Consider the following 56214-nt stretch of genomic DNA (forward strand, 5'->3'; position numbering starts at 1 on the left):
GTCGTATGCCCGTCGCTTAGTTCCGGTCTCGGAGAACCAGGACCTTGTACCAGGCCAGGGCCGTATGCCCGCCCTGCGACGGGCTGACGCACCGGCCCACGACCCCGCACCCCCCACCCACCCCAGGGGCGCGGGGAACGGCGCGACCAGCCACAACACACCCGCAGTCGCCCACGAACCCAACATCCCACCCCCGTAGGCGCCCCGCCCAACCGCCGGAGGCAACCCGTACGCGAAAACGAACCCAATCTGTAAAAACCCGTACGCGCAGCGTGAAGGTTAGGCGTAGGCTCGGGCATATGCGGATTGCGGTTTCCTTATGGAGCGGTTCAAACAGCGGAGCGCAATGCGGAGCGTCACACGGAGGGGGAGCGCGATGAGCGACGGCACCATCACCCTGCCCTGGCTCGTCGTGCGCCGCGAAGACAACGGCAACCGCTACACCGTCAGCAGGTGCGCGACCAGAACCGAAGCCGAGAAGATCGCGGACCGCCTCGACGGCCACGGCCCCCACCAGCTGTACCTGATCGAGCGCCTCGAACAGAACGGCCAGAACGGAAGCCCGTAGGCTCCACCGCATGACGGAACGGATCATGGTGGTAGGAGCCGCCGTACTGAACGACGGCCGCCTACTCGCCGCCCGCCGCAGCGCACCCCCGGACCTGGCCGGCCGCTGGGAACTCCCAGGCGGCAAGATCGAGCCCGGCGAGACCCCCGACCGCGCCCTCGTGCGCGAGCTGCGCGAAGAACTCGGCGTAGAGGCGGAGCCGGTCGCGCGGATTCCGGGGGAGTGGCCTCTGAAGCCCCCGTACACCCTCCAGGTCTGGACGGCTCGCCTGCTCCCCGGCTCCGGCGACCCCAAACCCCTTGAAGATCACGACGAGTTGCGCTGGCTGACACCGGACGAGATCTGGGACGTCGACTGGCTGGATCAGGACGTACCGGCCGTCATGGAGGTAGTCCGCCACGCCTGGGGGACCCCGACACCGGATGCGTGAGGCCCGCGGCAAGGGGTACGCGGATGCTGCCGCGGCTGTGACATGCACAACGCCGCGGGGTGCGCGATGCCCCTCCGTCGGGGGCCCGCGGGCGCAGGAGCGCGAGGCGTGGATGACGCCGAGGTCCTCTGCCCCACCCCCGCCCCCCGTACGCCGTTCGTGCCGCAGCGAGCCCCGGCATGCGGTGCGTGCGGTACCCCATCCCGCATACCGGGTATGTCCCAATTAACCCGATGAAATCGGACACAGTCCGCTTCAGGCCCGGGAGTGATCTGCGTGATCCACACCGATGGCGAAGTCGCCGAGTGGACCTTCCCCGCGGATCCCGGTTCCGTACGAACCGCCCGTACCGTCGTGCGGAGCCAGCTGCGTGCCTGGGGCCTCGAATCTCTCGGTGATGTGACCGCGCTGCTGGTCAGCGAGCTGGTGACCAACGCCCTGCGGCATGCCACGGGACCCATCGGCGTACGCCTCGTACGTCTCGTACACCCCGCGGAGCCGCCCGGCGGGCTGCTCGTGGAAGTCTCCGACCCGCTGCCGGACCTGCCGCACGAGCGGGCCCCGCGCCCCGAGGACGAGGGCGGCCGCGGGCTCCAGCTGGTGGCGTGCTCCTCGCGGCGCTGGGGTATGCGGCCCGGCGCGACGGGCAAGACGGTGTGGTTTGAACTGCCCCTGCCGGGCTGAGCGGGAGCGGCTTGCGGGCCGCCCGGGGCCGTTGGGTCACGAGGGTTTACCGAAGTTCGGCCATGACGGCTTCATACCGGCTTCGTGACGGCTTGCAGGAGACTGGGATTCGACGGGGTGCGCCCTGGTTAGAAGACTGGGAGTGTGTGTCGCGGCCGGTCCAAAATGCATCGGGACCGTGCTGTGATCGTGAACACCGTGTTGTGCGGCGCCGTACTGCTGGATACTGCGGGCAGCCGCCCCCGGTGACCGATGCCGGACGCGGTGAGCTGGAGGGGACGGTTCGCGTGAGCGAGATACCAGCGAAGGCCACGGAGACTGCGGAGTCCATGGAGCCCATGGACTCCGAGAACCCGGTGGGCGGCGCGATGGCCGGTGTGCCGGTCGGCGACGGCGAGGCCGACGGCGTGGTCTGGCAGAGCAGCCCACCCGGCTCGATCTACGACTACATCAAGGTCGCCTCGTTCTCGATCGGCCCGGACGGCCTCGTCGATCAGTGGAGTCTGCGCGCGGAGCAGCTCTTCGGCGTCAAGGCCGAGCGGGCCGTGGGCATGGATCCCATCGAGGCCTTCGTCGATCCCGACCTGCGTGAGCAGGGCCAGCGGAAGATGGCCGAGATCCTCGACGGCCGGGAGTGGACGGGCGCCGTCCCCTTCCGTGTGCCGGACGATGCGGAGTCCGGTGCGGGTACAGAGGGACTCGCCGAGGTCTACGTCATGCCGACGCGCACGGAGGAGGGCGAGCGAGCCGCCCTGTGCATCGTCGTCGACGTCCGCACCCTGCGCGGGATCGAGGCGGATCTTGCCGCTTCTCAGTCGATTTTCGGCCAATCCCCGTTCGGTTTTCTGCTGCTCGACACAGAGCTGAAGATTCGTCGTGCCAACGAACGGTTCGCCTCGGTCTTCGGCGGCACCGTCGACGACCATCGCGGGCGCACTGTCAGGGACTATCTGGTATCGGGCGAGGCCGAGCGGGTCGCCGCGACGCTGCGCCGCGTTCTGGAGACCGGCGAATCCGTCACCGACATGCAGGTCACGGGCACCGTGCCCGGCTCCCCCGAGCGCCGCAACTGGTCCATCAACCTCTATCGCGTACACAGCGGTGCGGGCCGGCCGATCGGTATCGCCTGGCTGGCCACCGACGTCACGGCACGCCGCGCCGCCGCCCGCGAGGCCGCCGCAGCGCGGCGCAATCTCGCCCTCCTCAACGAGGCCGGGGCGCGCATCGGCAACTCCCTCGACCTGGAGACCACGGCCCGCGAACTCCTCGACGTGGCCGTCCCCGGCTTCTGCGACCTCGCCTCCGTCGACCTCTACCAGGGGCTTCTCGCCGGCGACGAGACCCCGCCCGGGCTCGCCGACGGCAGCGCCGAGCTCCGCCGGGTCGCCTTCGCCAGTGCCGTCTCCGACGCGCCCTTCATCGGCGGCCCCGAGCCCGTGAACGTCGGCGCCGTGCACCACTTCGCGTTCAACTCGGAGTGCGCGGACGCCCTGCGCACCGCCCGCCCGAAATCCGTCCCCGGCGAGGAGGGCGGCCTCATCCAGTCCACGCTCGCCGTCCCGATGGTCGCGCACGATACGGTCGTCGGCCTCGTCCAGTTCTCCCGTACGAAGGGCAGCGAGCCGTTCGGGGATCGGGACCGCGGCCTCGCGGTCGAGCTGGCCGCGCGCGCCGCCGTCTGCATCGACAACGCCCGCCTGTACCGCCGCGAGCACCAACGCGCGTTGATACTCCAGCGCTCCCTGCTGCCTCCGGGCGACCCGGAGGCCTCAGGGCTGGACATCGCGTGTCGCTACCTCCCTGGGAACGCGGCGACCGAGGTGGGTGGCGACTGGTTCGACGTCATCGAACTTCCCGGCCACCGCACGGCGTTGGTCGTCGGCGACGTGATGGGCCGCGGTCTGCGCGCCGCCGTCGCCATGGGTGAACTCCGTACGGCCGTACGCACCCTGGCGCTGCTCGACCTCGAACCCGCCGAGGTCCTCTCGGCCCTGGACGAGATCGCCCGCGGCCTCGGCACACCCGGCGGCATCCAGCAGGCCACCCGCACCGCGGGCCGCCAGTCGCAGCGCGACGCCGACCTCTCCGAGGTGTACCTCGCCACCTGTGTGTACGCGGTCTACGACTCCGTCACGCGCCGCTGCACCTTCGCCAACGCGGGCCATCTGCCGCCCGTACTGGTCGAGCCCGGTGAGAGCGCGCTGATGCTGGACGTGCCGCCGGGCATGCCGCTCGGTGTCGGCGGTGAGCCGTTCGAGGAGGTGGAGGTCGAACTCCCCGAAGGTTCGCTTTTGGCGCTCTACACGGATGGACTGGTCGAATCGCGCGATCACCCGCTGGACGAGGGCCTGCAGGCCCTCGTGGGCGCCCTGACGGACCCGTCCCACCTGTCACCCGGCCACCACCCCGGGGCGGCGGCACGGCGCGCCGACACCTCCCGATCGCTGGAGGACGCCTGCGACCACGTCCTCAACACCCTCGACACCCATCACGGCGAGGACGACATCGCGCTTCTGATGGCACGTGTCCAGGGGCTGCCCGCCGAGTCCGTCGGCGACTGGACCCTGCCGCGCGAGCCGCGCAGCGTGGGCCGCGCACGCGAGCTGGCCCGCGGCCAGCTCATCAGCTGGGACCTCGAACCCCTCGTCGACACGGCGGAGCTCCTGGTCAGCGAGCTGGTGACCAATGCCCTGCGCTACGGCGAGGGCGAGATCAGGCTCCGGCTCCTCCTCGACCGCACCATGGTCTGCGAGGTCTGGGACGCCGGCCTGGTCCAGCCCCGCCGCCGCCGCGCCCGCGACACGGACGAGGGCGGCCGGGGCCTTCAGCTCGTCGGGCTGCTCAGCGCGGCGTGGGGCTCGCGCCGCACGCCGCGCGGCAAGACCGTCTGGTTCGAACTCCCCCTGCCGAACGGCACCACAGGCCTCACGGACCCGGCGGAGGCATTGCTGAGCCTGTTCTAGGCGGTCCAGGGGCTCTGGGAGGTTCAAAGGCGGTCCAGGAGGTCTGTGAGGTCTAGGAGGTACGCCTCCTGATCTTCGACCCCAGCCACACCAGCGGATCGTACTTGCGGTCAACCGCCCGTTCCTTCAAGGGAATCAGGGCGTTGTCCGTGATCTTGATGCCCTCGGGGCATACCTCCGTGCAGCACTTGGTGATGTTGCAGTAGCCGAGTCCGTGTTCGTCCTGGGCCGTGGTCTTGCGGTCGAGGCCGCTCTCGGACGCCGCGTCCAGCGGGTGCATGTCCAGCTCCGCGACCCGCATGAGGAACCGGGGTCCCGCGAACGCCGTCTTGTTCTCCTCGTGGTCCCGCACGACATGGCAGGTGTCCTGGCACAGGAAGCACTCGATGCACTTGCGGAACTCCTGCGAGCGGTCCACGTCCTCCTGCATCATCCGGTACTCGCCGGGACCGAGGTCGGCGGGCGGTACGAACGACGGCACCTGCCGCGCCTTCGTGTAGTTGAAGCCGACGTCCGTGACGAGATCACGTACAACGGGAAACGCCCGCAAGGGAGTCACCGTGATCGTCTCCTCGCGCGAGAACACCGACATACGCGTCATGCACATCAGCCGCGGCCGGCCGTTGATCTCCGCCGAACACGAACCGCACTTGCCCGCCTTGCAGTTCCAGCGCACGGCCAGATCCGGGGTCTGGGTCGCCTGGAGGCGGTGGATGATGTCCAGCACCACCTCGCCGTCGTTGACTTCGATCTTGAAGTCCTCCAGGCCACCGCCCTCGGCGTCCCCGCGCCACACCTTGAAGCGGGCCTCATAGCTGCTCACTCGTACAGCTCCTCTTCGGCGAGGTACTTGACCAGCTCTTCCTTGTCGAAGAGGGCGAGCAGGTCCTGGCGGATGGGCTCGGTGGTCTCCCGGACGAGCCTGATCTGGCCGCGCACCGGATCCGTGGCCGCCAAGCCGCCCGTGGGATCGGTCGGCTGGCAGAGCAGGTTGATCCGCCGCCACTCCCGCTCCATCGTCGGATGGTCCTCACGGGTGTGGCCGCCGCGCGACTCCGTACGCTCCAGGGCGGCGCGCGCCACGCACTCGCTGACCAGCAGCATGTTGCGCAGGTCGAGCGCGAGGTGCCAGCCGGGGTTGAACTGCCGGTGCCCCTCGACTCCGGCTCGCCGCGCCCGTACACGCAGATCCGCCAGCTTCTTCAGTGCCGCCTCCATCTCCGCCTCCCGGCGGATGATGCCGACGAGGTCGTTCATCGTCTGCTGGAGCTCCTGATGGAGGGTGTACGGGTTCTCCGGCGGCCGTCCGGTCTCCTCCGCACCCGCCTCGGGACCCTCCGCCGAGAACGGCCGCAGCGCCTCCGCCGCTGCCGCGTCGATCTGGCCGTCGTCCACCGCGGGCCGCTCGCCCAGACCGGTCGCGTACCGCGCCGCGTGCAGCCCGGCCCGGCGGCCGAACACCAACAGGTCGGAGAGCGAGTTGCCGCCGAGCCGGTTGGAGCCGTGCATACCGCCCGCGACCTCCCCGGACGCGAACAGCCCCGGCACCCCGCGCGCCGCCGCCGTGTCCGACTCGACCGCGATCCCGCCCATCACGTAGTGGCAGGTCGGCCCGACCTCCATCGCCTCGGCGGTGATGTCGACGTCGGCGAGCTCCTTGAACTGGTGGTACATCGACGGCAGCCGCCGCTTGATCACCTCGGCGGGCATCCGCGTCGACACATCGAGGAAGACCCCGCCGTGCGGCGAACCACGGCCCGCCTTGACCTCCGCGTTGATGGCCCGCGCCACCTCGTCACGCGGCAGCAGCTCGGGCGGACGCCGGTTGTTGTCCGGGTCCTCGTACCAGCGGTCGCCCTCCTCCTCGGACTGCGCGTACTTCTCCTTGAACACGTCCGGGATGTAGTCGAACATGAACCGCTTGCCCTCGGAGTTCCGCAGCACCCCGCCGTCCCCGCGCACGGACTCCGTGACGAGGATGCCCTTCACGGAGGGCGGCCAGACCATGCCCGTCGGGTGGAACTGCACGAACTCCATGTTGAGCAGGGGTGCTCCGGCAAGGAGCGCCAGCGCATGACCGTCCCCGGTGTACTCCCACGAGTTCGACGTCACCTTGAAGGACTTGCCGATACCGCCCGTGGCGATCACGACCGAGGGGGCTTCGAGGACGAAGAAGCGGCCGGACTCCCGCTCGTAGCAGAAGGTCCCCGAGACCCGCTCCCCGTCCTTCAGAATCCTCGTGACCGTGCACTCCTGGTAGACCTTCAGCCGCGACTCGTAGTCCCCGGTCTCCTTGAAGTCCTCCTGCTGCAAGGACACGATCTTCTGCTGGAGCGTGCGGATCAGCTCCAGGCCCGTACGGTCGCCGACGTGCGCGAGCCGCGGGTACTCGTGCCCGCCGAAGTTGCGCTGGGAGATCCGCCCGTCCTTCGTACGGTCGAAGAGGGCGCCCCAGGTCTCCAGCTCCCAGACCCGGTCCGGGGCCTCCTGCGCGTGCAGCTCGGCCATCCGCCACTGGTTGAGGAACTTCCCGCCGCGCATGGTGTCGCGGAAGTGGACCTGCCAGTTGTCGCCGGAGTTCACGTTGCCCATCGCCGCCGCGATGCCGCCCTCGGCCATCACCGTGTGCGCCTTGCCGAACAGCGACTTGCAGATCACGGCCGTACGCGCGCCCCGCTCACGTGCCTCGATCGCGGCCCGCAGCCCGGCACCGCCCGCGCCGACCACGACGACGTCCCACTCCTGCCGGTCAACTACGGGCATCAGAACAACCTCGGATCGTCAAAGGCACCGGACGCGACCAGATACACGTAGAAGTCGGCGAGCGCCACGCTCACCAGCGAGGCCCAGGCGAGCAGCATGTGCCGGGCGTTGAGCTTGCCGACCCACTGCCACATCCGGTAGCGCACGGGGTGCTTGGAGAAGTGCTTGAGCTGCCCGCCGACGATGTGCCGGCACGAGTGGCAGGAGAGTGTGTACGCCCAGATCAGCACGATGTTGACCAGGAAGACCAGGGTGCCGAGACCCATGTGGCCCCACTCGTAGTGCTCGTCGCGGAAGGCGAGCACGGTGTCGTACGTGAGGATGCCGGCGACCAGGATCGCGGCGTAGAAGAAGTAGCGGTGGATGTTCTGCAGGATCAGCGGGAAGCGGGTCTCGCCGGTGTACTTCTTGTGCGGCTCGGCGACCGCGCAGGCCGGGGGTGAGGCCCAGAAGCCCCGGTAGTAGGCCTTGCGGTAGTAGTAGCAGGTCAGCCGGAAGCCCAGCGGGAAGATCAGGATGAGCAGGGCGGGGGACAAGCCCCACCAGCCGCCGAAGATCTCCCAGTTCGGGCCCGCCCGCATCGGCTCGCAGTTCTCCGCCAGACAGGGCGAATAGAACGGCGAGACATACGGCGCCGCGTAGTAGTCGGTGTTCGCGAACGCCCGCCACGTCGAGTAGACGATGAAGGCCAGCAGACCGCCCGCGGTGGCGGCGGGCTGCAGCCACCAGCGGTCGGTCCGCAGATGCGGGGCGGCGATCGCGGCGCGCGTGGGAGTTCTTACGCCGCCGCTGTTCAGTTCGGGTTCCGTACCAGTGGCCAAGGGGGTGGACTCCAGTCGGATCAGGGTGCGTGCCGGTCGCGGGCGCCGAGACCCTCGTCGTCCGAGTCCGTCCACAGAGTGCTGTCGTACGGGGTGTCGGGGATGGACACGAGGTCGGGGCGCCGCGTTGTCTTGAGGCCGGGGGCGGCCTCGCGCAGCAGCGCCACGCTCTCGCGCAGGTGGTCGGCGTCGGTGCGCACACGGCGCATCTCCAGACCGCCACCGATCTGCTGTTCCAGGCGCCCCACTGACCGGTACAGGTCATCGAGAGCACGCTGGACTGTTGTCAGGTCGTCTTGCACGGACATGACTTGCCCTCACTTCCGCGGACCCAGCGGCCCAAGGCGGCAACGTTCATGCGCCTGCGAGTGTCGCGCGTCACATCGGCCCCTGTGAAGGGATCTGCATGGATTAACCGATCGTGTCGCGCATTTACACCAGGCGCGCGCCCCCGCCGTCGGCAGCGCGCCGTCTCTTGGGCCGCATGGGTGAGCTTTCGCGTACCCATCGCCGTGGCGCCGTTCCAACTCGGGGGCTTGGCCCTTCAGTAGGGCGATAGATCTGATCAACTCCATTATAGCCCAAAAGTGATCTAGCTAACCCAAATGCGACATTCCGCGTGATCGGTATGCGCGATCAGTCCACGTGATCAGAACCGCCCCGGAGGTATTCAGTCATGTCCCACCACGGCGTCGGACCACGCGCGGTCATGCGCTCGGCCGCGTTCCTCACGGCGGGCGTGCTCGCGGTGTCCTCTCTCGCCGCGTGCAGCGAGGACGATCCGGACACCCGGCCCCTCGCCGGTCAGGACATCGCCCCCGCCGACCGTGACCGGATCGCCGACGGCGGCACCGTGCGCTGGGCCGTGGACACCGTCCCGGAGACCCTCAACACCTTCCAGTCGGACGCCGACGCGACCACCTCCCGGGTCGCCGGTGCGGTCCTGCCCTCGATGTACCGGCTCGACGAGAGGGGCCGGCCCGAGCGCAACGCCGACTACCTGGAGTCCGCGAAGATCGTCGAGCGCGAGCCCCAGCAGGTCGTGCTCTACAAGCTCAACCAGCAGGCCGTCTGGAGCGACGGCCGCGAGATCGGCGCCGCCGACTTCGTCGCCCAGTGGCGCGCCCTGTCCGGCAAGGACACCGCGTACTGGACGGCCCGCAACGCCGGCTACGAACGCATCGAGAAGATCGAGCGCGGCGACAGCGACCTCGAGGTGCGGGTCACCTTCCGCAAGCCGTACGCGGACTGGCAGTCGCTGTTCTCGCCGCTGTACCCGAAGGACGTGATGGGCACCCCGAACACCTTCAACGACGGCGCCCGCCGCAAGCTGAAGGTCACCGCAGGACCCTTCGCGATCGACAAGATCAACCGAAAGGCCCGTGAGGTCAGGCTGAAGCGCAACCCGCGCTGGTGGGGCCACAAGCCCAAGCTCTCCGAGCTGGTGCTGCGCGCCGTACCGCGCGACAAGCGCGCCGCCGCGCTCGCCGACGGCCGGCTCGATCTGGCCGAGATCGACCCCTCCGCGGCGCGGCGCATCACCACCGCCGCCGGCGGAAAGGGCTCCGCCGGGGCGCCGCTCACCCACGGCCCCGACGCCGCGCTCACGCCCGCCCAGGCGCTGCGCTCCTGGGCGATCGCGAACGGCTCCGACGAGAGGGCGGCCGACGAGGAGACCGCCGCCCGCGAGAAGCGGAGCAAGGCGATCGCGAAGTACAACAAGGAGCAGTCGGTCCTGCGCCGTCTCGTGGTCCGCAAGTCCCTCGAACCCGCCTACACCCAGCTCGCCCTCAACGGCGCCGAGGGCCCCCTCGCCGACGAGCGCGTCCGCCGGGCCGTGGCCCGCGCCCTCGACCGCGACGAGCTCGCCAGGGTCGTACTCCAGCCCCTCGGCCTGCCCGCCGAACCCGTCGGCAGCCATCTCGCCCTCGCCGGACAGGCCGCGTACGCCGACAACAGCGGAGCCCTCGGCGAACAGGACACCGGGGAGGCGCAGGCGCTGCTGGCGGACGCGGGCTGGGTGCGGGGCGGGCCCGTCAAGGCGAAGAAGGCGAAGAAGGAGGCGGCGAAGGGGGCCGGCAGCGAGGCCTCCAAGAAGCCGGACGACGGTACGTACATCGTCGGCGCGGAGGACAAGTCCGGTGCGGTGTACGACCCGGCCTCCGACGAGGGCGTCGGCGACGACAGCGAGCCCGACGACAGCAAGCCCGGCGGCCACGGCACCTCCACCGTGCTCGTGCCCGCGCCCATCGCCCAGCTGCGCACGGCGCTCCTCGACCAGGCCGCCGCGCAGGCCGAGCGCCGCGAGACCGACGAGGCCGACGAGGAGAAGCAGGAGCCGGCGCGGGACGGGAAGCTCAAGGACGGCGGGGGGCCAGGTGCGTACGCGCCGAAGGGCACCGCCGCTCCCGCCGGTGCGGCGGCCAAGCCGCTGGCCAAGGACGGCAAGGCCCTGTCGCTGCGCTTCGTGCTCCCGTCAGGCCCTGGCACGGAGCCGCTGCGGGCGGTCGGTGAGCGCATCGCGCGGATGCTGGACCGTATCGGCGTCCGTACGGAGATCTCCAAGGTCTCCGACGCGAGCTACTTCAAGGACCACATCGCCTCCGGCCAGTACGACCTGGCGCTGTACTCCTGGCCCGCCTCCGCCTTCCCCGCCACCGACGCCCGCCCCATCTACGCCAAGCCGGTACCGGCCGCGGACGGCTCCCTCAACGTCGAGCAGAACTACACACGCGTCGGCACCGACCAGGTCGACCAGCTCTTCGACCAGGCCGTCGCCGAACTGGACGAGAAGGAGTCCCGCTCCCTGGTCCGCAAGGCCGACGCCCGCATCTGGGCCGCCGCCGGCTCGATCCCCCTCTACCAGCGCCCCCAGCTCGTAGCGGCCCGCCCGAACCTCGTCAACGCGGGCGCCTTCGGCTTCGAGACACCGGTGTACGAGGACATGGGGTACTTGAAGAAGGGCGTGAGGCGGGCGTCCTGACTCGGCGCGCCCCTGAAAGGAGGGCGCAGGCCCTCCTTTCAGGGGCGCGGGGCTGTGTCGATTTGCGGCTCCGCCGCGTGGGCGCGACCAGCCACAACGGACCCGCGCTGTGGGCACCGCCAGCACCCGTCGAGCCCCAGCGGCCAGCGGCCCCGTACCATGGGGTAAGGCCGTGGCACGTTCAGCCCGGCAGGGCCCGCGTAAACAAGATCTGCGCGTCGGCCGTTCACTCACTCCGGGAGAAGCGCCTCACTATGGCCACGCGCCACGACATCCGCAACGTAGCCATCGTCGCCCACGTCGACCATGGCAAGACCACTCTGGTCGACGCCATGCTCAAGCAGGCCGGTTCCTTCGCCGCGCACGCCGCCGAGTCGCTCGACGACCGCATGATGGACTCGAACGACCTGGAGCGTGAGAAGGGCATCACGATCCTCGCCAAGAACACGGCGGTGAAGTACCACCCGAAGGCCGGCGGCGACGTCATCACCATCAACATCATCGACACCCCCGGCCACGCCGACTTCGGCGGTGAGGTCGAGCGCGGTCTGTCGATGGTCGACGCGGTGGTCCTGCTCGTCGACGCCTCCGAGGGCCCGCTGCCGCAGACCCGTTTCGTGCTGCGCAAGGCGCTGCAGGCCCGGCTGCCCGTCATCCTGTGCATCAACAAGACGGACCGCCCGGACTCCCGTATCGACGAGGTGGTGAACGAGGCGTACGACCTCTTCCTGGACCTCGACGCCGACGAGGACCAGATCGAGTTCCCCATCGTCTACGCGTGTGCACGTGACGGAGTCGCCTCGCTGACCAAGCCGGAGGACGGCACCGTCCCGGCCGACAGCGACAGCCTGGAGCCGTTCTTCTCCACGATCCTGGAGCACGTCCCGGCCCCTGTGTACGACGAGGAGGCCCCCCTCCAGGCGCACGTCACCAACCTGGACGCCGACAACTTCCTCGGCCGTATCGCGCTGCTCCGCGTCGAGCAGGGCGAGCTGCGCAAGGGCCAGACGGTCGCCTGGATCAAGCGTGACGGCTCCGTCGGCAACGTCCGCATCAGTGAGCTGATGATGACCGAGGCGCTGACCCGCAAGCCCGCCGAGAAGGCCGGCCCCGGTGACATCTGTGCCGTCGCCGGTATCCCGGACATCATGATCGGCGAGACCCTCGCGGACCCCGAGAACCCCGTCGCGCTGCCGCTCATCACGGTCGACGAGCCCGCGATCTCGATGACCATCGGCACGAACACCTCGCCGCTGGTCGGCCGCGGCGGCACCGGCAAGGGCGCGGACGCCAAGGCGGCCGTCAAGGACCGCAAGGTGACGGCCCGCCAGGTGAAGGACCGTCTGGACCGCGAGCTGATCGGCAACGTCTCGCTGCGCGTGCTGGACACCGAGCGCCCGGACGCCTGGGAGGTCCAGGGCCGCGGTGAGTTGGCCCTCGCGATCCTCGTCGAGACCATGCGCCGGGAAGGCTACGAGCTGACGGTCGGCAAGCCGCAGGTCGTCACCAGGGAGATCGACGGCAAGGTGCACGAGCCGGTCGAGCGTATGACGATCGACGTCCCCGAGGAGCACATGGGCGCGGTCACGCAGCTCATGGGCGTCCGCAAGGGCCGCATGGACAACATGTCCAACCACGGCTCCGGTTGGGTGCGACTGGAGTTCGTCGTGCCGTCCCGCGGTCTCATCGGGTTCCGTACGGAGTTCCTGACGAGCACGCGCGGCACGGGCATCGCCCACTCCATCCACGAGGGCCACGAGCCGTGGTTCGGCGCCCTCCAGACCCGTAACAACGGTTCACTGGTCGCCGACCGCTCCGGCGCCGTCACCGCGTTCGCGATGACGAACCTTCAGGAACGCGGCGTGCTCTTCGTGGAGCCGGGCACCGAGGTGTACGAGGGCATGATCGTCGGCGAGAACTCGCGCGCCGACGACATGGACGTGAACATCACCAAGGAGAAGAAGCTCACCAACATGCGGTCGGCCTCGGCCGATTCGTTCGAGGCGATCGTCCCGCCGCGCAAGCTCTCCCTGGAGCAGTCCCTGGAGTTCTGCCGCGACGACGAGTGCGTCGAGGTGACCCCGGAGGCCGCCCGCATCCGCAAGGTGAAGCTGGACGGCCGCGAGCGCGCCCGGGCGGCCAGCCGCGCCAAGCACGGCTGACTGACGGGCCCTTAGACCCACGGGGCCCTGGATTTCCGCCAGTTGTGGTCCGCTCGCGACATCTGGTCGCGGTGGGCCGCTACGACTAGTCTCACCTGGAGCCCGCCCCCGTTCACTTCTCGGGGCGGGCTCCGGTGCGTTTCCTGGGGTCCAATTCGACGGACCGAGGGATAACCCTCTGTCAACCCGGTTATTCGAGCCTGGTGTCCGTTTATCGGCGAGTCATCACCGCAAGTTGTGTTAACAGTCCGTTTCGGGTGTGTCTGTCTGGGCTCATTTTGTCCAGATTTCGGGTCTACGGGCGTTGATGATGTGACCAAAATGAGACTCCTTAGGTGTGGTTAACGCTGCGGGGTTACTTAATAGTTGGGTTCGTTGAGCTCGGGTCAATGAGTCATGCGCGTTGGGGAGCGCCGACTCACGAGCACACTCAGGGCACGTACCCTCCGGCGTCACTGGCGTCGGTGGGTTCTTCATGCCCCCAATGGTGAATCAGTGGACTCATGAGGAGGAACCCATGCGCGGTGCCAGGAGCGCCAAGTGGGTCGCGGGGGCAACCGTCGTAGCCCTGGCGGCAACGGCCTGTGGCGGCAGCGACAGTGGTGACGATGACAGCGCGTCAACGCCCCAGGTGGTGATGGAGCTGGGTGAGCCGCAGCACGGTCTCGTCCCGTCCAACACCTATGAGTCCGAGGGCACCGAGGTGATGAACGCGCTGTTCACCGGCCTCGTGCAGTACGACGAGAAGAACGAGACCCAGCTTGACCTGGCCCAGTCGATCGAGAGCCCGGACAACAAGGTCTGGACGATCAAGCTGGAGGACGGCCACACCTTCCACAACGGTGAGAAGGTCACGGCCGAGTCCTTTGTGAACGCCTGGAACTACGGCGCCAACCAGGACAACGCCCAGGAGACCAACCCGCTGTACGCCAAGATCGACGGCTACGCGGACCTGAACCCGGGCGAGGGCAAGAAGCCCACCACGGACAAGATGAAGGGTCTGAAGGTCGTCGACGACCTCACCTTCACGGTGACGCTGTCCGCGCCGTTCAGCGCGTTCAAGACCATGCTCGGCTTCAACTCCTTCTACCCGCTGCCGAAGGCCTTCTTCGACGACCCCAAGGCGTTCGAGACCGCTCCGGTCGGCAACGGCCCGTTCAAGATGGACGGCAAGTTCGAGCACAACGTCCAGATCAAGACGGTCAAGTTCGACAAGCACCCTGACGCGAAAGACATCAAGATCGCCGGTGTGACCTTCAAGATCTACACCGACCTGGACACCGCGTACCGCGACCTCCAGGGCGGCACGGTCGACATCAACGACACCCTGCCGGTCTCGGCGCTCGCCACCGCCAAGGCGGACCTGGGTGACCGCTACCTGAAGGGCGTGGACTCCGCCGTCGCCTACGTCGGCTTCGACCCGACCACGCTGAAGGCCACGGACGTCAACACCCGCAAGGCCGTCTCCATGGCCATCGACCGCGAGGCCATCGCGGAGAAGGTCTTCCTCGGTTCCAAGACTCCGGCCGACGACTTCATCAACCCGCTGGTTCCGGGCTACCGCGAGGGCGCCTGTGGCGACGCCTGCAAGTTCGACGCGGCCGCAGCGAAGAAGCTGTACGAGAGCTCGAAGGGCTTTGCCGGCGACACGCTGAACCTCGCCTACAACGCGGACGGCGACCACAAGACCTGGATCGAGGCGGTCGCCAACCAGCTCGAGGAGAACCTGGGCCTCAAGGTCACCGTCGAGCCCAAGGAGCAGTTCGCCACCATCCTCGACGAACTGGGCGACAAGAAGTACAAGGGCGCCTTCCGGCTCGCCTGGTCGATGGACTACCCGTCCGCCGAGAACTACCTGCGCCCGGTCTTCTCCGAGGAAGCCATCACCAACGGCTCCAACTACTCGGGTTACATCAACCAGGACGTCGAGAAGTTCCTCGACGCGGCCGACCAGGCACCGGACGAGCAGACGGCGCTGGAGAACTACCAGAAGGCCGACGACCAGATCCTCGCCGACATGCCGTACATCCCGGTGTACTTCTACACACGTGACGCGGGTCTGAGCAAGGACCTGAAGGCTGCGACGATCGACTCCATGGGACAGGTCGACTGGAGCACCGTCGAGCCCTCCTGACGATTCGCCAGCTGACCGACGGAACAAGCAGAGTGGGGTGACTGGGGGGTTCCCCAGCGCCCCTCTCTGCCGTTCCTCCTGAATCAGTCCGGCGCCGAACGGGCCACCCCTCCCGGTCCCTGCGGCCCGGCATCCGTACCACTGGAGACCTCATGGGTCGTTTTCTGATCCGGCGGCTGGTGCAGGCGATCCCTGTCCTGCTCGGCGCCACCTTCCTCATCTTCTGCCTGGTCTTCGCGCTGCCTGGTGATCCCATCCAGATGCTGGCCGGCGAGAAGCGGGCCGACCCCAACATCGCGGCGATCCTGCGTGAGCAGTACCACCTCAACGATCCGCTGTACCTGCAGTATCTGCACTACATGGGCGGGGTCCTCACCGGTGACTTCGGGGAGACCTACACCGGACGGGCGGTGGCCGACATCATGACGGAGCGCTTCCCCGTCACCGTGCAGCTCGCGCTCATCGCCTTCGCCGTCGAGGCCGTGATCGGCGTCGCGGCCGGCGTCTCCGCGGCCCTCGGCCGTGGCAAGTTCCTGGACAACATCGTCCTGATCAGCACGCTGCTCCTGGTATCCGTACCGGTGTTCGTGCTCGGTTCGATCGCCCAGCTGACACTGGGCGTCCAGTGGGACCTGCTGCCGATCTCCTACGACGAGAACGATCCGATGAGTCTGCTGCTCCCCGGCATCGTGCTCGCCGCCGCCTCCATGGCGTACATCACCCGGCTCACCCGGACCAGCATGATGGAGACCCTGCGCGCGGACTACGTCCGTACGGCGATCGCGAAGGGGCTGAGTCGGCAACGCGTGATCGTACGGCACGCCCTGCGCAACGCGCTGATTCCGATCGTCACCTTCCTGGGCGCGGACCTGGGGGCGCTCATGGGGGGCGCGATCATCACCGAGCGACTGTTCAACATCCCCGGTGTCGGTGGACAGTTGGCACAGTCGGTGTATCTGCGCGAGCAGCCCGTCGTGATCGGGATCGTCACCTGTCTGATCCTGATCTACATCGCGGCCAACCTGATCGTCGACCTGCTCTACGCGGTGCTGGACCCGAGGATTCGCTATGCCTGACATCACTGACAAGGTGCCCGCACCGGCGGCGATCCCGCCGAGCCCCTCGACCGAGGACGGGGGTGGCAAGGACACGGGGAAGGCGAAGCCCGAGCGCGTGGCGAGCATGTGGTCCGACGCCCGTCACGATCTGATCCGCAACCCGATCTTCGTGGTCTCGGCGATCATCATTCTGTTCCTGTTGGTGCTGGCCGCCGCACCCGGTCTGTTCACCGAACGCAGCCCTTTCGAAAAGGGCTTCTGCCAGCTCTCGGACTCGGCCGCCAAGCCCAGCTCGGAGAACTGGTTCGGCTTCGACACGCTGGGCTGTGACGTCTACACCCGGACCATCTACGCCACCCGGAACTCGATCATCGTCGGTGTCCTCACCACAGTGCTCACCGCGCTCGTGGGCAGCCTGCTCGGCATGATCGCAGGCCTGCGCGGCGGCTGGCTGGATTCCGTACTGTCCCGGTTCACCGAGATCTTCTTCGCGCTGCCCCTGATGCTCGGCGGACTGCTGGTCGCCTCCATCTTCCAGACCGGCAACGTGGTGACGGTCGCGCTGGTCCTGGCCGTTCTCGGCTGGCCGCAGGTGTTCCGGATCATGCGTGGTGCGGTGCTCGCCAACAAGCACAACGACTACGTGATGGCTGCCAAGGCGCTCGGTGCCGGGACCTGGCGGATCGCGATGCGTCATGTGCTGCCCAACGCCGTCGCCCCGGTGATCGTCATCACCACCATCAACCTGGGTGTGTACATCTCGGCGGAGGCGGCGCTGTCCTACCTGGGCATCGGCGTGCAGTCGCCCAACATCTCCTGGGGACTGATGATCAGTGACGCGCAGTCCCGCTTCCTGATCTCCCCGCACATGGTGCTGTTCCCGTCGCTCTTCCTGAGCGTCACGGTGCTCGCCTTCATCATGCTCGGCGACGCGGTACGCGACGCCCTCGACCCCAAGCTGCGCTGAGGAGGGCGTACGTGACCATCATCGACAAAACCGCAGATGTGCCGGCGCCCCGCGAGGCCGGCAGCGACGGCGTCCCGCTGCTCGAAGTACGGGACCTGCACGTCGAATTCCACACCCGTGAGGGCACCGCCAAGGCCGTCAACGGAGTCAACTACTCCGTGAGCGCCGGCGAGACCCTCGCCGTGCTCGGTGAATCCGGGTCCGGCAAGTCCGTGACCGCCCAGGCCATCATGGGCATCCTCGACATGCCTCCGGCCACCATCCCCCGGGGCGAGATCCTGTTCCACGGCGAGGACATGCTGAAGATGTCCGGCGAGGAGCGGCGCAAGATCCGCGGTTCCAGGATCGCGATGATCTTCCAGGACGCCCTGTCGTCCCTGAACCCGGTGCTGAGCGTCGGCTACCAGCTCGGCGAGATGTTCCGGGTCCACCGCGCCCTCTCCCGCAAGGAGGCCAAGGCCAAGGCCATCGAACTGATGGACCGGGTGAAGATCCCCGCCGCGGCCGCCCGGGTCGGCGACTATCCGCACCAGTTCTCGGGCGGTATGCGCCAGCGCATCATGATCGCCATGGCGCTGGCCCTGGAGCCCGACCTGATCATCGCCGACGAGCCGACCACGGCTCTCGACGTGACGGTCCAGGCGCAGGTCATGGAGCTGCTCGCCGATCTCCAGCGCGAGTTCAACATGGGTCTGATCCTCATCACCCACGACCTGGGTGTGGTCGCGGACGTCGCCGACAAGATCGCGGTGATGTACGCGGGCCGGATCGTGGAGACCGCCCCGGTGCACGAGCTCTACAAGCGCCCCGCGCACCCGTACACGCGTGGTCTGCTCGACTCCATCCCGCGCCTGGACCAGAAGGGCCAGGAGCTGTATGCGATCAAGGGCCTGCCACCCAACCTGACCAGCACCCCGCCGGGCTGCGCCTTCAACCCGCGCTGCCCCAAGGCGCAGGACATCTGCCGTACGGACATTCCGCAGTTGTTCCCGGTCACCGAGCGGGACGGCGGCGAGCTGGCCGGCCGCGGCAGCGCCTGTCACTTCTGGAAGGAGACGATCCATGGCTGAGCTCAAGAAGACGGACGAGCCCGTGGACGCCACCCCCAATGTCTCCGAGGTGGACGTCGTCGACGCCCACTCCGAGGAGGAGGCGGTCGCGGCGATCGAGGCGCCGGTCGAGCGCGGTGAGCCGATTCTTCAGGTACGCAACCTGGTCAAGCACTTCCCGCTGACCATGGGCATCCTGTTCAAGCGCCAGATCGGCGCGGTCAAGGCCGTGGACGGGATCTCCTTCGACCTCTACCAGGGCGAGACGCTCGGCATCGTCGGCGAGTCCGGCTGCGGCAAGTCGACCGTGGCGAAGCTGCTGATGAACCTGGAGCGGGCGACCGCGGGCGAGGTCTTTTACAAGGGTCAGGACATCACCAGGCTGTCTGGGCGCGCGCTGAAGGCCGTACGACGCAACATCCAGATGGTGTTCCAGGACCCGTACACCTCGCTGAACCCGCGGATGACGGTCGGCGACATCATCGGGGAGCCCTTCGAGATCCATCCCGAGGTCGCACCGAAGGGCTCGCGCCGGCAGAAGGTCCAGGAACTGCTGGACGTCGTCGGGCTCAACCCGGAGTACATCAACCGGTATCCGCACCAGTTCTCCGGCGGTCAGCGCCAGCGCATCGGCATCGCCCGTGGCCTCGCGCTCAACCCCGAGATCATCATCTGCGACGAGCCGGTTTCGGCACTCGACGTCTCCGTGCAGGCACAGGTCATCAACCTGATGGAGAAACTGCAGGACGAGTTCAACCTGTCCTACATCTTCATCGCGCACGACCTGTCGATCGTCCGGCACATCTCCGACCGGGTCGGCGTGATGTACCTGGGCAAGATGGCCGAGATCGGTACGGACGTCCAGATCTACGATCACCCGACACACCCGTACACCCAGGCCCTGCTGTCCGCGGTCCCGGTCCCCGACCCCGAGGCGCGCGACGGACGCGAGCGGATCATTCTCACCGGTGATGTGCCGTCCCCGGCCGACCCGCCCTCGGGATGCCGCTTCCGCACGCGCTGCCGGAAGGCCCAGGACAAGTGCGCCGAGGAGGTTCCGCTGCTCGCGGTTCCCGAGGTCTTCAAGGGCCTGGACTCCCCGGTGGCGCACGAGTCGGCGTGCCACTTCGCGGAGGAGAAGGACGTCGTGCACGCGGTCTGATTTGTATTGGCTTTGGCTCCCGGCACCGGTTTCGGTGCCGGGAGCCATCGTTTCTAGGGGTGTTCGAAAGCCGGAACGTGAGAACGGGGCCCGCCGGGCCTGGGGCCCCGTTCACGGAGAACCAGCAACCTCTGTGGCCGGTTGTTGCCCTGACATACCGGCCGCTCCTGACCGCGGAAGGTCCGGTCGCAGCCAGCCGAGCCGCTTGCCGTGTGGCAGTGCGAGGACGTATGAGTGCGGCCATCCAACTCGTGATCGCCCCGTGAGCGCGACCATGGTCGTAAGCGCATACCTGGCCCAAGGAGGACTCATGAGTGCGCAGCACGCCTAGACACCGCACCCATCACTGCCGCACCTCAGGACCGTGGCCGACATCCACGCCGCACTCCGGGACGGGCGGGGTTTCCCAGGCGACGCCGAGAGCTTTGAGGCCGACCTCGCTCGCGCCCTGGACACTTCCACGGCCACTGACTTCCGCCAGGTCGCCGACGTCATCAAGACGTACGCAGGAAGCATCCGCGCTTTCAGCGATCCCGAGTTCGACGAGGCGCTGCAGGAGGGGCTCGACCTCGTTGCCGAGATCAAGAAAGGCAGCCAGGAGTGAGCCGAGCCATCGCCGTGATCACGGCCTCGGCGGCAAAGCGTCTCCAGATGCTCGGTCTGGTCGCCCAGCAGGCTGTCGAAGAACTGCGGCGAGAGCTGGAGGACAACCCCAGGCTCGGTATCCGGCCGACAGACCCTAATGACGGACCAGACAGAATGGATGCCCTGCCGGGTCGGCGTAGACGCGCCAGCTCCGTCCGGCGAAATCGTCGTCCAGTACCGTCGCTCCCCGGGCCAGCACCTGCTCCTGAGCCCGGTCCAGGTCAGTGACACCGAAGTCCAGATGAAACTGCTGAGGCCGGGCGGGGTCCGGCCATCGTGGCGGCAGGTAGTCCGCTGCCCGCTGGAAGGCGAGGACGAGACCGGACGGCGTGTGCAGGGTCGCCCAGCCGTCGTCGAGTGCCCACCGTGGGTCCTGCTGGTTGACGGTCCCGCCGAGTAACGACTGGTAGAAGTCGGCGAGTTCCGCCGGATCGGAGCAGTCCAGCACCACGCATTGCAGGTCAGCGATCATGGAAAGATCCTAAGCGGCCGCCAGAAACGGTCAGCGGCTGATGCGCCCGCTTAATCGTTCGACACCGGAACCGGCGGCAGGGATGCTTCACCCCGATGACTCGAACCGACACGCCTCCCATGTGGGACGAGCGCACACAGCTGGCCACCTTCCTCGACTACGCGCGCGACACAGCCCGGGCCAAATGCGAGGGCGTCTCGGCGGAGAACGCCCGCACGGCACCACTGCCCGGCTCCCCGCTGATGACCCTGTGCGGACTGATCAGCCATCTGCGATGGGTGGAGTACTGGTGGTTCCAGGTGGTGTTCCTCGGTGAGGAGGACGAAGGGCCCTGGACGGACGAGGACCCCGACCGGGAGATGCGCATCGCGGTCGACATCCCGCTCGCGGACCTCCTCGCGGAGTACGAGGCACAGAGCGCCCGCTACCGCGAACTGGTGACCTCCCACGACCTGGAGACGACGGCGAAGCGCCCGATCCGCGACGGCCGGCACGTGAACCTGCGCTGGATCGTCCTGCACCTGATCGAGGAAACCGCCCGCCACAACGGCCACTTGGACGTCGTACGGGAACTGCTGGACGGACACACCGGTGCCTAGCTCGTCTGCAACAGAGGACCGGAACAGAGACGAGGAAAGCCAGTTGAACCCCACGATCCGCCACATCACCTTCGACTGCACCGGAGATCCGTACGATCTCGGGCTGTTCTGGAGCCAGTTGCTCGGGCGGCCGTTGGCCGACGACGACAAGCCCGGCGACCCGGAGGCGCTCATCGCGGATCCCGTCGGTGGTCCGGGCCTGCTGTTCGTCCGCGTGCCCGAGCCGAAGACCGTCAAGAACCGGGTGCATTTCGATCTGCGTCCGCAGGGGCGCACCCGTGCGGAGGAGGTCGAGCGGGCGATCAGGCTCGGGGCCCGGCTGATCGCGGACCACACCCGGTCGGACGGCCGGGGCTGGGTCACCCTGGCCGACCCCGAGGGTAACGAATTCTGTGTGGAGCGCGGGGAGTTGGGCTAGACGTGGCAAGTGCTGTGACCGGGAAAGTTCGCTGCCGGCCGGTGCGTGTGTGCCCCTCTGCCGGTTGGATGTGACGGCACTTCCACCGGGTGCTGTGAGGCGCAGTTGCCCGCAAAGGATGCGTTGCAAAGAATTCGTTGCAACAGACCCTTTGCAAGGCTATCTTTGTACGCATGAACGAGCCACAGGACCCGCAAGTCCACAGTCTCGACGCCCGCTCGCTGCGTGGACTCGCGCATCCGCTGCGTATGCGACTGCTGAACGCGCTGCGGCGTAATGGACCGGCCACCGCGTCCCAACTGGCCGCGAAACTGGGCGAGTCCAGCGGTGCCACCAGCTACCACCTGCGTCAGCTCGCCGCACACGGCTTCGTCGAGGACGCGCCGGAGCACGGCAAGGGGCGGGAGCGGTGGTGGAAGTCGGTCCACAGGGGCGTGTACTTCGACGAGGAACTGTTCAAGGACCGTGACCCCGAGGTGCGCGGAGCCGCTGACGTGTTCATGCATGAGCTCGCCAACCAGCACACCCGGGAGCTGGCGACCTGGATCGCCACCCGCGACGACTGGTCCGAAGCGTGGCAGCGCGCCTCGGACATGAGCGACTGGACGCTGAACCTCACACCCGAACTCGTCCTCGAGCTCAACCACAAGATGCACGACCTCCTGGAGAGCTACCGCGCGCTGGCCCCCGACGACGGCACCCCGGACGCCGAGCAGGTCCGCATCCACAGCCACATCATCCCCACCCGCACGGACTGAGAGGCCGCCTGATGCACCCCGAGACCCACCTCGCCCTGCACCACGCCCACGCAGCCGAGCTCCGTGCCGAAGTCGACGCGTACCGCCTTGCCGTCGCGGCCCGGCGTCCCCGGGATCTCCGTACCCGCCTCGGTTGGACCCTTGTGGAGGTCGGCCTGCGGCTGGCCGCCGCCCCCAAGGCGGCGGCCGCTGCCCTCTAGAAGCGTGCCTTCAGGTCTCGTACAGAAAAAGGGCGCAGCCGCGCCGAGGAGGTCGAGCGGGCGCTCGCGCTCGACGCGCGGCGGCGAGCGGCATAACGGCGCAAATGTGCATCAACCGCGTTAACACGTAAGCAACTTCGCTGACCCGATACCGATATACGGACGCGTCAAGCTCGACAGCGTACGGCCGTGCGGGTGCCGTAGACCGGCCGGGGCGCGCCATGTCTCCCCGGCCGGTCGCACGTTCAGGCCACGCCCAGTGAGCGCTTCAGGAAGTCCACCTGGAGCAGCAGCAAGTTCTCGGCCACCTGTTCCTGCGGTGTCATGTGCGTGACGCCCGAGAGCGGCAGCACCTCGTGGGGGCGGCCGGCGGCCAGAAGCGCCGAAGACAGGCGCAGGCTGTGGGCCACCACTACGTTGTCGTCGGCCAGGCCGTGGATGATCATCATCGGGCGGGCCGGCTCAGCGGCGCCGACAAGGCCGTTGTCGTCGATGAGCGAGTTCGCGGCGTAGACCTCGGGCTGGCGGTTCGGGTCGCCCAGGTAGCGCTCCGTGTAGTGGGTGTCGTACAGGCGCTGGTCGGTGACCGGGGCGCCCACGACGGCCGCGTGGAAGACGTCAGGGCGGCGCAGCACCGCGAGGCCCGCGAGGTAGCCGCCGAACGACCAGCCGCGGATGGCGACCCGGTTCAGGTCCAGCGGGAAGCGTTCGGCGAGTGCCTGGAGCGCGTGGATCTGGTCGTCCACGACGAGCGCGGCCATGTCGTCCTTGATCGACTTCTCCCAGGCCGGCGAGCGGCCCGGCATCCCGCGTCCGTCCGCGACGATCACCGCGAAGCCCTGGTCGGCGAACCACTGTGAGGTGAGGTACGGGTTGTGCGCGGCCAGCACCCGCTGGCCGTGCGGGCCGCCGTACGGGTCCATCAGGACCGGCAGCGGACCGTCGCCGTCGGTGTAGCCCGTGGGGAGCAGGAGGGCGCACGGCACGCGGCGCTCGCCCGCCTCCGTGAGGCTCACGCGCGGGCTCAGTCCGGGGTCTTCGGCGTACGAGGCCACAGTCGCCGCAACCTTGCCCTCGCGGCCCTCGCGCAACACCCGCACCTGGGCCCCCGGCCGGCCCGGCACTGCAGAGACGAGTACCGTCACGGGTCCGGAGCGCACCGCCGAGTGCACCCCGGGCTCCTGCGAAAGCCGTTCCACGCCAAGGTCGTTGACCCGGTAGACGTGGACCTCACCGATCTCGGGAGCAGCCGCCGCCTCGCCCGCCGACGCGGACACCAGCACATCGTCGTCCGAGACGTCGAGCACCGCGCGTACGTGCAACTGCGGCCCCGTCAACGGGCGTTCACCCACCGCGAGCACCCGTGCCCCGCCCTCGTCGGCGATGCGCACGAGGTGTCCGCCGGGGCTCCAGCACGGCACGCCAGGGAAAAGATCCAGCCATTGTGGATCTTCGTCCGCGTGAACCATCCGGGTCGCCCCGGTGTCGGGGTCCACGGCCAGATAGAGCTGGCTCCTCTGGTCCCGCGCCTGTACGAGCAGGAGCGGTGCTCCGGCCGCTGACCAGTGCACTCGTGCCAGATAGGGGTAGCGCGCCCGGTCCCACACGACCTCCGTACGCGCCCCGTCGAGCGCGAACACGAAGAGCCGTACGTCCGCGTTGTCGGTTCCGGCCGCCGGGTATGCGACCTGCTGCGGATCCTGGTCCGGCCGTGCGGGATCGGCGATCCACCAGCGGCGTACGGGCGCGTCGTCGGCCCGCGCGACCAGCAGCCGGTCCGAGTCGGGCGACCACCAGAAGCCGCGCGAACGGCCCATCTCCTCCGCCGCGATGAACTCGGCCAGGCCGTACGTGACCGTCTCCGACTCGGGTTCCACGAGCGCCCGGTCGTCCTCGCCCTCGGCGCCGACGACCCGCAGGGCGCCCCCGGTGACGTACGCCACGAGCCGCCCGTCGGGGGACGGGCGCGGGTCCAACACCGGGCCGGGAACGGACAGTTCACGTGCCGTACCGGCCCGCAGCTCGGCCGTGAAGAGCCGCCCGGACAACGCGAAGGACGCCAACTCCACGGCCGTGTCGGTGGCATAGCCGACGATGCCCGCGCCGCCCTCCCGGCTGCGCTCCCGGCGCGCCCTCTCCTCGGCCGACAGCCGCTCGTCGGCTCCGCCGAGCAGCGCCTGCGGGTCGGCGGCGACGCGTTCCATACCGTCCGCGACATCGAGGATCCACAGCAGATTCGCCCGGTCCGTACCCGAACGGGACCGCAGGAACGCCACCCGGGAACCGTCGGGTGCCACGGTGAACGCGCGGGGCGCGCCGAGAGTGAAGCGCAGGGTGCGCGCCTGCCTGCGCGGAAAGGAGAGAGGCTCGGTCGTCATGCCCCGACCATATTGGCCATGCGCCCCCTTGTGCGGCCGTGCGCCGATCGATGCGCAGGTGGGAATAGTTATGATCAATGGCGCTGCCTGGGTATGAACCCGCTGGCTGCCGTACTGACCTGTATTGACTGACCCGTACTGACCGAACGCGTCCCTGGGAACCTTGGAGGTGAACCGCCGTGGCACTCTCGATTTCGGCGGTGGTGCTGCTGGCGATCATCGTCTTCCTGCTGGTCAAGAAGTCAGGGCTGAAGGCCGGGCACGCGGTCGTCTGCGTCCTGTTCGGCTTCTATCTGGCCAGTTCGACGATCGCGCCCACGATCAGCGAGGTGACGTCGAACATCGCGGGCATGATCGGGGACATCAAGTTCTGAGCGGCCTCATGAGTCGCGCTTCATAGGCATGCGCCGGGGGCCCTGTGGGGGCGGGGCCCCGCCTCTGACCGGCCCGAATGCCGCCTATGCCAGCGCCGGACAGTTCGGCGAGGCGCCGACCGGGGAGATCGTCCGCGACCTCCAGTCCGTCCTGAACGAGTTCACGGCCATCGCCCGCTCCCTGGGCGGCGAGGTCGACGTACCGGAGGCCGAGGTCGAGTAGTCGGGGCGACGGGTCAGCCTTCGGACACGTACGGCACGAAGTCGGCCCACGCCTTCGGCGACAGCGCGAGCTGAGGGCCGTCGGTGTTCTTGGAGTCGCGGACGTGGATCGTGCCGGGGGTGGTGGCGAGTTCGACGCAGGTGTCGCCGTCGGGGCCGCTGCTGTAGCTGCTCTTGAACCATGCCAGGTCGGAGGCGTCCCTGGCGGAGGTGTTGCGAATCATGTTTCTCCCAGCAGTTGCTCAATGAGGGCCAGCGACTCCCCAGGTGGAAGAGCCTGCGCCCGGATGGTGCCATAGCGCAGCTCAAGGATGCGTAGCTGCCTGAGGTCGGAGACCGGACGGCTGCTGAAGGCACCATCGGAACGCCCGACAGCCGTACCGTTCTCGAACTTCAGCAACTCGATCCTGGCCCGCCGCGACATGCTCCGCATCGAGGTGACCGACACGCGGGGTGACACCCTCCCGCGCTCCCAACCACCGTCCCCCGACACCGAGTCCGGACGCGGCCTGCTCCTCGTCGAGGCCCTCGCGGACCGCTGGGGCGTCGAACTGGGCCCCGTCCCCCGCAAAACCGTATGGGCCGAACTCGACCTGACACCGGCACCGCACTCACCGAAGCTCGGAAACCCGTGTTCCGGTGGACCTGGCGCTCTTCCCAAAGAACCACAAGAGGGAAAGAAACCTCACCAAGCCCCACCCCTCCCTCCCACGGCCTCCGCTCACTCGCACGAGTGAATATCACCAACTGGGCTCCTTTCAGGGCGTGTTACTGCCCTACGCTCGCCACAAAACTTGCCTGTGGCATGTGCCATAGATGACTTCCATCAGCTTTCCGTCCGCCCCCTCCCACAGGAACCCCGCATGGTCAACTCGCCCCACGAGGCGATGCACCGCATCTTCCAGGAGTACCCCGGCCTGTTCACCGGCGTCTCCAAGGTCCTCGGCCTCCCGTTCATCCAGCCCACGTCTGTCACGGTTCTGCCGACCGATCTCACCGAGATTCAGCCTGTCGAACGCCGCGTCGACACGCTCCTGCGCTTCGACGGCGCCGAGCCGATGCTGCTGGCCGTCGAAGCACAGAGTGCGAAGGACCCGAACAAACCCGCCAGCTGGGCCTATTACCTGTCCTTCCTCTATGCGAAGTACAAGATTCCGCCCGTGTTGCTGGTCGTCTGCCAGGACCGGGCCACGGCCGAGTGGGCCGCCCAGCCCGTATCCATCGGCCCTCGATGGTGGGCCGCCCTCACCGTGCACCCGCTTGTGGCCGGTCCGCACAACATGCCTTTGATCACCGACCCGGAAGAGGCCCGCGCAGACCTGGCGCTGGCCACGCTGTCCGCCATCACCCACGCGAAGGATCCGGATGTCAGTGGGATACTGAAGGCCCTGTCCACCGCTCTGCAGGACGTGCCCGAAGCAGTCGCAGACCCCATCATCGAATTCACCGCACAAGGCCTGAGCGGCAACCGTCGCGCCGCAGAACTCTGGAGGAACCTGGTGGCCGTGGACCTTTCCTTCTACAAGTCGTACATCGCTGAGGAGATCCGGGATGAGGGCCGGGGCGAGGGCCGCGAGGAGGGCCGCGCGGAAGCCCTCGTCCAGAGGGGCGCTGAAGACATCCTGCTCGTCCTGGAAGCACGCGGCCTCGACGTCCCCGACGAGATCCGCGAACGCATCGCCGGTTGCGACGACCCGGACCTCCTCCGCCGGTGGCTCACCCGAGCCGTCACCGCGCCGTCCGCCGAAGAGATCTTCACTGACGCGGGAGAAGACGCCTGAGCCCTGCGGAAGCCGTCAGGGCCTGAATCCACCGGCCTCTATGGCTCCCGCATCCGGACGGACGTGATCCGGAAACGGAGGGGCCGGAATCAGCCACCTTCGTCCGAGCTGGTCCGACCGGCTTGACTGACCCCCGTGCTGCTCGGGAATGGTGATCGTCGTAGAGATCGTGACGATGAGTTGCACGGGGGTTACGCATGGCTGTTCCGCGACCGCAGACGCGTCAGTTCGAGGCGTTCATGACGAACCTGTCGTACGCCCGGCGCATGGTCGAGGCGGGCAGGATGCTCACCCCCTTTCGCTCGCCGACGATCGACATCGACGACTTCTACCGGGCCGCATGGGTGCAGGCTGTGGCCGCGATCGACCACTGGCTGCACGAGGAGGTACTGCGCCGGGTTGCCGAACTGGCGGCCAAGGACAGCCCCGACATGCCGTATCAACTGCGGGTCTAAGAAGTGCCGTTGCACCGGGTCGAGGCGGTGCGACGGGGCGATGTCACGGTGTCCGAAGCTGTCGCCGAGCACTTGCGCGACAAGCTTGCGGGGCAGGCGCTTCAGCATCCCGGAAAGATCGCCGAGGTCCTCAAGCTCGTCACGGAGAAGAAGGTCTGGTACGAGGCGGCGGGGTGGATCAACAAGACGTTCTTCCAGGGGCGTACGACGTTCAACGAGAAGTCGCTTCGCAGCCGCTACCTGGAGATCACCCAACGGCGTAACAGGATCGCGCACGACGCCGACCTGATCGACGGCGACCTCAAGCAGCGCCGTCCCATCGACGAGGCCGGGGTGACCGACGCCATCGACTGGATCGAGCGCATCGCGCTCGCGATCGCCCACGTGCTCGACGACGAGGAGCGCCAGGACGAGGGGTGACAGGCAGCCGGGAAGCCTCGTAAGGCCTGGGCTCGGGGAGCCTCGTACCGCCGGGGCTCATAAGGTGGCCCCATGACGGAACTGCCCGGCCGCCGACTGCTCCTGGTGCACGCGCACCCGGACGACGAGTCGATCAACAACGGCGCGACCATGGCCCAGTACGCGGCCGAGGGTGCCCACGTCACGCTGGTGACCTGCACGCTGGGCGAGCGCGGCGAGGTCATTCCGCCCGAGCTCGCCCATCTGACGGGCGAGGTGCTCGGCAGCCACCGCCGCACGGAACTCGCGGCGGCCATGGACGCGCTCGGCGTGCACGACTTCCGCTCCCTCGGCGGCCCCGGCCGTCACCAGGACTCCGGGATGATGGGCCTGCCCGACAATGACGACCCGCGCTGCTTCTGGCAGGCGGACCTCGACGAGGCCGCCGCGGAGCTTGTCGGGGTGATCCGCGAGGTACGCCCGCAGGTGCTGGTCACCTACGACCCCGACGGGGGTTACGGCCACCCCGACCACATCCAGGCCCACCGGGTCGCGATGCGTGCCGCGGACTTGGCCGCCGAGCCGGACTTCCGCCCGGACCTCGGCACACCGTGGACGATCGCGAAGATCTACTGGAACCGCGTACCGCGCTCCGTGGTCGAAGAGGCCTTCGCGCGCCTGAAGGACGTACTGGACGAACTTCCCTTCACCGCCTCTGCCGCCGTCGACGACGTGCCGGGCGTGGTGGACGACACCCTGATCACGACGGAGATCGACGGCACGGCACACGCCGCCGCCAAGGCCGCGGCGATGCGGGCGCATGCCACGCAGATCGAGGTCGTCGAGCCGTGGTTCGCGCTGTCGAATCAGCTCGCGCAGCCGATTTTCCTCGTCGAGTATTACGAGTTGGTACGGGGTGCGCGTTCAGGGGTGCGGGAGACGGACTTGTTCGCGGGGATATCAGGGATATCGGGAACATCCGGGATATCAGGGACTTCTGGAGTGGGTGCGTGATGAGTACGGCGAACAGATCGAGTGCGCGCAGCGCCGCAGGTGCGGGGAGCATGCTCGCCCAGCCGTTGGGGCCGCCGTCGGCCGTACGGATCGCCGCCTACCTGGGGCTGTTCGTGCTGGGTGCCGTGGTCGGGGCGGCCGGGGGACTGGTCCAGTCCGGCTGGTTCCCGGGCGGGTTGCTGCTCGCGCTCGCGGGTGCGGCCGGGCTCTTCCTGGGCGGGGCGCGGGCCGTCGGCAGCCGGGCCGGGGCGGTGGCGCCCGCGGCCGGGTGGATGGTCGCCGTCATCCTGCTCACCGCCAGCCGCCCGGAGGGCGACTTCCTCTTCGCCGCGGGAGCCGGCTCCTACCTCTTTCTGCTCGGTGGGATGGCTGTTGCTGTGATGTGCGCCACCCTTGGCTCGGGGCGGCAACCGGATGGCTCCGGCGCCCGACTTGCCAAGTGACGTACTACTTCGCCGCAGAACGCGGGTGGGGGTCCGGTGTGGGTTTCCTCAGCGGTCGCCGGATAAGCACCAGTGGTGGCCAGTATGGTGGTGCGCGCCGCCGAGCCGCCCGAAACGAGGTTGAGGTCGAGTACACGGGCGGCGGAGCCAACCGGGAGAACCTGCCTTGAGTCGTGAAACTGACAGTTCGTCCTCCGGGCCCAACGGGCGCGGCGGAACCGCCTACCCGTCGGGTACGCCGCCGTACGGGACCCCCACGGGTTCCGAAGACGGTGCCGACGCGGGGCGTTCCGCCGGTGAACGGCCGGAGGAAATCAAGACCGAGACCACGCTGACGACACGGATCCGGATCAACATCCCTGGATCGAGGCCCATTCCGCCGGTCGTCATGCGGACGCCCGTCGCGGACTCGGAGAGTTCCGACAGCGGTCCGTCGACGAGCACGATGAGCACGAACGGTGCCAACGGGTCCGCGTCGGACAGACCGGCGTCAGCCGCGGCCGACTCGGGGCCGAGCGCTTCCCCGGGTGCGCCCAGGTCCTCGGATCCCGCGCCCTCTCCCGGCTCCGGCGCTCCCGCCGAGGAGAAGACGAGCGAGTGGTTCGCCCCTCGTAGGTCCGGCGCGCCCAAGGGCGGTCAGGGCGGTGGCTCGAGCAACGGGGCGGGTATTTCCGTCGGTTCGGCGGGTACGGGTCCGGGTCCGGGTGCCTCCGGTGGGGCGGGTGCTGCCGGTACTCGTCCCGGTCCCGGTGCGGGTGCGCGTCCTGGTGGAGCGCCTCGGCCCGGTGGTGGGAACTCGAACGGTACGAATGGTGCGGGGCTGCCCGGTGCGGGCGGTACCAGTGCTGTGGCGCCGGGGCATGGTGGCGGTACCGGGTCCTTCGACGTTTCCAGTGTGCTGGCGGCTGGGCCGCTGGGGGCAGCCGGTAGCGGGGATGGCCCTGGGGACGCGAACGGGGCGAACGGTGGCGGTGCCGGTTCCGGTGACGACGTGTCGCGGCGCGATGATCTGCCGTACTTCTCCGAGGGAGGCCGGGGCGGCCAGGGCGGTCCCGGTGGCCAGGTCGGTCCGGGCGGCCCAGGTGGTCCCTCGGGGCCGACCGGTGGACCGGTCACGGGCGACGGGCCGTTGGCGGCGCCTGCCGGTGCCGGGCGGCCGGGGGGCCAGCGAGGCCCTGACAGTTTCGGTGGTCCTGGCGGGCCTGGCGGTCAGGGAGCTCCGGGTATCCATGGTGCTTCTGGTGGACCGGGTCGGCCGGGTACTCCCGGAGGGCCCGGTGGGCCCGGCGCCCCGGCCGGTGGCCCCGGGGGTCCGGGGGGCCCCGGTTCCCCGAGTGCTCCGAAGGGTCTGGGCGGCCCCGGCGGATCCGGCGCCCCAGCCGGTGGCCCCGCTCACCTCAGCGGCGGCCTGAGCGACGACACCGCGATCCTCACCCCGCAGAAGCCGGCGCCCGAACCGCCCGGCTACAGCGGCGGTCCCGGCGAGAACGTCTCCGGGCACACCCTGACCAGCGGCATTCCCGTCGTACCGTCGCACCAGAACTCGCCGTTCGGGCCCGGCGCGCCGTCCGACGGAGCGATGACGCACCAGCCCCCGAAGCTGCCCGAGCCGGTCTCGCCGACCGTGCCCGCGGCCTCGAAGCCGAAGAAGAAGGGGCGCAACAAGCTGGTGCTCCTGGGGGTCGGCGTGGTGGGCGTCGCCGGTATCGCGTACGGCGCCGGGCTGCTCATGAACCACTCCGACGTGCCCAAGGGCACCACCGTGCTCGGCATCGACATCGGCGGCGGCACCCGCGACGAGGCGGTCCAGAAGCTCGACAAGGTCTTCGGGGAACGTACGGACGCGCCGTTGAAGCTGTCCGTCGACGGCGAGACGGTGTCGCTCCAGCCGGACCAGGCGGGCCTCCAGTTCGACACCCAGGCCACGGTGCGTGGCGCGGCGGGCGCTGACTACAACCCCATGTCGGTGATCGGTTCGCTGTTCGGCGGCGAGCGTGTCGTCCAGCCCGAGATGCCCGTCGACGGGGAGAAGCTGCGGGCCGCCCTGGAGCGCGCCGCGGGCGGCGCCGGAACGGCGACCGAGGGCACGATCAAGTTCGAGTCGGGCAAGGCCGTCCCCGTGTACGGCAAGGCGGGTAAGGGCATCGCCGTCGCCCAGTCGACGAAGGCCGTCGAGGAGGCGTACCGCACGCAGGTGGAGACCGGCAAGCCGGGCACCGTTCAGGTTCCGACCACGACGAAGGAGCCGACGGTCACGAAGGCCGAGGTCGACCGGAAGATGAAGGAGTTCGCGGAGCCGGCGATGTCGGGCATCGTCACCATCCAGGCCGCCGGTGCCACACCGATCCAGTTCAGCCCGGAGAACTCCCTGTGGAAGTTCCTCGGAGTGAAGGCCATCGACGGCAAGCTCGTGGAGACGTACGACCTCGAAGCGCTCAAGGAGCTCTACGGCACCACGTTCGACGGAGTGAGGATCGAGCGAGCCAGCGGCGAGAAGACGCCGGTCACGCCCCAGGACGTGGTCAGCGCCCTGGGCCCCGCGCTCCTCGGCAAGTCGCAGGCGGACCGCGTCGGCGTAATCGAGACGAACCCCAACTAGGCGGCTTGATCAGGCAGTTCGTGCTTGCGGGACGCTGGTCGGATCTCCACGACGAGCCCGGTCGACGCAACGTCGACCGGGCTCGTCGTACGCCCGGCCGGTGCGGGGCGGGTCAGTTGAGCATCGCGCGGGCCGCGCGCGCCTGTTGGCGTACGCGGTCCGCTGCGGGTTCGTCGACGGGGGCCACGACGTCGGCGTACGCGTCGAGTTCCGTGGCGCCCGCCAGGAAGTCGCCGTGCTGGACGAGGAGTTGGGCGCGGTCGTAGCGGAGGCGGGCGGGGTGGGACGGGAGGAGCAGGGAGAGGTCCACGGCCCACAGGGCGACGTCGCCGCGTTCGGGGCGAGCGGCGGCCCAGGCGCGGATGTTGTTGAGGATGCGCAGGACGACGTCGAGCGGGTCGGCCGGGGTGAGCATCGACGGGTCGAGGGGCGCGCCGGTGGCACCCGCCACGAGCAGATCCGCATCGGGGCCGGTCAGGACGCGGCCGCCGTCGAAGGGGTCGGCGAGGACCTGTTCCTCCTGGGGGCCGAAGCCCACCACGAAGTGGCCCGGCAGGGCGACCCCGTACACGGGCGCTCCGGCCCTGCGCGCGACCTCCATCCACACCACCGAGAGCAGGATGGGCAGCCCGCGCCGCCGCCGCAGCACCGCGTGCAGGAGCGAGGACTCCAGCCGCTGATAGTCACCGGGCGTACCGCGGAACCCCTGGCGCCCGCCGAGATGCTCGGCCAGCGCCGTCGCCCAGGCCCGCGGCCCACCCGGCCGGAACGGCAACTCCCCGGCCAGCTGGTCCAGTTCGATCTGAGCGGCGTCCATGCCGGCCTCGCCCAGGGACCCGTCCGCTTCGGCGCCGATGAGCAGGCACAGCGTCGCCAGGTCAGGCCGTTCGGCCCGCGCCTCATCAGCGAACCGCCGCCGCCACACGGCACTCTGCTCCGGCCCAGGAGGATGAGGGGGACCCATAACTGCCTCGTGCCCTTTCACGCCGATCGATACCGCTGCGTGCTGCTTCCACCAGTTTCACCGCACTACTGGGCTCCGGCGCGCCCGTCGGAGTCGCTTTCCAGGGCCTCAGGCTCGCGGTAGTGGTGATACGCGTGATGCGCCGCGAACCCCATCCCCGCGTACAGTGCCCGCGCTCCCGCGTTCTCCGTCTCCACCTGGAGCCACGCCGCCGAGGCGCCCTCGGTCAGGGCCTGGCGGGCCAGAGCGCCCATCACCATGGTGGCCAGGCCCTGACGGCGGAGCGACGGATCCACCTCGACCGCGGCGAAACCGGCCCAGCGGCCGTCCACCACGCAGCGGCCGATCGCCGCCGGCGAACCCGGATCGGCGCCGGGCACCGTCGCGAACCACACCGAAGGCCCGCTGCCCAACACCTTCAAGGCCACATCGCTCATGCCCTTGCGCTGGTAGCGGCCCAGCCACGCCTCGTCCGCCGCGCGGGAGAGGACCACCGGACGGGCAGGGTCCGGCACATCGCCGAGCGGCGCCAGCGCACCGGTCCACAGCTCGGCGCTCACCTCACGCGTCCACCTCCGCCCCTCCAGCTCCGCGCACAGCAGCTCCTGCGTGCCCTCGGCCCCGGTCGCGGTCTGCACGTACGCGGGCAGACCACGGGCCGCGTACCAGTCCCGTACGAGCGACAGCGCCTCGTCGAGCGGTACGCCAGGATCGCCGAGTGGCAGCACCGAGTTGGCCCGCCGCGTGAATCCGGCGGCAGCCCGCAGCTCCCAGTCCCCGAGACGCTCCCGCTCCACCGGCTGCCAGCCCCGCGCGGCGACCCGCGCCAGCTCCTCGTACGACGCCGAAGGGCCCCGGCGACGGGCAGGCGCCGATGGCACCACCTTGCCCGCGACCAGGGAGGATTCCGGAATGCGGACACGCTCCCCGGACCGCCGTGTGATCAGCAGCACACCGCCGTCCCATGATGTGAGAACGCCAACCGTGTCGGTGAACCTCTCACTCTTGGGGGCGTCTTCGTCCAGCTGCCGTACCGAGACACGTTTGCCCACGTCAGCAGGGGTGACGCGGACCTCAAGCCGTATACGCGAGGAGAAATCCACAGCTCCGTACAACCCTCCTGTTCGGATCACGCCCGAGAACGGAGATACTAGGTGCGGGCATCGACGACGCCGCGCTCCCGCGCGCCAGGCGGCGGAGCCTGAGGAGGCCCGCCAGCGCCCTACCGAGGAGGAACGACAGCGTGACCTACGTCATCGCGCAGCCTTGTGTCGACGTCAAGGACAAGGCGTGCATCGAGGAGTGCCCGGTCGACTGCATCTACGAGGGCTCCAGGTCCTTGTACATCCACCCGGACGAATGCGTCGACTGCGGAGCCTGTGAGCCGGTATGCCCGGTCGAGGCGATCTTCTACGAGGACGACACTCCCGAAGAGTGGAAGGACTACTACAAGGCGAACGTCGAGTTCTTCGATGAACTCGGCTCGCCCGGCGGCGCCAGCAAGCTCGGCCTGATCGAGCGCGACCACCCCTTCATCGCAGAGCTGCCGCCGCAGAACCAGTAAACGGCGCGCCCGCATCCGCGCCGCCTCGGTCCCGTACGCCCTGATCGCCTTGATCGTCGTACGGGACCGAGGCGTTTGCCCAAGCGGCCCGGCGCTCCGCCGCCCAAGCAGAAAGTGAACCCCGTGTCCGCAGTCTCCGACCGGCTTCCCACCTTCCCCTGGGACAAGCTGGAGCCCTTCAAGGCGACGGCCCGCGCTCATCCGGACGGCATCGTCGACCTGTCCGTCGGCACCCCGGTCGACCCGGTGCCCGAGCTGATCCAGAAAGCTCTGGTGGCCGCGGCCGACTCGCCCGGCTATCCCACGGTGTGGGGCACGCCGGAACTGCGGGACGCGCTCACCGGCTGGTGCGAGCGGAGACTGGGCGCGCGCGGCCTCACCCACCGAGGCGTCCTGCCGGTCGTCGGCTCCAAGGAACTGGTGGCCTGGCTGCCGACGCAGCTGGGTCTCGGCCCCGGAGACAAGGTCGCTTACCCACGCCTCGCCTACCCGACGTACGAGGTCGGGGCCAGGCTGGCCCGCGCGGATTACGTCTCGTACGAGGACCCGACAGAGCTGGACCCGACCGATCTGAAGCTCCTCTGGCTCAACTCCCCGTCGAACCCCACCGGCCGCGTCCTGTCCAAGGACGAGCTGACCCGGATCGTCGCCTGGGCGCGCGAGCACGGCATCCTCGTCTTCTCCGACGAGTGCTATCTCGAGCTCGGCTGGGAGGCCGACCCGGTCTCGGTACTGCACCCCGACGTGTGCGGCGGCTCGCACGAGGGGCTCGTGTCGGTCCACTCGCTCTCGAAGCGGTCGAACCTCGCGGGCTACCGGGCCGCGTTCCTGGCCGGTGACCCGACCGTCCTCGGCGAGCTGCTGGAGATCCGCAAGCACGGCGGCATGATGACGCCCGCGCCGACGCAGGCCGCGGTGGTCGCCGCCCTGGGCGACGACACCCACGTACGCGAACAACGCGAGCGTTACACGGCCCGCCGTACGGCTCTCCGGGAGGCCCTGCTGCGGCACGGTTTCCGTATCGAGCACAGCGAGGCGAGCCTGTACCTCTGGGCGACCCGGGACGAGTCCTGCTGGGACACGGTGGCCCACCTGGCCGAGCTGGGCATCCTGGTCGCGCCGGGCGACTTCTACGGGCCGGCGGGCGAGAGGTTCGTGCGCGTGGCACTGACGGCTACGGACGAGCGGGTGCGGGCGGCCGTGGGGCGCCTGTAGGTCTCGTACGACGGCGAAATCGTAGGTACGGCGAAGGGGTCCGGGTGGTGTGCACCCGGACCCCTTCGCCGTACGAGCGTTGCGTCAGCCGAGCGGCAGAGTCTGCGCCGGCAGGGTCTGCGTCGGCAGCGTGTCCGCGCCCGGGAGACCGCCCTGAGTGAGGCCCTTGGTCGACAGCGTGTCCGCGCCCGGGAGACCGCCCTGGGTGAGGCCCTTGGTCGGCAGGGAAGCGCCGCCCGACTTCGCGGTGTCACCGGCCACGTCAGTCGCGGAACCGGCGACATCCCCGGCGGTGCGCTGCGCGAGGGGCGCCGTCTGCTTGACGGCCTTGCCCGTGGTCTTGACGGCCTTGCCACCCGTCTTGCCCGCGGCCGGTGCGGCCTGCTTGACGGCCTTGTTGCCGGCGTCGCTCGCGAGGCCGGTGGTGGTCTGCGCGGCACCGTCGACGGTGGTGCCCGCGTTGTCCAGCGAGGACACCCCGCCGAGGTCGGGGGTGGCGGGCACCTGGGGCGCCGCGCTGGCGGAGCCGGCCGCACCGACCCCGGCAGCCGCTCCCGCTGCGACGAGCAGCGCGGTACGGGCGATCCGACGGGTCAGGGGGAGGGACATGATGCTCCTTAGACGGGGAGAAAACGGTGAAGTGTGCGACTGTGCCCGGGAGCTGGCGGTGGTCGACTGGATGTCGACCAACTGGTCGGTGATCACCTGCTGTTGATCATTCCGATTGGTTGTTCCGGTTGATCGCTGCGGTGATCGTCGTGGTTGCTCGTTCCGGGCTCGGACGCAGTGACTACCGCTCGAAGTCCACGAAGGTTGCGGTGGCCCGACGTAAAGAGTTGGCAATGCGTCGCATTATCGGCTGCGGAGAAAACCGGACAAAGGGTGCCCGGTGTGAAAGTCTGCTGAATCCTTACGGCCCTTGATTCCCCAGGGATTCGGTCGATTCGAGAGTAGCCGGACGAAATCCCGTGCGCGCCGTGGACATCGCGCGCACGGGCTCCCTCCAACGGGTGAGGGTCCGTACTACTGCCCGGTGACGATTCGGACTTCGCCCGTGGAGCTCCGGGAACTCGAGGCGTCCGCGCGCCACTCGCTCCGGGTGTTCCCGGCTGTCCAGACCCGGCCCGCGTACGAGACCCGCTTGATGTGCAGCGCGGAGGCGTTGGCCACCGCCCAGTGCGCGAGGCTCCAGCCGCGCTGCCGCTCCCCGGCCTTGGCGCCCGGGGTGTCGGGGACGGGGATGGTCACGGTGCGGGGGCGCGCGGGACCGTCCGCGCCGGTGGCCGAATCCGACGGCGTGGGACTCACCTCAGACCCCAACTTCCGTTCCGTGCCCGCCTCTTGGAACATGTCCTGTCCGAAGTCCCGTACCAGCGCGGCGCGCACCGCGTCCGGGCCGCCGGTCCGCGTGTCACCGGTCCGCATCTCCGGGCGCCCCTCACAGGTGAGCGTGCCCGCCGCGCGCCCCGTCAGGGCCGCGGCCAGCAGCGTGGCGTCGGTCTCGTGCTTCGCGTACGCGTCCGGGAAGCCGCTGCGCTGCACGCGCTGGGCGGCGACGGTGAGCGGCAGCTCCGAGTAGTCCGGCACCTTGGCCAGGTGCTCGTAGAACTCGCTCGCCGCGTACGTCGGGTCCATGACCTGCGTCTCCGTGCCCCAGCCCTGCGAGGGCCGCTGCTGGAACAGGCCCAGCGAGTCCCGGTCGCCGTGGTCGATGTTGCGCAGGCCGGATTCCTGGATCGCCGTCGCGAGGGCGATCGTGACGGCTCGCTCGGGCATACCGCGGTTGGTGCCGACCACCGAGATCGTCGCCGCGTTCACCGCCTGCTCCGCCGTGAACTCGTACTCGTACGACGCGCCGTCGCCTCTGCCCGAGACGACCGTGCAGCGGGGAGCGCCCGTGCCCCCGGTGACGTACTGGAAGGTGAGGTACGCCGCGAGGGCGAGCAGCATCGCGAGGGCCGTTCCAAAACGGGGGAGGCGGCGGCGACGGACGTTACTGATGGGTTCGTGCACACTCATCAAGGTAGCGAAGGGCAGAGGGTCGGATGGCCGGGCTGTGGACAATTAGTCAACAAGATGTGGAGGGTTGTCTCAAAGCGGCCACCGGGAAGGTCCGTACGGGGGCGTGCCTGAACTTCCCCGGGGTCGCTTAGGGTCGACGGCATGGCCGACACCCCACTTGACCTCGCCCTTGACGCCGCCCGGCTCACCGCGCAGCTCGTCGACTTCCCCTCGGAGAGCGGCAGCGAGAAGCCACTCGCGGACGCCGTCGAGACCGCGCTGCGTGCCCTGCCGCATCTGACGGTCGACCGGTACGGCAACAACGTCGTCGCCCGTACGAGTCTGGGGCGGGCCGAGCGCGTCATCCTCGCCGGGCACATCGACACGGTGCCGATCGCCGGCAACGTCCCCTCGCGCCTGGACGAGGACGGCGTGCTGTGGGGCTGCGGCACCTGCGACATGAAGGCGGGTGTCGCCGTGCAGCTGCGGATCGCGGCCACCGTGCCCGAGCCCAATCGAGACCTCACGTTCGTCTTCTACGACAACGAAGAGGTGGCCGCTCACCTGAACGGCCTGAAGCATGTGGCCGAGGCCCATCCGGACTGGCTGGAGGGCGACTTCGCGGTACTGCTGGAGCCCTCGGACGGGCAGGTGGAGGGCGGTTGCCAGGGGACGCTGCGGGTGCTGCTGAAGACGCGCGGCGAGCGCGCCCACTCGGCGCGCAGTTGGATGGGCTCGAACGCGATCCACGCGGCTGCCCCGATCCTCGCCCGTCTGGCCTCGTACGAGCCGCGCTATCCGGTCATCGACGGTCTTGAGTACCGCGAGGGGCTCAATGCCGTCCGGATCGAGGGCGGAGTGGCGGGCAACGTCATCCCCGACGAGTGCGTGGTGGCCGTCAACTTCCGTTACGCGCCCGACCGTAGCGAGGAGGAGGCCCTCGCCCACGTGCACGAGGTGTTCGCGGACTGCGGGGTCGAGGAGTTCGTGGTCGACGACCACAGCGGGGCGGCGCTGCCCGGCCTGTCCCACCCGGCGGCCGTCGCGTTCATCGAGGCGGTCGGTGGCACTCCGCAGCCCAAGTACGGCTGGACGGACGTCTCCCGCTTCAGCGCGCTCGGCGTTCCGGCCGTCAACTACGGTCCCGGGAACCCGCACTTGGCGCACAAGCGAGATGAACGGGTCGAAACGGGGAAGATTCTGGCAGGGGAGGAACGGCTGCGGGCCTGGTTGACGTCCTGACCCGTACCTGACGTCCTGACCCGTACGTGAGGTCCTGCCCGTACCTGAGGGCGGTTCATGGCGGACATGCCGACGTCCCCCCACCGTAACCAGCGTAGATCTACGCTGGGGCGGAACGACCTGCAAGCGGAGGGAGCGGACATGGCTACTGGCGACCCGGAGGGCAAGAAGCAGCCACCGGAGGAGCGGCAGCTCGGCCCAGTGCTGCGCAGACGTGGCCAGGTGCAGGCGAGCACGACGGACCAGCGGCTGCTGGACGCGGGCGGGCCCTCGGACTGGGTGCACACCGACCCCTGGCGGGTGCTGCGCATCCAGTCGGAGTTCATCGAGGGCTTCGGCACGCTTGCCGAACTCCCGGCCGCGATCAGTGTGTTCGGCTCGGCCCGTACGCCGGTGGGATCGCCGGAGTACGAGGCCGGGGTCGCGCTGGGCTACGGGCTGGTGAAGGCAGGCTTCGCCGTCATCACGGGCGGTGGCCCGGGCGCCATGGAGGCCGCCAACAAGGGTGCCTGCGAGGCGAAGGGCATCTCGGTCGGGCTCGGCATCGAGCTGCCCTTCGAGCAGGGGCTCAACCCCTACGTCGACATCGGCCTCAACTTCCGCTACTTCTTCGTGCGCAAGATGATGTTCGTCAAGTACGCACAGGGTTTCGTGGTCCTGCCCGGCGGCCTCGGCACCCTCGATGAACTCTTCGAGGCCCTCACCCTCGTCCAGACCCAGAAGGTCACGCGCTTCCCCATCGTCCTCTTCGGCACGGAGTACTGGGGCGGTCTGGTGGACTGGCTCAAGAACACGCTCATCGCCCAGGGGAAGGCGTCGGAGAAGGACCTGCTGCTGTTCCACCTGACGGACGACGTGGACGAGGCGGTGGCGTTGGTGTCGAAGGAGGCGGGGAGGTAGGGGGGCGGGGCGAAGAACCCTCCCCGGCGCCACCCCGCCAGGACTACGCCAACCCCCGCCGAGCAACCGTCGGCGGCCGGTGCCCGGCGATCGACGCGACCATGTCCAGCACCTGGCGGGTCTCCGCGACCTCGTGGACGCGGTACACCCGCGCGCCCAGCCACGCCGAGACGGCCGTCGTGGCGAGGGTGCCGAGGACCCGTTCCTTGACCGGCTTGTTCAAGGTCTCGCCGACGAAGTCCTTGTTGGAGAGGGAGACCAGTACGGGCCACCCCGTGGCGACCATCTCGTCGAGTCGGCGCGTGGCCTCCAGACTGTGCCGCGTGTTCTTGCCGAAGTCGTGCCCGGGATCGATGAGCACGGACTCCCGCGGCACTCCGAGCGAGACCGCGCGCTCGGCCAGCCCGAGGGTGACCCGCAGGATGTCGACCATGACATCGTCGTACGCGATCCGATGCGGACGTGTACGAGGCCGTGTACCCCCCGCGTGCGTACACACCAGTCCCACTCCGAATCGCCCGGCGACCTCCGCGAGCCGCGGATCGACGCCGCCCCACGCGTCGTTGAGCAGATCTGCGCCCGCCTCGCAGACCGCCTCACCGACCTCGTGCCGCCAGGTGTCGACGCTGATGATCACGTCGGGGAACCGGCGCCGCACCTCGGCGACGAAACCCACCGTGCGTCGCGCCTCCTCCTCGGCGCTCACCTCCTCCCCGGGACCGGCCTTGACCCCACCGATGTCGATGATGGCAGCACCCTCTGACACCGCCTCTTCCACTCGCGCGAGCGCCGGCTCGTCGCGGAAGGTGGCCCCCTGGTCGTAGAAGGAGTCGGGGGTCCGGTTCACGATCGCCATGATCACCGGTTCATGCGCGTCGAACTCGCGCCCGCCCAGCCTGAGCATCCCCTGTGACCTCTCCCAGTCGTTCGCAGTGGTCGCCGTTCCGCCGCCTGGATCGGCCGCCTGCGACCTAGGGTCTGTCCGGCGGATCATGCCGGAGACGCGGGGTCTGGCACGCACATCTGCCGCGTTGTCGTCACTCGCCGACGCTCCGCGTCGACTCCCTCCTCCGCCTTGCAGCTGCACGCACCAGACCCCGCTCACCCGCGCTTATCAGGCACCGTAAGTCTCCTCCGACCTGATCCGCCGGACAGACCCTAACTGTCAGAGTCGCATGGCACGATCGGAGCCTGACACTTTCCGCGTCGACGCGCAGCGCGTCGGCAACAGCCGGCAACAGCCGGAAGCAGAGCGTGGGGGACCGCAGCGATGTTCATGTTCTTGTTCCTGGTCGTCGCCCTCGTCGTGGTCGTCGGCGCGGTGACCCTCTCCGTGGTGGGCGGCGGCGAAGGCACCGCCCTGCCCGAGGCCCCGCCCGAGCGCTTCGTGGACCCCCTGCCCCTGGACCGCCCGCTGCACCGCGGCGACGTGGAGATGCTTCGTTTCCCGGTGACCGTCCGCGGCTACCGCATGGCGGACGTGGACGACGCCCTCGGCCGCCTCGCCGCCGAACTGGCCGAGCGCGACGCCCGGATCGCCGACCTGGAGTCCGCGCTGGCCGGAGCGAGGGCGTCCCGGAACGCCTCCCTGGAGCAGCACACGGAGGAGGACCACCGGTGAGCGAGGCACTGAAGGGGCCCGACGGAGCGCTGCGCTGCCCCTGGGCCCTGTCGACCGAGGACTACGTGACGTACCACGACCAGGAGTGGGGCCGCCCGGTCCACGGTGACGACGCGCTGTACGAGCGGCTGTGCCTGGAGGCCTTCCAGTCGGGCCTGTCCTGGATCACGATCCTGCGCCGCCGCGAGGGCTTCCGTACCGCCTTCGCCGGCTTCAAGATCACCGAGGTCGCCACCTTCACGGACGCCGACAAGGAGCGGCTCCTCGCCGACCCGGGCATCATCCGCAACCGCGCGAAGATCGAGGCGACGGTCGCCAACGCGCGCGTGCTGGCCGACTGGTCCCCCGGAGAGCTGGACGAGCTGATCTGGTCGTACGCGCCGGACCACGCCTCCCGTCCAGCTCCGAAGACCCTCGCCGATGTACCGGCGGTCACCGACGAGTCGACGGCCCTCTCCAAGGCCCTGAAAAAGCGCGGCATCCGCTTCGTGGGCCCGACCACGGCGTACGCGCTGATGCAGGCGTGCGGGCTGGTCGACGACCACCTGGCGGATTGCGTGGCACGCGGCCACTGAGCCGTGCCCGCTGAACCCCTGCTGGTCGCGGCTGCCCTATCGGCCGAGATACTTCGGCTTCTCCTTGTTGATGAACGCCTGCACCGCGATCAAGTGGTCCTCGGAAGCACCCGCCCGGGTCTGCAGTTCGTCCTCCTTCTCCAGGGCCTCGTCCAGGGAGTGGGACAGGGCGTAGGAGAGGGACTCCTTGAGGGCGGCGTACGCCAGCGTCGGTCCCTCGGCCAGTGCGCGGGCCACCTTCACGGCCTCGGCGGCCAGCTCGGCGGCGGGGACGACGCGGTTGGCGATTCCGAGTTCGTACGCCTCCTGGGCGGTGAGGTTGCGCGGGAAGAGCAGGAGGTCGGCGGCCCGGCCGGGGCCGACGATGCGCGGCAGCGTCCAGGACAGGCCGGAGTCGGCGGTCAGCGCGACCCCGGCGAACGACGTGTTGAAGGAGGCCGTATCGGCGACGATGCGATAGTCCGCGGCGAGCGCGAAGCCGAAGCCGGCCCCGGCCGCGACACCGTTGACGGCCGCCACCACCGGCTTCGCCGCTCCAGCCAGGGCCCGCAGGGCCGGGTTGTAGTGCTCCCGCACCGTGCTCATGACGCCCCCGCTGTCCTTGCCGGCGCCTGACTCGCGCGCCGCGAGCAGCCCGCCCACGTGCTCCTTCAGGTCCTGGCCCACGCAGAAGGCCCGGTCACCGGCGGCGGTGAGCAGCACGGCCCGTACGGAGCCGTCCGCCGCTGCCGCCTGTGCCGCGTCCCGGAAGGCGACCTTGGTCTCGGTGTTCATCGCGTTCATCGCCTCGGGGCGGTTCAGCGTGATCGTCGCGAGTCCGTCGCTCACTTCGTAGAGCACGGTGTCGGCCATGGTGGGTCCCCTCCGGTGTCACGGCTTCGTCGTCGTCTTCATAGTCGTTTTCGTGGTCGTCCGAGGACAGCATGGCGTAGATCATGAGGAGTGGCTGCGTTCAGACATGTGACCTGCGTCAAAGAATTCCGGCACCCGAAAGTCGACACGGCGGCGCAGTATCGCAGTCACATCGCCGAATTGAGTGGTTTTGCTCAAGTGCGTTGCGCAAGCGATGCCGACTGATGTTGGTCATCGGGTCCTGAGATGCGGGATAATGGCTTGGAAGCAATGTGTTCGATGCCGGTGACGCGTGTCCGAGAAGTGGACGTGTGCCCTCGAAGGGGCCGTCGGCGACGATGAGCTGGTTTCAGGAAGGGGAACGAGCATGGCGGCCATGAAGCCGCGGACGGGTGATGGCCCGCTCGAGGTGACCAAGGAGGGGCGGGGCATCGTCATGCGCGTTCCGCTCGAAGGCGGCGGTCGGCTCGTCGTCGAGCTGACTCCTGACGAGGCCGACGCGCTCGGCGACGCCCTCAAGAAGGTCGTCGGCTGACGCGGGAGCGACGATAAGTTTTCAGCTGCCCCGGCACCGCGGTTGGTGCCGGGGCACTGTTTTCACGTTTCACGGGCCACTGCAGCTTTAGGGGAATTGCAGCATTCGGTGCCCTACAGCGAGTGAGCCGAAGGGGCGCGACGGTGTCGAGAGGCCATGGGGGTCCCCCCGCTCGAGCGAAGCCGAGAGTGGGGGAGCGCGGAGGCCCGAAGGGTCGAGCACGATCGGCCTCTCGACACCGGCTGCAGCGCCCCGGAGGCGAACCGAGCTCTAAAAAAAGGGGGAGGGCGCGCTCAGCGCTTGACCGCGCACAGCAGGCCGTCGCCCACCGGCAGCAGTGAGGGCACCAGGTCCTGGGTCTCGCGGACCGTGCGCAGCAGCTCGCGCTGACGCAGTACTTCCGTCGGCTGCGGGCCCGAGTCCACTGTCCGGCCGTTGGAGAAGACGCCCTCGAAACAGACAAGGCCGCCCGGGCGCAGCAGACGCAACGATTCAGCGAGATAGTCCAGGTATTCCAGACGGTCTCCGTCACAGAAGACGAGGTCGTATCCGGAGTCCGCGAGCCGGGGCAGAACATCCAGGGCGCGGCCCGGAATGAAGCGCGCGCGATTACTGGCGAAGCCGGCGGCGCGGAAGGCCTGCCGGGCGAACTGCTGGCGCTCCGGCTCTGTGTCGACGGTGGTCAGTACACCGTCCGGCCGCATGCCGTGCAGCAAATGAATTCCGGAAACTCCGGTTCCGGTTCCGATCTCCGCCACTGCTTTGGCGCCCACGGTGGCGGCGAGCAACCGCAGCGCGGCGCCGGTGCCGGGCGACACCGAGCGCAGCCCTGCCTCCTGGGCCCGGTCCCGGGCCCAGTGCAGCGTGTCGTCCTCGGCGACAAAGGCGTCGGCGAACGCCCAGCTCGTCTGCCGGTTGCCGCTAATGACCCTCTCCCGTCCCCGTGGTTGCCTGGGCGTGACTGTATCCGTTGGCGTCGGGAACCCGCAGATGGGACCGGGCGTTTAGAGGGGTGTGGGACGACGCGGGGGGTAGCAGATGAACCAGGACACCGAGCAAGTGCTGACGCAATCGCGGAAGCGCGCATCAATTTCTCGTAAAACCGCTTATCCGGAGCTAACGGGCGAGGTGGCTATGGTAGGGGCTCCACTGGACACCACCAGAGCCGACAGGGGAGGTGCGGCTGCGCCTGGGGATCGAGGAGGGGTGCTGAGGCGCCTGCTCAGATCGGCAGGTGAGCCGAAATCCGTGACCAACACAGCTGACAAGTACCGCGCTGCCGATTCCGCTCAGACCGCGACCTTCACGTCCGACGCGGACTCGCAGGCGTGGACTCCGCCCACCTGGGAGGAGATCGTCAGCATGCACAGCGGCCGGGTCTACCGGCTCGCATACCGCCTGACGGGCAATCAGCACGATGCCGAGGACCTGACCCAGGAAGTCTTCGTCCGGGTCTTCCGCTCCCTGTCGACCTACACGCCCGGCACCTTCGAGGGCTGGCTGCACCGCATCACCACCAACCTCTTCCTGGACATGGTGCGCCGCAAGCAGCGCATCCGGTTCGACGCGCTCGGCGACGACGCGGCCGAGCGGCTGCCCAGCCGTGAGCCGTCACCGCAGCAGGTCTTCAACGACACGCATTTCGACGCGGACGTCCAGCAGGCACTCGACACCCTTGCGCCCGAATTCCGTGCCGCGGTCGTCCTGTGTGACATCGAGGGGCTTTCGTACGAGGAGATCGCCGCGACTCTGGGCGTCAAGCTCGGCACGGTCCGCAGCCGGATCCACCGTGGCCGCTCGCAGCTCCGCAAGGCCCTCGCCCACCGGTCGCCCGAGGCCCGCGCCGAGCGCCGTGGCCTGGTAGTCACCGGAGTGCCCGCTCTGGGAGGAGGGGGCGCGACCGCGTGAGTGGATCACGTCCTACGCCGGCAGAGCAGCACCTGGGAGACCGACTCTCCGCCCTGGTGGACGGGGAGCTCGGTCATGAGGCGCGCGAGCGCGTCCTGGCCCACCTCGCCACCTGCGCGAAGTGCAAGGCCGAAGCAGATGAGCAACGACGACTGAAGAACGTATTCGCGGAAGCGGCCCCACCACCGCCCTCCGAGAGCTTCCTGGCCCGCCTCCAGGGGCTGCCCGGGGGAAGTGACGGGGGCGGGGGCGGCTCCCGGCTGGGTGGAGGAGGCTTCGGGTCGTCCGGCGCCTTCAGCGTGCGGCACGACCCGTTCGAGTATGTGCCGAACGGCCCGCATGCCGCCGTGCTGCCCTCGGAGCAGCGCGGGTTCCGTATCCATGACATCAGCAGACGTGAGGCCGACCGCTCGGCATCACGCGGGCTGCGCTTCGCGTTCGTCGCGGCCGGGGCCGTATCGCTGGCCGCGGTCGCGCTCGGCGGGGTGTCGACCGGTGTGCCCGACAGCGCGGACGCACGGGCCGGGTCCGGCTCGGGCAGCAATGTGACCCCGGCGCGTGCGCAGGGTACGGGCGCGGCGACGACGCCCGAGCAGCGCCGCCGTGGCTTCGCGCCGCTGCTCGCACAGGGGCAGCGTTCCTTCAACGCGGAGCAGGTCGCACCGACCGAGGTGTCCGCGCCGCTGCTGCCCGGAGGGCCCCCGCCGGCCGGACAGCAGGACTCGCGTTCGCCGCATCTGCTGACCGCGCCTGCGGTAGGCGGTGCCACCGCGATGTCCCCGCTCATACGTCCCCTCGAGATGCCTCCGCCGGTCTCGCTGACCTCGTGGTCGACGACGTCTCACTTCACGATGCCCGGGCTGTCGGCCCTCGTGCCGATCCCCGAGTCGTCCGCCTCGCCCTCGCCTCCCTCCGCCCGCTGAACCCGCCCTCTGCGCGGCGGCCGGCGAACCTGGTTGAATCCAGGGATGGGCCGCGCCCGCCGGAGGGACCCGGGGCGCGGAGTCGACAATCCGCGGCGCACGCCGATGCGCCGTGCCGCGGGCCAGGTGTGGGGAGAGCATGGACGAGGGGAAGCACTCCGCTTCCGCGGGGGACGGGACGAATCCAGCCACGCCTGACGGCACCCCGACCCCGATCGGGCACGCGGAGGACACCGCGAGTGGGCTCCGCCGTGAGAACACCGAGGGCGACTTCGAGCTGGAACGGCCTGCGGGCGCCGCGCCTGCCCGGGAGGCGGGCGATGGTGAATCGTCCGGGGGGCTGTACGGAGCGGGGGGCGCGCCGGGGAGCGGTTCCTCCGTGTCGGACGACTTCCGCGGCGGCGCGAGCGTGCCTGTCGGCCGCGGGTCCGATGAGCGCACCAAGCCTCTGCATGATCCGGATCCGTACAGTACGCCTCCGTACGGGGAGCCCGGGCCCTACGCGCCCGCGCCGCCGGTGCAGCATCCGGGGGCGACTCCCGCGCAGGGTACGGCCGTTCCGGCGGCGACTTCGGGGCATGGCACCGGCACACCACCCGGGGTGACCGCGGGCCATGGTGTGCCCGGACAGGCGGTGACTCCGCCGCAGAACGGTCCCGTCGGAGCCGCGGCTCCGATGCACGCCGCCGCGCCTGGAGCGGGCCCCGCCCACGGAGCTCACCTACCCGCGCCTGCAGCGCCTGTCCCGCCCGGCCCCCACCTGCCCGCACCCGCAGGGCCCGTCCCGCCCGGCCCGTACACGGCCCAGACCCACCACTCAAGCCCGGCCCCAGGCCCTCAAGTCTCACCCCCTCAAGCCCCAGCCCAAATCCCTCAATCCCCGCAACCCGTTCAAGGCCCCCAAGCCCCCCAACCGCCAACCCCCTGGCAGCACTACGACCCCTGGGCCGCCGCCCCTCTCCAGCAGAACGGCGCCGCCGTCGACAGCAAAGGCAACCGGCGTAAACGCGTCAGGCGGTTGCTGGTTCTCGGAGCCGCACTCGTCGCGCTGGTGTCCGGAGGCCTCGGAGGCGCCGTAGGGGCGTATCTCGAGCGGAACGGCGGGATCGAGGACGTAGAGCTGCCGCAGGCCGGGACGGAGGCCAAAGGGCGGGCGCCGGACAGCGTGGCCGGGATCGCGGCCAGTGCGCTGCCCAGCGTGGTGACCCTGCATGTGAGCGGGTCCGAGGCGCAGGGCACGGGCACCGGCTTCGTGCTCGACGAGCGCGGGCACATCCTCACCAACCACCACGTCGTGGAGCCCGCCGGAGCGAGCGGCGACATCTCCGTGACCTTCAGTGGCGGCGAGAGTGCCAAGGCCAAACTCGTCGGGGGCGACACCGGTTACGACCTCGCCGTCGTGAAGGTGAGCGGAGTCAACGGCCTCAAGCCCCTGCCACTCGGCAACTCCGACAACGTCCAGGTCGGCGACCCGGTGGTGGCGATAGGCGCGCCGTTCGACCTCGAGAACACCGTGACCTCCGGGATCATCAGCGCCAAGGAGCGGCCCATCACCGCGGGCGGCGAGTCGGGCGACGGCAGCGACGTCTCGTACGTCGACGCCCTGCAGACCGACGCTCCGATCAACCCCGGCAACTCGGGCGGCCCTCTCGTCGACTCCAAGGCCCGCGTCATCGGCATCAACAGCGCCATCCGCTCCGCCGACAGCGGCTCCGACCTGGAGGGCGGCCAGGCGGGATCGATCGGCCTGGGCTTCGCCATCCCCATCAACCAGGGCAAGCGCGTGGCCGAGGAGCTGATCAACACCGGCAAGGCCACGCACCCGGTGATCGGTGTCACGCTCGACATGGACTTCACGGGTGACGGTGCCCGCGTCGGCACCAAGGGCGGCGAAAGCGGCCCGCCGGTCACCAAGGGCGGCCCCGGCGACCGGGCCGGCATCGAGGCCGGCGACGTCATCACCGAGGTCGACGGCCAGCGCGTCCGCTCAGGTGAAGAGCTCATCGTCAAGACCCGCGCCCACCGCCCCGGCGACCGCTTGGAGCTGACCCTGGAGCGCGACGGCAAGGAGCGGAAGATCACCCTCGTCCTCGGCTCCGCCGACGGCGACTGACAGCAATGGACGAGACAGCAAGGGAGACCACAGAGGGGACGACAGGGGACAACAACAGACGGGAACCAACAGGAACCGCATCACGAACTGACAGGAACGGCACGAGTAAGACGCCGGACAGTACCGGACAGACAGGAACGCCGGGTACCGTGGATCCGGCCCGGACCACGGAAGAATCCCGCCGAGGCCGAGGACATCCCGAGGAGCTGCAAGGTGTTCAATGACATAGGACCGCTCGAGCTGGTGGCGCTCGTTGTCCTTGCCGTGCTCGTCTTCGGTCCGGAGAAGCTCCCGAAGATGATCCAGGACGTCACGCGCACCATTCGCAAGATCCGTGAGTTCTCGGAGAGCGCCAAGGCGGACATCCGTGATGAACTCGGCCCGGAGTTCAAGGACTTCGAGTTCGAGGACCTCAACCCCAAGACGTTCATCCGCAAGCAGCTGGACAACGACGAACTGGGGCTCAAGGAGATCCGTAACGGCTTCGACATGAAGAAGGAGATGGCCGAGGTCACGGACGCGGTGCACGGCCGCGAATCAGAGTCGGCCTCCTCCACCTCCTCGGGCTCCTCGGGGTCCGGCGGCACCGTCGACATGACGAAGAAGCCCGAGCAGCTCGAGCGCCCCCCGTTCGACGCGGACGCGACCTGAGGCGTACGCCCCCTGGGCCGTTTGCCCTCGAGCTTCAAGAGCCCTGCGCCACCGAGTTCTGCCTGCTCACAGCGGTCGCAGCCTGACGCGTACGCGACCCACCCGCCGACCGGTTTCACAGCTCGCTCCGCACCTGTGGCTATCCTGCCTAGTTGTTGTGCGGACCGGAGGGACGCCCGATGGGGGGTGGGCCGTTTCGGTCCGACGAGAGCGAGGAGGCGTCCGGGCAATGGAGACGACAAGTCGGGTAGGCGCGCAGGCGCCGGACGCGGAGGGCGGACAACCGGCCCCCTCCGCCCGGCGCACGGTCGACGGCTACCTGCTGGCGCCCTTTCCGTGGTACGGCCTCGACGAGGCCTTCACAGGACCGCGCTGGCTGATGAAGGTCGGCACCGCGGCCGACGGAGCCGTGGAGCACGGCTCGATCGGGCACGGCGACGAACCATCCGTGCGCAGTGAGTCGACGACGGACGACAAGGAACGCTTCGCGGTCGTGGTCACCGTCGCGGCCAACCCCGTGCGGCGCAGCGCCGACGGCACCGGAATACTGGAGGCCACCTCGGTGTCCTCCGCGGCCTGGCTCGCGGGCGTGGGGCTGCTGTCCTGCACATGGCCCGGCCACATGGACCACACCCTGCGCGACGACTGGCTGGACCAGCAGACTGAGACGGCGTGGGCCCTGGCGGACGACCTGACCGGCCCGGACTGGTCCCGCCTCTCGCTCCCCGTGGACGGGGCTCCGGCATCCTTCCACTACCGCGAGTCCGAGTTCGGCTGGGTCCTCGCGGGCTCCACGCAGCAGGGTGTGCACCTGGGCGCGTACGGGCGGGGGATGAGCGCGTACGGCCTGGGTTTCGCCGTGATCAAGGACATCGCGGCGTACGCCTAGCCGGCACGTCGTAAGCCCAGCCGATACGCAAGTGGGGGCGCCGTCTCCCGAGACGGCGCCCCCACTTGCGTACTGACCTCAGAACTTGTTGCGCGGCGTGATCCCCAGCGACATCCCCGACAGCCCCCGCTGGCGGCCGCCCAGCTTGCCCGCGATCGAGCGCAGGGCCGAGCCCGCGGGGGAGTCGGGGTCGGTCAGGACGACCGGCTTGCCCTCGTCGCTGCCCTCGCGGAGGCGGACGTCGATCGGGATGCTGCCCAGCACCGGGACCGTCGCGCCGGTCGTGCGCGTCAGGCCGTCGGCGACCCGCTGGCCGCCGCCCGTGCCGAAGACGTCGACCATCTCGTCGCAGTGCGGGCAGGGCAGACCGGACATGTTCTCGACCACGCCCACGATCTTCTGGTGAGTCTGGACGGCGATGGAACCGGCCCGCTCGGCGACCTCCGCGGCGGCCTGCTGAGGCGTCGTCACGACCAGGATCTCGGCGTTCGGCACCAACTGCGCGACCGAGATCGCGATGTCGCCGGTGCCCGGAGGGAGGTCCATGAGAAGGACGTCCAGGTCGCCCCAGTACACGTCCGACAGGAACTGCTGCAGCGCGCGGTGGAGCATCGGGCCGCGCCATACGACCGGTGTGTTGCCCGGGGTGAACATGCCGATCGAGATGACCTTCACGCCGTTCGCGGACGGCGGCATGATCATGTTCTCGACCTGGGTGGGAAGACCGTCGGCGCCCAGCATGCGGGGCACGGAGTGGCCATAGATGTCGGCGTCCACGACACCGACCTTCAGTCCGTCCGCCGCCATCGCCGCCGCCAGGTTCACGGTCACGGACGACTTGCCGACGCCGCCCTTGCCGGAGGCGACCGCGTACACGCGTGTGAGCGAGCCCGGCTTGGCGAACGGGACCTCGCGCTCGGCCTGCCCGCCGCGCAGCGCGGACGCCAGCTCGCGGCGCTGCTCGTCGCTCATCACGTCCAGCGTGACGTCGACGCGCGTGACACCGTCGACCGCTTCGACCGCCTTCGTCACGTTGTCGGTGATGGTCTCGCGCATGGGGCAGCCGGAGATGGTCAGGTACACGGTGACCGCGACCGCGCCATCCGCCCCGATCTCTACCGATTTGACCATCCCCAGCTCGGTGATGGGCCGATGGATCTCGGGGTCGTTCACCGTCGCCAGCGCTGCGCGCACCGCGTCTTCCGTAGCCATACCAACGATGGTACGGGGCTTCCACCCACCCTGGAGAAGTCCGTCAGCGGTCGCTTACATCACGTCCGCGCGGGTGTTCTGCCGGGAATACGACCCGTCCGTCGGGGCGTCGCTCCTCCAGCTCCCTGACCAGGTCCTCGAGTTCGGAGCGGATCCAGTCGCGGGTGGCGACCTCGCCGAGACCGGCGCGCAGCGCGGCGATCTCACGGGTCAGATACTCGGTGTCCGCGATCGACCGTTCGTTCTGCTTGCGGTCCTGCTCGAGATTGACCCGGTCGCGGTCGTCCTGCCGGTTCTGCGCGAGCAGGATCAGCGGGGCGGCGTACGAGGCCTGAAGCGAGAGCATCAGGGTCAGGAAGATGAACGGGTAGTCGTCGAAGCGCAGGTCGTAGGGCGCCGCGACGTTCCACAGCACCCACAGGATGATGGCGACCGTCATCCAGAAGAGGAACCGCCCGGTCCCCAGGAACCGCGCGATCCGCTCCGACAGCCGCCCGAAGGCCTCCGGGTCCCACTCGGGCACCAGCCGGCGGCGCGGCGGCAGCGGCTGGTCGAGCCGGATGCGCGGGCGTCCGGTGACGCCCACAGGAACCCGATCGCGGGTGTCGCGCTCAGGAACCATGAGCGACCCCCTCGGTCTCCGCGTCCAGATGGAACTCCGTCTCGCGCCAGTCCTCCGGCAGCATGTGGTCGAGTACGTCGTCCACGGTCACCGCGCCCAGCAGCGACCCGCTCTCGTCGACGACAGGCGCCGCGACCATGTCGTACGCCGCGAAGAAGCCCGCCACCACCGGCAGCGGGGCCTCCGGTTCGAGCGGCTGGAGATCATCGTCGACGAGCGCGCCGACCAGCGTGTACGGAGGGTCGCGCAGGAGCCGCTGGAAGTGGACCGTGCCGAGGTACTTGCCGGTCGGCGTCTCGTCGGGCGGGCGGCACACGTACACCTGGGCGGCCAGCGCGGGGGAGAGGTCGGGGTTGCGGACCCGGGCCAGCGCGTCGGCGACCGTCGCGTCCGGCTGCAGCACGATCGGCTCGGTGGTCATCAGACCACCCGCGGTCCGCTCCTCGTACGCCATCAGCCGTCGTACGTCCGCCGCGTCGTCCGGGCGCATCAGTGCGAGCAGTCGCTCCTTGTCCTCCTCCGGCAGCTCGGCCAGCAGGTCGGCCGCGTCGTCGGGGTCCATCGCCTCCAGGACGTCGGCGGCGCGCTCCTCCTTGAGCTTGCCGAGGATCTCGATCTGGTCGTCCTCGGGCAGTTCCTCGAGGACATCGGCGAGCCGGTCGTCGTCGAGGGCCGCGGCAACCTCCGCGCGCCGCTTGGCCGAGAGATGGTGCAGCACGTTCGCGAGGTCGGCCGGGCGCAACTGCTCGAAGGTGGCGAGGAGGCTCTCGGCACCCTGCCCCTGCTCCTCGAGCGAGAACCCGGTCACGGCGGACCACTCGACGGTCAGCGTCTCTCCCTTGGACCGCCGAAAGGTGCCGGCCTTCCCCTTCCGTACGAAAACCCGGTCGATCTCCCAGTCGCGGCGGGCCGGCAACTGCTGGACCGACACATCCAGGACCGTCACCTCCTCGCCGGTCTCGACGAGATGTACGCGCCGGTCGAGCAGTTCGCCGATGACGAGCCGCTCGGTGGGCCGCTGCTCGAAGCGCCGTACGTTCAGGACGCCGGTGGTGATGACCTGGCCCGACTCGATGCCGGTCACCCGCGTCATGGGCAGGAAGATGCGCCGGCGCGTGGACAGCTCGACGACGAGGCCCAGCAGCCGGGGCGGGCGTCGTCCGACGCGCAGCATGGCGACGAGATCACGCACCCGGCCCACCTGGTCGCCGTTCGGGTCGAAGACGGCGACGCCGGAGAGGTGCGAGACGAAGATCCGGGAAGCGCCTGCGGCCATGCCGCACACCTCCTCCCTACTTACCGATCTCTTATCGATATATCCGCTTTTGCGGGCTTCAGGCTAGCCCGTCCCGACTGGACACGCCCCGGCACACAGCCCGGACGGACTGCCTCCGGAGTGCGCAGACGGCACAGGTACGCTGCCGTACGCCGTTGAGGACTCCCGCATGAGAGGCGCCCCCCACCTGTGTCTGCATTTCTCCAGGGCCGTACCCGCCGGGCCGCACTCATGAGCGCGATGTGCGCATTGGTCGTGACGGGGACAGGGCTGACGGGGTGCGGTGACGAGGACCCGAACGCGGGCACGAACGGGGTCGGCAAGCTCTCCGCCGAAAAGATCCAGGCCAAGACGACCCAGGCGGCCCGAAGCGCGGACGCGGTCCATCTCTCGGGCTCGGTCGTCAGCAACGGGCGTACGTACAAACTCGACATGCGCCTCAAGGCCGACGGCGGCACCGGTTCCGTCACCACACAGGACACGACCTTCCGGCTGCTGCGGGTCGGCGAGCACCTGTTCCTGAAGGCCGACGCGGACTTCTGGGCCGACGAGGACGACAAGGGCGGCGAGGGCGGCGAGGGGGAGGACAGCGACGCGGACGCGGAGGCCGCCGAAAAACTCGGCGGCCTGTACGTGAAGGTCCCGCAGGGCGACCCCGCCTACCAGCGCTTCACCGGCTTCACCGACAAGGACGTGCTCCTCGACGGCCTCCTCACCCTCCACGGCACCCTCGCCACGGACGGCCACCACGAGCGCTCCGGCATCCGCACGATCCGCATCACCGGCGACAAGGGCTCAGGCGGCACCCTGGACGTCTCCCTGGAGGGCAAGCCCTACCCCCTGGTCCTGGCCCGAGCAGGCGGCGCGGGAACGATCCGCTTGACCGACTGGGGCAAGGACTTCCCCCTGGAGGAACCGGCGAAGAACGAGATGGTGGACTACGGGCAGCAGCTACCGGAGTCGTAGAGGGCTGGGCAAGGACTTGGGCCACTTGCTGAAGTCCGGTGCAGGATCGCGCCCTCAGGGGCGCGGGGCTGTATCAATCTGCGGCTCAGCCGCGCGGGCGCGACCAGCCACAACGTACCCGCAGCTTAAAACCGTCCTGCTAGCGCAGCTACCGCCGCTTGCGCCCACGAAACAGCAACCGATGCACCCCCGCCGGGACCGGCCCCCGCGTAATCGCCGGCGAAGGCACTGGCACAGCCGCAAGCGACCCGTCAGGCAGCGGCGCCGTATCCCCCGTCGGCTCCAGGCGAAGCACCCGACACTCTCGAGCCCACCGCTCCGGCATGGCCTCGCCATCCGGAGCGTTCAGCCGCTTGCCCTTCAGCTCGCCGACCGCGGCGTCCCACTCGGGGGACCCGGGAGCCGGCTCCACGACCTTCGCCGACCAGGAAACGAGCCGCCCGCCCTTGTCCTTGCTGCGTACGGTGACCACCGCCTCGCCCCCGTCGACCAGCCCCGGCAACGGCTGCTCACCGGGCCCGTCCCCGACCAGGCACACGGCGCCCTCGAACCACACGTGCCACAGGGCACGGTCCGGCTCCGGTGCGCCACCACCCCGCACCCACACGAGCGCGGACTTCTTGGTGGCCTCCTCGACGAGGGCCTGGTCGAGCAGCTCTTCCGTCATGGCAGCAAGGGTATCCAGCCCGCTCGCAGCCGGCCGTGCCCGCTCACAGCCATCCGTTGCGCTTCAGCGTGCGGTGGATCGCGAAGCAGATCCCCACCGTGACGCTCAGCACCAGCGGGTACCCGAACTTCCAGCGCAGCTCCGGCATGTAGTCGAAGTTCATGCCGTAGACGCCACACATCATCGTCGGCACGGCGATGATCGCCGCCCAGGACGTGATCTTGCGCATGTCCTCGTTCTGCGCGACCGAGGCCTGGGCGAGGTTGGCCTGGAGGATCGAGTTGAGCAACTCGTCGAAGCCGACGACCTGCTCCTGCACGCGCGCGAGGTGGTCGGCGACATCGCGGAAGTACTTCTGGATGTCGGGGTCCACCAACCGCATCGGCCGCTCGCTCAGCAGCTGCATGGGCCGCAGCAGCGGGGACACCGCCCGCTTGAACTCCAGTACCTCACGCTTGAGCTGGTAGATCCGCGCCGAGTCGACACCACGCGAGGTCCCGCCCTTGCGCCCCGGCGAGAACACCGCCGTCTCGACCTCGTCGATGTCGTCCTGCACGGCGTCCGCGACCGCGATGTACCCGTCGACGACATGGTCGGCGATCGCGTGCAGCACGGCCGACGGCCCTTTGGCGAGCAGCTCGGGGTCGTCCTGCAGCCGGTGCCGCAGTGCCCGCAGCGAGCCCTGCCCGCCGTGCCGCACGGTGATGAAGAAGTCCCGTCCGGTGAAGCACATCACCTCGCCGGTCTCCACGATCTCGCTGGTGGCGGTGAGTTCGTCGTGCTCCACGTAGTGGATGGTCTTGAAGACGGTGAAGAGCGTCTCGTCGTAGCGCTCCAGCTTGGGCCGCTGGTGGGCGTGCACCGCGTCCTCGACGGCGAGCGGGTGCAGCCCGAACTCGCGGGCGATGACGGCGAATTCGTCCTCCGTGGGCTCGTGCAGCCCGATCCAGGCGAAGCCGCCGTCACGGCGCACCTGGAGCATCGCCTCATGGGGCGTGAGGGGGGCGGGGAACGCGA

Annotated in this window: 56 protein-coding genes and 1 pseudogene (1 of these 57 only partly in view); 37 read left to right on the forward strand and 20 right to left on the reverse strand. The window is 69.2% G+C overall.

Going from position 1 to position 56214, the window contains the following annotated elements; all coding sequences use genetic code 11:
• Positions 1-376 precede the first annotated feature (376 nt).
• From OP79_RS11040 to OP79_RS11055, 4 genes are all read left to right on the forward strand, one after another.
• The gene (locus OP79_RS11040) at positions 377-568 is read left to right on the forward strand and encodes a hypothetical protein (protein ID WP_033319918.1); all 192 of its coding nucleotides are present in this window, start codon (positions 377-379) and stop codon (positions 566-568) included.
• A gap of 10 nt (positions 569-578) precedes the next feature.
• Positions 579-998, forward strand: coding sequence for a (deoxy)nucleoside triphosphate pyrophosphohydrolase (locus OP79_RS11045; RefSeq protein WP_033319919.1), 420 nt, complete (start codon positions 579-581; stop codon positions 996-998).
• A 267-nt stretch (positions 999-1265) separates the two neighbouring features.
• The gene (locus tag OP79_RS11050) at positions 1266-1682 is read left to right on the forward strand and encodes an ATP-binding protein (protein ID WP_033319920.1); all 417 of its coding nucleotides are present in this window, start codon (positions 1266-1268) and stop codon (positions 1680-1682) included.
• A gap of 287 nt (positions 1683-1969) precedes the next feature.
• Positions 1970-4645, forward strand: a complete 2676-nt coding sequence (locus tag OP79_RS11055; protein WP_033319921.1) for a SpoIIE family protein phosphatase — start codon at positions 1970-1972, stop codon at positions 4643-4645.
• Positions 4646-4697: 52 nt separating this feature from the next.
• On the opposite strand, the gene OP79_RS11060 is transcribed toward OP79_RS11055, so the two are convergent.
• The 4 genes from OP79_RS11060 to OP79_RS11075 are packed head-to-tail and all read right to left on the reverse strand — an operon-like array spanning position 4698 to position 8537.
• Positions 4698-5468: a succinate dehydrogenase/fumarate reductase iron-sulfur subunit gene (locus tag OP79_RS11060; RefSeq protein WP_033319922.1), complete on the reverse strand. Its 771-nt coding sequence runs from the start codon at positions 5466-5468 to the stop codon at positions 4698-4700.
• Positions 5465-7408 (reverse strand): fumarate reductase/succinate dehydrogenase flavoprotein subunit, encoded by a 1944-nt coding sequence (locus OP79_RS11065; protein WP_033319923.1) that lies wholly within the window; start codon positions 7406-7408, stop codon positions 5465-5467. The genes OP79_RS11060 and OP79_RS11065 overlap by 4 nt, the downstream gene beginning before the upstream one ends.
• Positions 7408-8229, reverse strand: coding sequence for a hypothetical protein (locus OP79_RS11070; protein WP_033319924.1), 822 nt, complete (start codon positions 8227-8229; stop codon positions 7408-7410). The genes OP79_RS11065 and OP79_RS11070 overlap by 1 nt, the downstream gene beginning before the upstream one ends.
• A gap of 20 nt (positions 8230-8249) precedes the next feature.
• Positions 8250-8537, reverse strand: coding sequence for a hypothetical protein (locus tag OP79_RS11075; RefSeq protein ID WP_033319925.1), 288 nt, complete (start codon positions 8535-8537; stop codon positions 8250-8252).
• A gap of 368 nt (positions 8538-8905) precedes the next feature.
• On the opposite strand from OP79_RS11075, the gene OP79_RS11080 reads away from it, so the two are divergent.
• From OP79_RS11080 to OP79_RS11115, 8 genes are all read left to right on the forward strand, one after another.
• A complete protein-coding gene (locus OP79_RS11080) occupies positions 8906-11212 on the forward strand; it encodes an ABC transporter family substrate-binding protein (protein ID WP_033319926.1) in 2307 nt (768 codons plus the stop codon).
• A 254-nt stretch (positions 11213-11466) separates the two neighbouring features.
• Positions 11467-13374 carry a translational GTPase TypA gene (gene typA / locus OP79_RS11085; protein ID WP_033319927.1) on the forward strand — a complete coding sequence of 636 codons (1908 nt, stop codon included), beginning with the start codon at positions 11467-11469 and terminating at the stop codon, positions 13372-13374.
• A gap of 517 nt (positions 13375-13891) precedes the next feature.
• Positions 13892-15508 carry a peptide ABC transporter substrate-binding protein gene (locus tag OP79_RS11090; protein WP_033319928.1) on the forward strand — a complete coding sequence of 539 codons (1617 nt, stop codon included), beginning with the start codon at positions 13892-13894 and terminating at the stop codon, positions 15506-15508.
• 152 nt (positions 15509-15660) lie between these two features.
• A complete protein-coding gene (locus OP79_RS11095; protein WP_033319929.1) occupies positions 15661-16584 on the forward strand; it encodes an ABC transporter permease in 924 nt (307 codons plus the stop codon).
• On the forward strand, positions 16577-17533 hold the full coding sequence (locus OP79_RS11100) for an ABC transporter permease (RefSeq protein WP_051744577.1): 957 nt from the start codon (positions 16577-16579) through the stop codon (positions 17531-17533). The genes OP79_RS11095 and OP79_RS11100 overlap by 8 nt, the downstream gene beginning before the upstream one ends.
• Positions 17534-17544: 11 nt before the next feature.
• On the forward strand, positions 17545-18603 hold the full coding sequence (locus tag OP79_RS11105) for an ABC transporter ATP-binding protein (protein ID WP_033319930.1): 1059 nt from the start codon (positions 17545-17547) through the stop codon (positions 18601-18603).
• Positions 18596-19744, forward strand: coding sequence for an ABC transporter ATP-binding protein (locus OP79_RS11110; protein WP_033319931.1), 1149 nt, complete (start codon positions 18596-18598; stop codon positions 19742-19744). The genes OP79_RS11105 and OP79_RS11110 overlap by 8 nt, the downstream gene beginning before the upstream one ends.
• A gap of 364 nt (positions 19745-20108) precedes the next feature.
• The gene (locus tag OP79_RS11115; RefSeq protein WP_245685281.1) at positions 20109-20348 is read left to right on the forward strand and encodes a hypothetical protein; all 240 of its coding nucleotides are present in this window, start codon (positions 20109-20111) and stop codon (positions 20346-20348) included.
• Positions 20349-20483: 135 nt separating this feature from the next.
• Here the strand turns inward: OP79_RS11115 and OP79_RS11120 are convergent, their stop codons facing one another.
• Positions 20484-20861, reverse strand: a complete 378-nt coding sequence (locus OP79_RS11120) for a VOC family protein (protein WP_033319933.1) — start codon at positions 20859-20861, stop codon at positions 20484-20486.
• 95 nt (positions 20862-20956) lie between these two features.
• Between OP79_RS11120 and OP79_RS11125 the strand changes: the two genes are divergently transcribed.
• From OP79_RS11125 to OP79_RS11140, 4 genes are all read left to right on the forward strand, one after another.
• Positions 20957-21460, forward strand: a complete 504-nt coding sequence (locus OP79_RS11125) for a DinB family protein (protein ID WP_033319934.1) — start codon at positions 20957-20959, stop codon at positions 21458-21460.
• A gap of 43 nt (positions 21461-21503) precedes the next feature.
• Positions 21504-21878: a VOC family protein gene (locus tag OP79_RS11130; RefSeq protein WP_033319935.1), complete on the forward strand. Its 375-nt coding sequence runs from the start codon at positions 21504-21506 to the stop codon at positions 21876-21878.
• 173 nt (positions 21879-22051) lie between these two features.
• Positions 22052-22636, forward strand: coding sequence for an ArsR/SmtB family transcription factor (locus OP79_RS11135; protein ID WP_033319936.1), 585 nt, complete (start codon positions 22052-22054; stop codon positions 22634-22636).
• Between the two features lie 11 nt (positions 22637-22647).
• Entirely contained in the window at positions 22648-22836 is a 189-nt protein-coding gene (locus OP79_RS11140; RefSeq protein WP_033319937.1) for a hypothetical protein, read from the forward strand.
• A gap of 245 nt (positions 22837-23081) precedes the next feature.
• On the opposite strand, the gene OP79_RS11145 is transcribed toward OP79_RS11140, so the two are convergent.
• Positions 23082-25214, reverse strand: coding sequence for a S9 family peptidase (locus OP79_RS11145; RefSeq protein ID WP_033319938.1), 2133 nt, complete (start codon positions 25212-25214; stop codon positions 23082-23084).
• A 179-nt stretch (positions 25215-25393) separates the two neighbouring features.
• Here OP79_RS11145 and OP79_RS11150 point away from each other — a divergent pair, with 179 nt between their 5' ends.
• Together OP79_RS11150 and OP79_RS11155 are read left to right on the forward strand one after the other, a co-directional pair.
• Complete coding sequence (locus tag OP79_RS11150; protein ID WP_033319939.1) at positions 25394-25588, forward strand: DUF2304 family protein; 195 nt, start codon at positions 25394-25396, stop codon at positions 25586-25588.
• A 28-nt stretch (positions 25589-25616) separates the two neighbouring features.
• The gene (locus OP79_RS11155) at positions 25617-25811 is read left to right on the forward strand and encodes a hypothetical protein (RefSeq protein WP_033319940.1); all 195 of its coding nucleotides are present in this window, start codon (positions 25617-25619) and stop codon (positions 25809-25811) included.
• A 13-nt stretch (positions 25812-25824) separates the two neighbouring features.
• Here the strand turns inward: OP79_RS11155 and OP79_RS11160 are convergent, their stop codons facing one another.
• Positions 25825-26034, reverse strand: coding sequence for a DUF397 domain-containing protein (locus OP79_RS11160; protein ID WP_033319941.1), 210 nt, complete (start codon positions 26032-26034; stop codon positions 25825-25827).
• Positions 26031-26219, reverse strand: a pseudogene (locus OP79_RS11165) (transcriptional regulator); the annotation flags it as partial. The gene OP79_RS11160 and the pseudogene OP79_RS11165, both read right to left, overlap by 4 nt.
• 454 nt (positions 26220-26673) lie before the next feature.
• Here OP79_RS11165 and OP79_RS11170 point away from each other — a divergent pair.
• The 6 genes from OP79_RS11170 (at position 26674) to OP79_RS56390 (ending at position 32501) form a co-directional block, all read left to right on the forward strand.
• Positions 26674-27591 (forward strand): hypothetical protein, encoded by a 918-nt coding sequence (locus OP79_RS11170; protein WP_033319943.1) that lies wholly within the window; start codon positions 26674-26676, stop codon positions 27589-27591.
• A gap of 197 nt (positions 27592-27788) precedes the next feature.
• Positions 27789-28046: a hypothetical protein gene (locus OP79_RS56895; protein WP_245685282.1), complete on the forward strand. Its 258-nt coding sequence runs from the start codon at positions 27789-27791 to the stop codon at positions 28044-28046.
• Positions 28047-28094: 48 nt separating this feature from the next.
• Positions 28095-28466: a hypothetical protein gene (locus OP79_RS56900; protein ID WP_245685283.1), complete on the forward strand. Its 372-nt coding sequence runs from the start codon at positions 28095-28097 to the stop codon at positions 28464-28466.
• Positions 28467-28538: 72 nt separating this feature from the next.
• Entirely contained in the window at positions 28539-29459 is a 921-nt protein-coding gene (gene mshB / locus OP79_RS11180; RefSeq protein WP_033319944.1) for an N-acetyl-1-D-myo-inositol-2-amino-2-deoxy-alpha-D-glucopyranoside deacetylase, read from the forward strand.
• Positions 29459-29902: a DUF6113 family protein gene (locus tag OP79_RS11185; protein ID WP_051744589.1), complete on the forward strand. Its 444-nt coding sequence runs from the start codon at positions 29459-29461 to the stop codon at positions 29900-29902. Before mshB ends, OP79_RS11185 begins: the two co-directional genes overlap by 1 nt.
• A gap of 166 nt (positions 29903-30068) precedes the next feature.
• Complete coding sequence (locus OP79_RS56390; protein WP_211270771.1) at positions 30069-32501, forward strand: hypothetical protein; 2433 nt, start codon at positions 30069-30071, stop codon at positions 32499-32501.
• Positions 32502-32613: 112 nt separating this feature from the next.
• On the opposite strand, the gene OP79_RS11210 is transcribed toward OP79_RS56390, so the two are convergent.
• Both OP79_RS11210 and OP79_RS11215 read right to left on the reverse strand, forming a co-directional pair.
• The gene (locus OP79_RS11210) at positions 32614-33465 is read right to left on the reverse strand and encodes a SirB1 family protein (RefSeq protein WP_033319949.1); all 852 of its coding nucleotides are present in this window, start codon (positions 33463-33465) and stop codon (positions 32614-32616) included.
• A gap of 65 nt (positions 33466-33530) precedes the next feature.
• Positions 33531-34568: a GNAT family N-acetyltransferase gene (locus tag OP79_RS11215; protein WP_051744578.1), complete on the reverse strand. Its 1038-nt coding sequence runs from the start codon at positions 34566-34568 to the stop codon at positions 33531-33533.
• Between the two features lie 140 nt (positions 34569-34708).
• Between OP79_RS11215 and fdxA the strand changes: the two genes are divergently transcribed.
• Both fdxA and OP79_RS11225 read left to right on the forward strand, forming a co-directional pair.
• Positions 34709-35029, forward strand: a complete 321-nt coding sequence (gene fdxA, locus OP79_RS11220; RefSeq protein ID WP_033319951.1) for a ferredoxin — start codon at positions 34709-34711, stop codon at positions 35027-35029.
• 123 nt (positions 35030-35152) lie between these two features.
• Positions 35153-36244 (forward strand): bifunctional succinyldiaminopimelate transaminase/glutamate-prephenate aminotransferase, encoded by a 1092-nt coding sequence (locus OP79_RS11225; RefSeq protein ID WP_033319952.1) that lies wholly within the window; start codon positions 35153-35155, stop codon positions 36242-36244.
• Positions 36245-36328: 84 nt separating this feature from the next.
• Here OP79_RS11225 and OP79_RS11230 read toward each other — a convergent pair whose 3' ends face one another.
• On the reverse strand, positions 36329-36853 hold the full coding sequence (locus tag OP79_RS11230) for a hypothetical protein (protein ID WP_033319953.1): 525 nt from the start codon (positions 36851-36853) through the stop codon (positions 36329-36331).
• A 414-nt stretch (positions 36854-37267) separates the two neighbouring features.
• Complete coding sequence (locus OP79_RS11235) at positions 37268-38263, reverse strand: VldE C-terminal domain-containing protein (RefSeq protein ID WP_245685284.1); 996 nt, start codon at positions 38261-38263, stop codon at positions 37268-37270.
• A gap of 144 nt (positions 38264-38407) precedes the next feature.
• Here OP79_RS11235 and dapE point away from each other — a divergent pair, with 144 nt between their 5' ends.
• Both dapE and OP79_RS11245 read left to right on the forward strand, forming a co-directional pair.
• Positions 38408-39487, forward strand: coding sequence for a succinyl-diaminopimelate desuccinylase (gene dapE / locus OP79_RS11240; RefSeq protein ID WP_033319955.1), 1080 nt, complete (start codon positions 38408-38410; stop codon positions 39485-39487).
• 141 nt (positions 39488-39628) lie between these two features.
• Complete coding sequence (locus tag OP79_RS11245) at positions 39629-40387, forward strand: LOG family protein (protein ID WP_033319956.1); 759 nt, start codon at positions 39629-39631, stop codon at positions 40385-40387.
• Positions 40388-40430: 43 nt separating this feature from the next.
• Here OP79_RS11245 and folP read toward each other — a convergent pair whose 3' ends face one another.
• Positions 40431-41291 carry a dihydropteroate synthase gene (folP, locus tag OP79_RS11250; RefSeq protein ID WP_033319957.1) on the reverse strand — a complete coding sequence of 287 codons (861 nt, stop codon included), beginning with the start codon at positions 41289-41291 and terminating at the stop codon, positions 40431-40433.
• A gap of 366 nt (positions 41292-41657) precedes the next feature.
• Between folP and OP79_RS11255 the strand changes: the two genes are divergently transcribed.
• Positions 41658-42008 carry a DivIVA domain-containing protein gene (locus OP79_RS11255; protein WP_033319958.1) on the forward strand — a complete coding sequence of 117 codons (351 nt, stop codon included), beginning with the start codon at positions 41658-41660 and terminating at the stop codon, positions 42006-42008.
• Positions 42005-42583: a DNA-3-methyladenine glycosylase I gene (locus tag OP79_RS11260; RefSeq protein WP_033319959.1), complete on the forward strand. Its 579-nt coding sequence runs from the start codon at positions 42005-42007 to the stop codon at positions 42581-42583. Before OP79_RS11255 ends, OP79_RS11260 begins: the two co-directional genes overlap by 4 nt.
• Before the next feature lie 36 nt (positions 42584-42619).
• On the opposite strand, the gene chcB is transcribed toward OP79_RS11260, so the two are convergent.
• Complete coding sequence (gene chcB / locus OP79_RS11265) at positions 42620-43435, reverse strand: 2-cyclohexenylcarbonyl CoA isomerase (protein ID WP_033319960.1); 816 nt, start codon at positions 43433-43435, stop codon at positions 42620-42622.
• Positions 43436-43802: 367 nt separating this feature from the next.
• Here chcB and OP79_RS51525 point away from each other — a divergent pair, with 367 nt between their 5' ends.
• The gene (locus OP79_RS51525) at positions 43803-43970 is read left to right on the forward strand and encodes a DUF3117 domain-containing protein (protein WP_003966491.1); all 168 of its coding nucleotides are present in this window, start codon (positions 43803-43805) and stop codon (positions 43968-43970) included.
• A gap of 293 nt (positions 43971-44263) precedes the next feature.
• On the opposite strand, the gene OP79_RS11270 is transcribed toward OP79_RS51525, so the two are convergent.
• Positions 44264-44962, reverse strand: coding sequence for an O-methyltransferase (locus tag OP79_RS11270; RefSeq protein WP_078491728.1), 699 nt, complete (start codon positions 44960-44962; stop codon positions 44264-44266).
• Between the two features lie 214 nt (positions 44963-45176).
• Between OP79_RS11270 and sigE the strand changes: the two genes are divergently transcribed.
• From sigE to OP79_RS11300, 5 genes are all read left to right on the forward strand, one after another.
• Positions 45177-45878: an RNA polymerase sigma factor SigE gene (gene sigE / locus OP79_RS11275; protein WP_033319962.1), complete on the forward strand. Its 702-nt coding sequence runs from the start codon at positions 45177-45179 to the stop codon at positions 45876-45878.
• Positions 45875-46801: an anti-sigma factor family protein gene (locus tag OP79_RS11280; protein ID WP_033319963.1), complete on the forward strand. Its 927-nt coding sequence runs from the start codon at positions 45875-45877 to the stop codon at positions 46799-46801. The genes sigE and OP79_RS11280 overlap by 4 nt, the downstream gene beginning before the upstream one ends.
• Positions 46802-47210: 409 nt before the next feature.
• Complete coding sequence (locus OP79_RS11290; RefSeq protein ID WP_245685294.1) at positions 47211-48914, forward strand: trypsin-like peptidase domain-containing protein; 1704 nt, start codon at positions 47211-47213, stop codon at positions 48912-48914.
• Positions 48915-49127: 213 nt separating this feature from the next.
• Positions 49128-49565, forward strand: coding sequence for a sec-independent translocase (locus tag OP79_RS11295; protein WP_033319966.1), 438 nt, complete (start codon positions 49128-49130; stop codon positions 49563-49565).
• Positions 49566-49794: 229 nt separating this feature from the next.
• A complete protein-coding gene (locus OP79_RS11300; RefSeq protein ID WP_033319967.1) occupies positions 49795-50454 on the forward strand; it encodes a hypothetical protein in 660 nt (219 codons plus the stop codon).
• A gap of 78 nt (positions 50455-50532) precedes the next feature.
• Here OP79_RS11300 and OP79_RS11305 read toward each other — a convergent pair whose 3' ends face one another.
• Genes OP79_RS11305 through OP79_RS11315 form a run of 3 tightly spaced genes read right to left on the reverse strand, consistent with a single transcriptional unit; the run spans position 50533 to position 53564 of the window.
• The gene (locus OP79_RS11305) at positions 50533-51666 is read right to left on the reverse strand and encodes an Mrp/NBP35 family ATP-binding protein (RefSeq protein ID WP_033319968.1); all 1134 of its coding nucleotides are present in this window, start codon (positions 51664-51666) and stop codon (positions 50533-50535) included.
• 43 nt (positions 51667-51709) lie between these two features.
• Positions 51710-52288 (reverse strand): DUF1003 domain-containing protein, encoded by a 579-nt coding sequence (locus OP79_RS11310; protein WP_033319969.1) that lies wholly within the window; start codon positions 52286-52288, stop codon positions 51710-51712.
• The gene (locus OP79_RS11315; protein ID WP_033319970.1) at positions 52278-53564 is read right to left on the reverse strand and encodes a magnesium transporter MgtE N-terminal domain-containing protein; all 1287 of its coding nucleotides are present in this window, start codon (positions 53562-53564) and stop codon (positions 52278-52280) included. The genes OP79_RS11310 and OP79_RS11315 overlap by 11 nt, the downstream gene beginning before the upstream one ends.
• Before the next feature lie 189 nt (positions 53565-53753).
• Between OP79_RS11315 and OP79_RS11320 the strand changes: the two genes are divergently transcribed.
• Entirely contained in the window at positions 53754-54530 is a 777-nt protein-coding gene (locus tag OP79_RS11320) for a hypothetical protein (RefSeq protein WP_033319971.1), read from the forward strand.
• Between the two features lie 148 nt (positions 54531-54678).
• Here OP79_RS11320 and OP79_RS11325 read toward each other — a convergent pair whose 3' ends face one another.
• The gene (locus OP79_RS11325) at positions 54679-55197 is read right to left on the reverse strand and encodes a hypothetical protein (RefSeq protein ID WP_033319972.1); all 519 of its coding nucleotides are present in this window, start codon (positions 55195-55197) and stop codon (positions 54679-54681) included.
• Positions 55198-55240: 43 nt separating this feature from the next.
• On the reverse strand, positions 55241-56214 hold the 3' portion of the coding sequence (locus OP79_RS11330; protein ID WP_033319973.1) for a magnesium and cobalt transport protein CorA. It continues 136 nt past the right edge of the window; the window shows 974 of its 1110 coding nt (coding positions 137-1110); its start codon lies off the right edge, out of view — the gene reads right to left on this strand; it ends in the stop codon at positions 55241-55243.

Source organism: Streptomyces yerevanensis, from assembly GCF_000716805.1.
GTDB classification, from domain to species: domain Bacteria; phylum Actinomycetota; class Actinomycetes; order Streptomycetales; family Streptomycetaceae; genus Streptomyces; species Streptomyces flaveus.

Coding starts and splice junctions, on each gene's coding strand:
- OP79_RS56895 (WP_245685282.1), top strand. CDS start 27,789: ATGGCTGTTCCGCGACCGCAGACGCGTCAGTTCGAGGCGTTCATGACG.
- OP79_RS11210 (WP_033319949.1), bottom strand. CDS start 33,465: ATGGGTCCCCCTCATCCTCCTGGGCCGGAGCAGAGTGCCGTGTGGCGG.
- dapE (WP_033319955.1), top strand. CDS start 38,408: ATGGCCGACACCCCACTTGACCTCGCCCTTGACGCCGCCCGGCTCACC.
- OP79_RS11040 (WP_033319918.1), top strand. CDS start 377: ATGAGCGACGGCACCATCACCCTGCCCTGGCTCGTCGTGCGCCGCGAA.
- OP79_RS11300 (WP_033319967.1), top strand. CDS start 49,795: ATGGAGACGACAAGTCGGGTAGGCGCGCAGGCGCCGGACGCGGAGGGC.
- OP79_RS11305 (WP_033319968.1), bottom strand. CDS start 51,666: ATGGCTACGGAAGACGCGGTGCGCGCAGCGCTGGCGACGGTGAACGAC.
- OP79_RS11255 (WP_033319958.1), top strand. CDS start 41,658: ATGTTCATGTTCTTGTTCCTGGTCGTCGCCCTCGTCGTGGTCGTCGGC.
- OP79_RS11075 (WP_033319925.1), bottom strand. CDS start 8,537: ATGTCCGTGCAAGACGACCTGACAACAGTCCAGCGTGCTCTCGATGAC.
- OP79_RS11145 (WP_033319938.1), bottom strand. CDS start 25,214: ATGACGACCGAGCCTCTCTCCTTTCCGCGCAGGCAGGCGCGCACCCTG.
- OP79_RS11185 (WP_051744589.1), top strand. CDS start 29,459: ATGAGTACGGCGAACAGATCGAGTGCGCGCAGCGCCGCAGGTGCGGGG.
- mshB (WP_033319944.1), top strand. CDS start 28,539: ATGACGGAACTGCCCGGCCGCCGACTGCTCCTGGTGCACGCGCACCCG.
- OP79_RS11090 (WP_033319928.1), top strand. CDS start 13,892: ATGCGCGGTGCCAGGAGCGCCAAGTGGGTCGCGGGGGCAACCGTCGTA.
- OP79_RS11315 (WP_033319970.1), bottom strand. CDS start 53,564: ATGGCCGCAGGCGCTTCCCGGATCTTCGTCTCGCACCTCTCCGGCGTC.
- OP79_RS11045 (WP_033319919.1), top strand. CDS start 579: ATGACGGAACGGATCATGGTGGTAGGAGCCGCCGTACTGAACGACGGC.
- OP79_RS11080 (WP_033319926.1), top strand. CDS start 8,906: ATGTCCCACCACGGCGTCGGACCACGCGCGGTCATGCGCTCGGCCGCG.
- chcB (WP_033319960.1), bottom strand. CDS start 43,435: ATGGCCGACACCGTGCTCTACGAAGTGAGCGACGGACTCGCGACGATC.
- OP79_RS11310 (WP_033319969.1), bottom strand. CDS start 52,288: ATGGTTCCTGAGCGCGACACCCGCGATCGGGTTCCTGTGGGCGTCACC.
- OP79_RS51525 (WP_003966491.1), top strand. CDS start 43,803: ATGGCGGCCATGAAGCCGCGGACGGGTGATGGCCCGCTCGAGGTGACC.
- OP79_RS11170 (WP_033319943.1), top strand. CDS start 26,674: ATGGTCAACTCGCCCCACGAGGCGATGCACCGCATCTTCCAGGAGTAC.
- OP79_RS11230 (WP_033319953.1), bottom strand. CDS start 36,853: ATGTCCCTCCCCCTGACCCGTCGGATCGCCCGTACCGCGCTGCTCGTC.
- OP79_RS11120 (WP_033319933.1), bottom strand. CDS start 20,861: ATGATCGCTGACCTGCAATGCGTGGTGCTGGACTGCTCCGATCCGGCG.
- folP (WP_033319957.1), bottom strand. CDS start 41,291: ATGCTCAGGCTGGGCGGGCGCGAGTTCGACGCGCATGAACCGGTGATC.
- OP79_RS11110 (WP_033319931.1), top strand. CDS start 18,596: ATGGCTGAGCTCAAGAAGACGGACGAGCCCGTGGACGCCACCCCCAAT.
- typA (WP_033319927.1), top strand. CDS start 11,467: ATGGCCACGCGCCACGACATCCGCAACGTAGCCATCGTCGCCCACGTC.
- OP79_RS11155 (WP_033319940.1), top strand. CDS start 25,617: ATGCGCCGGGGGCCCTGTGGGGGCGGGGCCCCGCCTCTGACCGGCCCG.
- OP79_RS11325 (WP_033319972.1), bottom strand. CDS start 55,197: ATGACGGAAGAGCTGCTCGACCAGGCCCTCGTCGAGGAGGCCACCAAG.
- OP79_RS11095 (WP_033319929.1), top strand. CDS start 15,661: ATGGGTCGTTTTCTGATCCGGCGGCTGGTGCAGGCGATCCCTGTCCTG.
- OP79_RS11140 (WP_033319937.1), top strand. CDS start 22,648: ATGCACCCCGAGACCCACCTCGCCCTGCACCACGCCCACGCAGCCGAG.
- OP79_RS11065 (WP_033319923.1), bottom strand. CDS start 7,408: ATGCCCGTAGTTGACCGGCAGGAGTGGGACGTCGTCGTGGTCGGCGCG.
- OP79_RS11245 (WP_033319956.1), top strand. CDS start 39,629: ATGGCTACTGGCGACCCGGAGGGCAAGAAGCAGCCACCGGAGGAGCGG.
- OP79_RS11100 (WP_051744577.1), top strand. CDS start 16,577: ATGCCTGACATCACTGACAAGGTGCCCGCACCGGCGGCGATCCCGCCG.
- OP79_RS11125 (WP_033319934.1), top strand. CDS start 20,957: ATGACTCGAACCGACACGCCTCCCATGTGGGACGAGCGCACACAGCTG.
- OP79_RS11160 (WP_033319941.1), bottom strand. CDS start 26,034: ATGATTCGCAACACCTCCGCCAGGGACGCCTCCGACCTGGCATGGTTC.
- OP79_RS11235 (WP_245685284.1), bottom strand. CDS start 38,263: ATGAGTGTGCACGAACCCATCAGTAACGTCCGTCGCCGCCGCCTCCCC.
- OP79_RS11135 (WP_033319936.1), top strand. CDS start 22,052: ATGAACGAGCCACAGGACCCGCAAGTCCACAGTCTCGACGCCCGCTCG.